The organism is Gardnerella sp. CCPDSM (genome assembly GCF_056754715.1).
This window is the reverse complement of sequence record NZ_JBQEQO010000004.1, coordinates 1-57,671: the sequence shown is the minus strand read 5'-3', so window position 1 is coordinate 57,671 and position 57,671 is coordinate 1. Positions and strand designations below refer to the sequence as shown.

Annotated in this window: 39 protein-coding genes and 1 tRNA gene (1 of these 40 running past the window's edge); 6 read left to right on the top strand and 34 right to left on the bottom strand. The window is 47.7% G+C overall.

Annotated elements, in window-relative coordinates; genetic code table 11:
• The 3 genes from ACTJLE_RS03410 to ACTJLE_RS03400 form a co-directional block, all read right to left on the bottom strand.
• Positions 1 to 5,798 carry the 5' portion of a fatty acid synthase subunit beta domain-containing protein gene (locus ACTJLE_RS03410; protein WP_481267431.1) on the bottom strand. The gene continues 3,796 nt to the left of window position 1, outside the view, so 5,798 of the gene's 9,594 nt are visible here — the first part of the coding sequence; it begins with the start codon at positions 5,796 to 5,798; its stop codon lies beyond the left edge, outside the window.
• Positions 5,799 to 5,908: 110 nt separating this feature from the next.
• Entirely contained in the window at positions 5,909 to 7,558 is a 1,650-nt protein-coding gene (locus tag ACTJLE_RS03405; protein WP_481267430.1) for an acyl-CoA carboxylase subunit beta, read from the bottom strand.
• The gene (locus tag ACTJLE_RS03400; protein WP_481267429.1) at positions 7,558 to 9,501 is read right to left on the bottom strand and encodes an acetyl/propionyl/methylcrotonyl-CoA carboxylase subunit alpha; all 1,944 of its coding nucleotides are present in this window, start codon (positions 9,499 to 9,501) and stop codon (positions 7,558 to 7,560) included. Before ACTJLE_RS03400 ends, ACTJLE_RS03405 begins: the two co-directional genes overlap by 1 nt.
• Positions 9,502 to 9,714: 213 nt before the next feature.
• Between ACTJLE_RS03400 and ACTJLE_RS03395 the strand changes: the two genes are divergently transcribed.
• A complete protein-coding gene (locus ACTJLE_RS03395; protein ID WP_481267428.1) occupies positions 9,715 to 10,368 on the top strand; it encodes a biotin transporter BioY in 654 nt (217 codons plus the stop codon).
• Positions 10,369 to 10,888: 520 nt separating this feature from the next.
• Here the strand turns inward: ACTJLE_RS03395 and ACTJLE_RS03390 are convergent.
• Positions 10,889 to 11,803: a biotin--[acetyl-CoA-carboxylase] ligase gene (locus ACTJLE_RS03390; protein ID WP_481267427.1), complete on the bottom strand. Its 915-nt coding sequence runs from the start codon at positions 11,801 to 11,803 to the stop codon at positions 10,889 to 10,891.
• 117 nt (positions 11,804 to 11,920) lie between these two features.
• On the opposite strand from ACTJLE_RS03390, the gene ACTJLE_RS03385 reads away from it, so the two are divergent.
• Positions 11,921 to 14,155, top strand: a complete 2,235-nt coding sequence (locus tag ACTJLE_RS03385; RefSeq protein ID WP_481267426.1) for a DUF6020 family protein — start codon at positions 11,921 to 11,923, stop codon at positions 14,153 to 14,155.
• Positions 14,156 to 14,170: 15 nt separating this feature from the next.
• Positions 14,171 to 15,490 carry a PucR family transcriptional regulator gene (locus ACTJLE_RS03380; RefSeq protein ID WP_481267425.1) on the top strand — a complete coding sequence of 440 codons (1,320 nt, stop codon included), beginning with the start codon at positions 14,171 to 14,173 and terminating at the stop codon, positions 15,488 to 15,490.
• 124 nt (positions 15,491 to 15,614) lie between these two features.
• On the opposite strand, the gene rplA is transcribed toward ACTJLE_RS03380, so the two are convergent.
• On the bottom strand, positions 15,615 to 16,310 hold the full coding sequence (rplA, locus tag ACTJLE_RS03375; RefSeq protein ID WP_391496006.1) for a 50S ribosomal protein L1: 696 nt from the start codon (positions 16,308 to 16,310) through the stop codon (positions 15,615 to 15,617).
• 14 nt (positions 16,311 to 16,324) lie between these two features.
• Complete coding sequence (gene rplK, locus ACTJLE_RS03370) at positions 16,325 to 16,756, bottom strand: 50S ribosomal protein L11 (RefSeq protein ID WP_004118588.1); 432 nt, start codon at positions 16,754 to 16,756, stop codon at positions 16,325 to 16,327.
• A gap of 464 nt (positions 16,757 to 17,220) precedes the next feature.
• On the opposite strand from rplK, the gene ACTJLE_RS03365 reads away from it, so the two are divergent.
• Together ACTJLE_RS03365 and ACTJLE_RS03360 are read left to right on the top strand one after the other, a co-directional pair.
• On the top strand, positions 17,221 to 17,496 hold the full coding sequence (locus ACTJLE_RS03365) for a type II toxin-antitoxin system RelB/DinJ family antitoxin (RefSeq protein WP_481267424.1): 276 nt from the start codon (positions 17,221 to 17,223) through the stop codon (positions 17,494 to 17,496).
• Positions 17,497 to 17,513: 17 nt separating this feature from the next.
• A complete protein-coding gene (locus tag ACTJLE_RS03360; protein WP_080550925.1) occupies positions 17,514 to 17,777 on the top strand; it encodes a Txe/YoeB family addiction module toxin in 264 nt (87 codons plus the stop codon).
• Positions 17,778 to 17,783: 6 nt separating this feature from the next.
• On the opposite strand, the gene ACTJLE_RS03355 is transcribed toward ACTJLE_RS03360, so the two are convergent.
• From ACTJLE_RS03355 to ACTJLE_RS03300, 12 genes are all read right to left on the bottom strand, one after another.
• Positions 17,784 to 18,773, bottom strand: a complete 990-nt coding sequence (locus ACTJLE_RS03355; RefSeq protein WP_481267423.1) for a class C sortase — start codon at positions 18,771 to 18,773, stop codon at positions 17,784 to 17,786.
• Positions 18,774 to 19,689: 916 nt separating this feature from the next.
• Complete coding sequence (locus ACTJLE_RS03350; RefSeq protein ID WP_481267422.1) at positions 19,690 to 21,576, bottom strand: SpaH/EbpB family LPXTG-anchored major pilin; 1,887 nt, start codon at positions 21,574 to 21,576, stop codon at positions 19,690 to 19,692.
• Positions 21,577 to 21,847: 271 nt separating this feature from the next.
• Positions 21,848 to 24,406, bottom strand: a complete 2,559-nt coding sequence (locus tag ACTJLE_RS03345) for a hypothetical protein (RefSeq protein WP_481267421.1) — start codon at positions 24,404 to 24,406, stop codon at positions 21,848 to 21,850.
• 330 nt (positions 24,407 to 24,736) lie between these two features.
• The gene (gene nusG, locus ACTJLE_RS03340; RefSeq protein WP_481267420.1) at positions 24,737 to 25,675 is read right to left on the bottom strand and encodes a transcription termination/antitermination protein NusG; all 939 of its coding nucleotides are present in this window, start codon (positions 25,673 to 25,675) and stop codon (positions 24,737 to 24,739) included.
• 26 nt (positions 25,676 to 25,701) lie between these two features.
• The gene (gene secE, locus ACTJLE_RS03335) at positions 25,702 to 25,929 is read right to left on the bottom strand and encodes a preprotein translocase subunit SecE (RefSeq protein WP_479691657.1); all 228 of its coding nucleotides are present in this window, start codon (positions 25,927 to 25,929) and stop codon (positions 25,702 to 25,704) included.
• A 37-nt stretch (positions 25,930 to 25,966) separates the two neighbouring features.
• Positions 25,967 to 26,042 (bottom strand) — tRNA-Trp (locus tag ACTJLE_RS03330).
• Between the two features lie 116 nt (positions 26,043 to 26,158).
• On the bottom strand, positions 26,159 to 27,409 hold the full coding sequence (locus tag ACTJLE_RS03325) for a pyridoxal phosphate-dependent aminotransferase (protein ID WP_481267419.1): 1,251 nt from the start codon (positions 27,407 to 27,409) through the stop codon (positions 26,159 to 26,161).
• 681 nt (positions 27,410 to 28,090) lie between these two features.
• Positions 28,091 to 29,236 carry a glutamate 5-kinase gene (gene proB, locus ACTJLE_RS03320; protein WP_481267418.1) on the bottom strand — a complete coding sequence of 382 codons (1,146 nt, stop codon included), beginning with the start codon at positions 29,234 to 29,236 and terminating at the stop codon, positions 28,091 to 28,093.
• 81 nt (positions 29,237 to 29,317) lie between these two features.
• Positions 29,318 to 31,000 (bottom strand): GTPase ObgE, encoded by a 1,683-nt coding sequence (obgE, locus tag ACTJLE_RS03315; protein WP_481267417.1) that lies wholly within the window; start codon positions 30,998 to 31,000, stop codon positions 29,318 to 29,320.
• A gap of 548 nt (positions 31,001 to 31,548) precedes the next feature.
• The gene (gene rpmA, locus ACTJLE_RS03310; RefSeq protein ID WP_004106248.1) at positions 31,549 to 31,800 is read right to left on the bottom strand and encodes a 50S ribosomal protein L27; all 252 of its coding nucleotides are present in this window, start codon (positions 31,798 to 31,800) and stop codon (positions 31,549 to 31,551) included.
• A 34-nt stretch (positions 31,801 to 31,834) separates the two neighbouring features.
• The gene (gene rplU, locus ACTJLE_RS03305; RefSeq protein WP_004129104.1) at positions 31,835 to 32,143 is read right to left on the bottom strand and encodes a 50S ribosomal protein L21; all 309 of its coding nucleotides are present in this window, start codon (positions 32,141 to 32,143) and stop codon (positions 31,835 to 31,837) included.
• 174 nt (positions 32,144 to 32,317) lie between these two features.
• Complete coding sequence (locus ACTJLE_RS03300; protein ID WP_481267416.1) at positions 32,318 to 35,878, bottom strand: Rne/Rng family ribonuclease; 3,561 nt, start codon at positions 35,876 to 35,878, stop codon at positions 32,318 to 32,320.
• 426 nt (positions 35,879 to 36,304) lie between these two features.
• Between ACTJLE_RS03300 and ACTJLE_RS03295 the strand changes: the two genes are divergently transcribed.
• Positions 36,305 to 37,246, top strand: coding sequence for an AEC family transporter (locus ACTJLE_RS03295; RefSeq protein ID WP_481267415.1), 942 nt, complete (start codon positions 36,305 to 36,307; stop codon positions 37,244 to 37,246).
• A gap of 88 nt (positions 37,247 to 37,334) precedes the next feature.
• On the opposite strand, the gene ACTJLE_RS03290 is transcribed toward ACTJLE_RS03295, so the two are convergent.
• The 16 genes from ACTJLE_RS03290 to ACTJLE_RS03215 all read right to left on the bottom strand — a co-directional run bounded on the left by ACTJLE_RS03290 (position 37,335) and on the right by ACTJLE_RS03215 (position 57,311).
• Positions 37,335 to 38,795 carry a Maf family nucleotide pyrophosphatase gene (locus ACTJLE_RS03290; RefSeq protein WP_481267414.1) on the bottom strand — a complete coding sequence of 487 codons (1,461 nt, stop codon included), beginning with the start codon at positions 38,793 to 38,795 and terminating at the stop codon, positions 37,335 to 37,337.
• 42 nt (positions 38,796 to 38,837) lie between these two features.
• Entirely contained in the window at positions 38,838 to 39,191 is a 354-nt protein-coding gene (locus ACTJLE_RS03285; protein WP_481267413.1) for a toxin-antitoxin system protein, read from the bottom strand.
• A 10-nt stretch (positions 39,192 to 39,201) separates the two neighbouring features.
• On the bottom strand, positions 39,202 to 39,510 hold the full coding sequence (locus ACTJLE_RS03280) for a hypothetical protein (RefSeq protein WP_481267412.1): 309 nt from the start codon (positions 39,508 to 39,510) through the stop codon (positions 39,202 to 39,204).
• A gap of 55 nt (positions 39,511 to 39,565) precedes the next feature.
• Positions 39,566 to 40,687 carry a homoserine kinase gene (locus ACTJLE_RS03275; protein WP_481267411.1) on the bottom strand — a complete coding sequence of 374 codons (1,122 nt, stop codon included), beginning with the start codon at positions 40,685 to 40,687 and terminating at the stop codon, positions 39,566 to 39,568.
• A gap of 145 nt (positions 40,688 to 40,832) precedes the next feature.
• Complete coding sequence (locus ACTJLE_RS03270; protein WP_481267410.1) at positions 40,833 to 42,206, bottom strand: homoserine dehydrogenase; 1,374 nt, start codon at positions 42,204 to 42,206, stop codon at positions 40,833 to 40,835.
• Between the two features lie 109 nt (positions 42,207 to 42,315).
• On the bottom strand, positions 42,316 to 43,317 hold the full coding sequence (locus ACTJLE_RS03265) for a CPBP family intramembrane glutamic endopeptidase (RefSeq protein ID WP_481267409.1): 1,002 nt from the start codon (positions 43,315 to 43,317) through the stop codon (positions 42,316 to 42,318).
• 88 nt (positions 43,318 to 43,405) lie between these two features.
• Entirely contained in the window at positions 43,406 to 44,548 is a 1,143-nt protein-coding gene (locus ACTJLE_RS03260; protein ID WP_481267408.1) for a D-alanine--D-alanine ligase family protein, read from the bottom strand.
• Positions 44,549 to 44,676: 128 nt separating this feature from the next.
• Positions 44,677 to 45,672, bottom strand: a complete 996-nt coding sequence (locus ACTJLE_RS03255; protein WP_119486950.1) for an NAD(P)H-dependent glycerol-3-phosphate dehydrogenase — start codon at positions 45,670 to 45,672, stop codon at positions 44,677 to 44,679.
• Positions 45,673 to 45,885: 213 nt separating this feature from the next.
• Positions 45,886 to 46,770, bottom strand: a complete 885-nt coding sequence (locus tag ACTJLE_RS03250) for a lysophospholipid acyltransferase family protein (RefSeq protein WP_481267407.1) — start codon at positions 46,768 to 46,770, stop codon at positions 45,886 to 45,888.
• Positions 46,771 to 46,813: 43 nt separating this feature from the next.
• A complete protein-coding gene (locus tag ACTJLE_RS03245; RefSeq protein ID WP_481267406.1) occupies positions 46,814 to 47,677 on the bottom strand; it encodes an anchored repeat-type ABC transporter permease subunit in 864 nt (287 codons plus the stop codon).
• 12 nt (positions 47,678 to 47,689) lie between these two features.
• Positions 47,690 to 48,487 carry an anchored repeat-type ABC transporter ATP-binding subunit gene (locus ACTJLE_RS03240; protein ID WP_481267405.1) on the bottom strand — a complete coding sequence of 266 codons (798 nt, stop codon included), beginning with the start codon at positions 48,485 to 48,487 and terminating at the stop codon, positions 47,690 to 47,692.
• A gap of 66 nt (positions 48,488 to 48,553) precedes the next feature.
• Positions 48,554 to 50,317 carry an anchored repeat ABC transporter, substrate-binding protein gene (locus ACTJLE_RS03235; RefSeq protein ID WP_481267404.1) on the bottom strand — a complete coding sequence of 588 codons (1,764 nt, stop codon included), beginning with the start codon at positions 50,315 to 50,317 and terminating at the stop codon, positions 48,554 to 48,556.
• 103 nt (positions 50,318 to 50,420) lie between these two features.
• Positions 50,421 to 52,766, bottom strand: a complete 2,346-nt coding sequence (locus tag ACTJLE_RS03230; protein ID WP_481267403.1) for a choice-of-anchor M domain-containing protein — start codon at positions 52,764 to 52,766, stop codon at positions 50,421 to 50,423.
• Positions 52,759 to 53,901: a TIGR03773 family transporter-associated surface protein gene (locus tag ACTJLE_RS03225; RefSeq protein WP_481267402.1), complete on the bottom strand. Its 1,143-nt coding sequence runs from the start codon at positions 53,899 to 53,901 to the stop codon at positions 52,759 to 52,761. The genes ACTJLE_RS03230 and ACTJLE_RS03225 overlap by 8 nt, the downstream gene beginning before the upstream one ends.
• Before the next feature lie 12 nt (positions 53,902 to 53,913).
• Positions 53,914 to 56,496, bottom strand: coding sequence for a choice-of-anchor M domain-containing protein (locus tag ACTJLE_RS03220; protein WP_481267401.1), 2,583 nt, complete (start codon positions 56,494 to 56,496; stop codon positions 53,914 to 53,916).
• A gap of 260 nt (positions 56,497 to 56,756) precedes the next feature.
• Positions 56,757 to 57,311 carry a cysteine hydrolase family protein gene (locus tag ACTJLE_RS03215; protein WP_481267400.1) on the bottom strand — a complete coding sequence of 185 codons (555 nt, stop codon included), beginning with the start codon at positions 57,309 to 57,311 and terminating at the stop codon, positions 56,757 to 56,759.
• Positions 57,312 to 57,671: the final 360 nt, after the last annotated feature.

Below are 57,671 nucleotides of genomic sequence, written 5' to 3'. Positions count from 1 at the left end.
ACAATGTCGGAAAGTACGGCACCAAAAGCCTTGTAGCGCGGAGCAACCGAATCAACCAACTTACGAAGCGCGCTCATTGGAGCTTCAGCAGCACCGTCCACGCTAGCCACGCCAAGCTCGGAGCTAATATCCATAAGCAGCTGGTTTCTGCGGGAAGATACGCCGTTTGTGAGTGTGTCGGTTGTGTCGGTGTCGCCAATTTGGTCGAGGCGAATTTTTGCACTATATGCGATTAGCATTGAGATTGCGTCGGATGCTTTAAATGGCAAGTCTGCTACAGGGCCGCTTGCTGCTGCGTTGGCAGTAGGAGCGGCAGATGCAGGAGCGGCAGCTGCAGGAGCAGCAGAAGCAACAGCAGATGAAGCAGCAGGTGCAGCTTCAGTCGCGCTATCTTCCTCATCAAACACTTCCGGCACAAGCGAATCCGTATCCGTCATATAAACGCGACCCTCATCTCGGCCAACGTTATAAACAGTCACCTTTTCGCCACTAAATTCCGGCAAAGCCAAAGTTTTAGCACCAAGATTTGCCAAAGTTGGAGCATTTCCTAAACCAACTTCCACGTACTCTTCAACACCAAGTCCGCCGCGAGCGCGATCGGCAAACATAAGAGCCTGCGTTTCAATCCAGCGAACTGGGGATGCAAACTGCCACGAAAGCAGCTCCGTAAGAAGCAGTCGGCCAAGCTTCTGCTCATCCTCTGCATAAGACTTCCAGGTTGCTTCGTCTTCCAAAGCTGCTTCAATACGCTCGGATGGCACAACGTCCAAAATCTTCTGCGCAAACTCGCGAGTAAGCTCAAACGGGCATGCCACGAGGTTTGGAATGTAGCGATCCACAAGCACAGAGTAGTCAATATACTTTGGCAAAAGCGAATCAAGCTTATCGCGGAATTCCGGCACGCCCTTTCGAAGAATGCGAGAGTGGAACGGCACGTCAATTCCAGGCACGAGCATGAACGGCGGCTTTCCGCCGTACTCTTTCGCACGCTTAGAAGCGTCCGATTGCAAAGCCTTCAAGCCTTTAATCGTTCCAGCAATTGCGTACTGCTGGCCAGCCAAATTGTAGTTTACAATCTGCAAGAATTCGCCAGTAGCTTTAGAAATTCCTTCAACGTAAGCGTTTACGCCTTCGTCGCCAACTCCGAACTGGTTTGGTCGAAGCGCGCCCATGCGGTAGTTCGAGCGGCCTTTTTCGTCGCGCTCAATCAAATGATGCATGGTAGATCCGCGGTGGAACACCAATTCCAGCACAGTTTCGAGAGGAATAATCTGAGCGAAGGAGCTTAAAGCGTTGTATTCGCCAAGCGAGTGGCCGGCAAAGTAGGCTGGCCAAATATCGCATCCGGCTTCACGCAGACGCGCGGTTTGCGCAAAAGCGACTGTTGCGAGCGCAACTTGCGTAAATTGCGTCAAATTAAGCAGTCCTTCAGGGTGACGATACGTTACGCCGTGAGCTGTAAGTTCCTTTGGATTATCGCGTACGACTGCAAGTATTGAGAACCCAAGCTTTTCGCGAGTAAGCTTATCGGCCCTCTCCCAAGTGTCGCGCACAGCAGGCGACTTTGCACGCTCATCCAGCGACATCCCTTGCTTTTGAATACCCTGACCTGGGTATACGAAGGCTGCGCGTGGAGCGCGAGTAAGTGCGCTTGCTTTAGACACGATTTGCCCGTCAACTCGGCACGTAACTTCCAAAGCGAGTCCACCGCGGCGAACTTTTCCAACGCGCTCAACTGTGATTTCTACTTCGTCGTCCAGCTGAACCATGCCGTACATGTTGTAAGACCAGCCGATCAGCTCGTAGCGAGCGCCCTTTGCGTCAACTGCTTGAGCCACATGCTGAGCGGTTGCAGAAAGCCACATTCCGTGCACGAGTGGTGCGGAAAGTCCGGAAATTGCGGCACCTCGAGAAGAAGTGTGGATTGGGTTGAAATCTCCAGAAGTGCGCGCGAAAGCGGTCATATCGTGAGGCGCGCGAACTACTACTCTGCGCAAAGCTCTGCGAGGAGTGTCTTCAATTTCGTATCCGTGCAAGCCTTCTGCGTCGCCATATTCAGCGGCAGGCTCCGGAAGAGCGTTGCTAAAGCTGCGGCCACGAATAGCAAAACGCTCGGTTTCGTGCGCAAGTCGAGTTCCGTCAGCTGCAGTATGCACAACGTGAATTGTTACAACGCGTCCGGAAGCAGATTCTGCGTAAGGTTCTGCCCAGCCGAGCAAATTAATTCGCTTATCAACATACTTGCGGAAATCTTCAGCATCAACATCAAGCTCAACTAAGTGATCCAAATGAACCGCGTTAAGCAAGCCTTCAATAATCGGGTAGCCATCAACCATTACGGAACCCAAAGCCGAGTAAATTGTTGGCCAAGCAGGGCCAACTAAAGCATCCGGCACAATGCGAGAAGCGAGCAAACCGTCTGGCAATCTGCCAGCAGTTGCGGACTCGTGATCAATTCCAAGATTTCGTGAGAAAGTATAGGAAGAATGAACCAAGCCGAATGGGAAATCTCTATACCCTTCTTCCAGCAAATCTTCCGGCAATTTCGCCAAACTGCCATCTTCTTTTACTCTTTCAACCTTTGGCATAGCGTCGAGCACATCACCCGTAATCGCAGTATTTCCAATACCTGCGGTTGCTGCAAGCATTTCGTATACGTGCTTTGGAAGGCGCTCGCGATCAACTACCGGAATGCTTCCAGCTTTACTTGCGTCAACAGTAAGCGGAATTACGATATCTCGAACTGCGTGCTTGCGTTTTGCTGAATTTGCATCGTTTTTAGTAGCGTTTTTAGCAGCGTTCTGATTTTCTTGATTTTCTTGATTATCCCAGAAAGTATCAAGTTTAATATCCAAATCAAGCGAAATTACGTCGTTATTTGTAGAAATTACAGTAATTACGTAATTTTCGTCGCCAATAGCGCTTCCATAAGCCGGATTTGCAGTTACATGACCAACCCAAGAAATATTCGGGCAAGCGCGAACGTAAGCTTCTACGTTTGCTGCTGCTGCAATTTGGCTAAATGCAGACTGATTTGCATTATTTTTCGCGCTATTATCCGCACTTCCAGCACTTCCAGCATTTCCAGCACTTTCCGCACTTTCCGCGCGATTAAGCATAGCTTTCTCAAATCGACCAAGAATATCCGCAATCGGCTCATCCATAGTCGTAATTCCAGCAACGGAAATAGGTCCCGGAATTACGCGCACAGCGTCAGCCGAGTATCTAGAATCTTCCGACTGCCAAAGCTGATCTTGACCCCACCAACGCAGCAAATCGTTGTCAATAACTGGCACGAAAGGCATTGGCTTCGGGTATTCGCGCACCAAAGTTGGGAACCATGCGGCATCCATTGGCACAACGTTCATCTCGCGGGCTTGAGGCAGCGCTTGCAAAAGCGCATCTAAAGCAGCTTGCGGCTTTTCGCTAACTTCCGCGCGAGTTGGCAAAATCGACGTAAATTCGCCGGAATCTTGGCTCACTAATCGCGCTTCAATTCGCTGCAATAAGTGAAGATAGCGGTCTGCATAAGTAGGATCCACCCACGGGTATGCCAAGTCGAGGAAACGCTTAGCAAATTGAGCGTAAGTCATGCTTTCAACGTCACCAAAATATGGTTTTGCAGTTGAGTTAAGCGCTGCAATTACTTCGTCGCGTCGAGTTTCAAGCTCTTCAGGATGCTTCATCATATGAACGAGCAACCTACCGCAGCGAGCAGAAGCGTTTTCAAGCTCATAAATATCCGCGTGCAAATGGCTTAAACCACTAGTCACGCCGCCAACAACTTTTCCGGAAGGCACCCAGCGCTCACCCATTGGAGCAAACGGATCCTCGTCAAAGCCTTCAACGCTTGAAGCTTTCGGCATCACAATTCCAGGCGTTTCCACAAGCATTCGCTTTACTTCAGGACTTGTGTGCGCCTCTTTTGCTGTCATTGCAGCCGTGCCAATCATCACAGCATCAACAGGCATATTTGGCAAACCGTATTCGCGCGCCCAATCGCCAGAAATGTAATCGGCCGCGCGAGAAGGCGTACCAATACCGCCGCCGGCCACAAGCACCAAATTATCGCATTCGCGCACTTGTGCGTAAGTTGTTATAAGCAAATCGTCCAAAGACTCCCACGAATGGTGGCCGCCTGCAGCTCCGCCCTCAACTTGCACAATAATCGTAGCTGGCGCAACAGCTTTCGCAATTCGCACAACTTGACGAATTTGATCAACCGTTCCCGGCTTAAACGTTACGTAAGGGAATCCGTCTTTTTGCAAAGAAGCTACTAATTCTTTAGCTTCGTCAAGTTCCGGAATTCCTGCAGAAATAACTACGCCATCAATTGGAGCGCCCGATTGCCTCTTTTTTGCTACGATTCGCTTCGAACCAAACTGCAAATTCCACAAGTAGCGGTCCATAAACATTGCGTTAAATTCAATAGTTGCGCCTTCACGAAGCTGCTTTTCAAGCGACTTCATATGACGATCGAAAACTTCCGCAGTTACTTGACCGCCGCCAGCAAGCTCCGCCCAGTATCCTGCATTCGCTGCAGCCGCAACAATTTCCGGCTCAACAGTAGTTGGTGTCATACCTGCAAGAAGCACAGGAGCTTTGCCTGTAAGCTTGCTAAATTTTGTAAGAACTTTGCGTCCGGAAGGAGTGTTGATTACTCGAGGCGCAAAATCAGCCCAGCATCCGGTGCGCTGTGGCTCAGAATCCGAGTCTGCAGTTGAAAGCTCGGCGCGAGAGCGCATTGTAGCAGCTTCCACAACTCCAGCGCCCGTACCTTGCACAAGCACTCCCGTAAGCTTTCCAAGCACTTCGCTAGGGCCCATATCTAAAATCCAAAGCGAGCGCGCATCGTTCTGCTCCAAAACTTCGCCAATTTGCGCAGCCCAATCAACAGGATTCACAAGCACAGCATCAGCCAATTCGCGCGCAACTGCAGCATTCAAACCGGCCTCATTCGCCCAAGCCTCCACCTGCTCAACTGCAGGCTGAAGCATTGGCGAGTGGAATGGCACTGTCACGTCTAAATATTCAGCAACAGGAGCAAAAACAGCACCGCCGCGCACTTTCATTTCACGCAACTTTTTCGAACGTTTCGCTTCTTTCTGCGCTTCGTTCAAAACGGCTTCCATATCTTCCGGATATCCTGCAAAAACCATGTGGTTATTAGCATTTTTAACCGCGATTGAAATTTCGCCGCGAGTGCGCTCTACGCGAGAAATAAGCGCTTCCGCCTGCTTTTTCGTAATTCCTTTAAGCGAAAGCATTGGAGTGCGCTCGCCATCTCCCGTAATTTCAAGCATGCGAGATTCGCGATCCCCGGCTGCTCCAATTAAGTATGCGATTGCAAGAAGCTCTTCGATTTGTGGTCGCGCTTTCTGCCATGATTTTGCTTTAAGTCGCGCTTTTACAATTTCGGCTGCGATTACGCCTTGAGAGTGCCCCAAAACTGCGCAAGGCTTGTTCACTTCGAAGTTGTATCCAAGATTTGTTAAGTCGCGCACGGCACCAAGCTGAGCAAGCGTAATTCCAGGAACGCTAAGAAGCGCGTTTGCAGCGTTAATATGCTTATTTTCCAGCGCGTCGAACACGTTCATATCGCCGCCGGCGTTAGCCAAAAGCTCGGCGTAAATTGGCGCGAGCAATGCTTTTGCGCCAGCTTCGTACTCGTGAAGCTCAGCGTTTAGCTCCTCGTCTTTGCCGAGTTCTTTAAGAGAATCAACCCACGGAGTTGACTGGCCTGCAAAAGTTAAAGCGTGCGGAGCATTAGCGAGTTGGTCGAAAAAGTAGGTTGTCATAATATTTCCTTCTCGTTGATTTGTATAAGTTTTGTAAGTTTTGTAAGTTTTGTAAGTTTTATAGTTTTTAGTTATAAGTTTTTATTATTTCTATAGCTTTTATAAATCACTTACATTGGCTGATTTCCGTGATGCTTGCCAGTTCTCGAAATGCGCTTTTTACTGCGCAAAAGCTTCAGCGAGCCGGCAATCATATCGCGAGTTTGCTCCGGGTCAATCATTGCGTCAATCTGACCGGTTTCCAGCGAAAGATTTGCGTTCACAGTAGTCGCTTCATATTCGTCAACCAGCTGTTTTCGAAGAGCCGCAACATCTTGTCCGCGCTCTTTAGCTTTTTGCAAATCCTTGCGGTGAATAATATTCACAGCTCCTTGAGCACCCAAAACTGCAATCTGACTGGTTGGCCACGCGTAATTCACGTCCGCACCCATCGACTTCGAGCCCATCACAATGTAAGCTCCGCCGAAAGCCTTACGCAAAATCACCGTAACAAGCGGAACTTGCGCATTCGCGTACGCGTAAATCACCTTCGCGCCCCTTCGAATAATTCCGGCATGCTCCTGATCCGAACCCGGCTTGTAACCTGGAGTATCAACCAAAGTCACAACCGGCAAATTAAACGCATCACACAATCGCACGAATCGCGCTACTTTTTCGGAAGAATTTACGTCCAAAATACCAGCGTTTACTTTCGGCTGATTTGCCACGATTCCAACCGGATGCCCCTCAATGCAAGCAAAACCGACAACTGCAGAAGCAGCATACAATTCCTGCACTTGCACGAACTCGCCGTAATCAACAATCCTGCGAATAACGTCGAGCACATCGTAAGGCTGACGATCGTTATCTGGCACAATACTTGCCAATTCTCGCGCAGTTTCGCGGTCCGCGCGCGTTGCAGCATAAGCAAAAGTTGGAGGATCTACTTCGCAACTAGACGGCAGGTAAGCGAGAATTGTGCGAGCGTAGTCGATTGCGTCCGCTTCATCTTCGCCCAAATAGTGAGCGACGCCAGAAGTTGCGTTATGCACAAGGCCACCGCCCAAATCGTCCATGCTAATTGCCTCGCCTGTTGCAGCTTTAACAACATCCGGGCCAGTTACGAACATGTTCGAATGTTCGCGCGTCATAATAATAAAATCAGTCAACGCAGGGCAATACACGGCGCCACCAGCGCAAGGGCCGAGAATTAGCGAGATTTGCGGAATTAAGCCGCTTGCTTCGCAAGTTTTTTTGAAGATGCGACCGTATTGCATAAGCGCGCTAACGCCTTCCTGAATGCGAGCGCCGCCGGAATCAATTACTGCCACAACTGGCACGCGAAGCGCAACAGCCATGTCCAAAAGATGGCAGATTTTCTCGCCTTCCGCTTTGCCTAAAGTTCCGCCGCGCACAGAAAAGTCTTGAGCATAAACTGCAACTTTTCTGCCATAAACTTCGCCAAAGCCGGTGATTACAGCGCATCCGGCAACGTCGTTATTAATGTCACCGCCGTTAAAGCGGCCAATTTCCACGAAGGAGCCGGTGTCAAAAAGCAAGTCAAGACGCTCTCTTGCAGTGCCTTTACCTTTTGCGTGCTGACGCTCTAAAGCTTTCTGTTCTGCGTCACGAGCAAGTTGCGCTGCGTGTTGAACGGCTGCTTTTCCGCGACGAGGCTGCAAGTTAGCTGCGTCAGTTGCGTTGCTAGAAGTAGTGCTAGAAGAATTGCTAGAAGCAGTTTTTTCCGAAATTTTTGTTTTATCTTGCAATAAGGCGCTCATTATTTTTGCTCTCCTTGCGGCTTTTCAGAAGATTTTTCGGAAGATTTTGCACTTTCGGAAGATTCAGAAGACTTATCCGCGCTCTTATCCGCGCTATTATCCGCGCTCTTATCTCCAGCAAGATCAATCGTCACAAGCTTTGCGCCAGATTCCACGCCGTCACCAGGCCCCACAAAAATTCCAGTAACAGTGCCTGCCGCCGGAGCGTAAACGTAATTTTCCATCTTCATAGACTCAAGCACCACAAGCAAATCGCCCTTAGCAACCTGCTGGCCTTCAGCAACATTCACGCGCGTAATAACAGCTTGCATAGGTGCCGCAATTACGCCAGGAATCTGCTTTTGCTCTTCAGATTTGTGAGTGCTACCGCGAAGCGAACGTCCGCGAAGAGGCTGCGAAGCTCTAGAAACGCTACGAACTCTAGCCGATCCAGTCAAATTATCAACAATATCTTGCGGAATCGTAAGCTTTACGCGCTTATTATCAACCTCAATAATGAAGGATTCCATTGCAGGCTGCTTATTTTCGGATTCGTCAGCAGACTTTCCAGAAACAAGCGAAGCCGGCTGGCCACCCAAAGAAGCTGCAGGAACGCGGTTCAAATACTTGCGTTCCATCCACTTAGTAGACACGTCAAAACTGTGATTTTCCGCAGTAAACTCAGGGTCGTTAAAAATCTGCTCAAAAAGTTTCGCAGGAGTTGGCACGCCCTCAATGCAAAGTTCCTTCAAAGCGCGACGCACGCGAGCAACAGCAGTTTCGCGACTTTGCGCAGTAATAATAAGCTTGCCCATCATCGAATCGAATTTTGGCGAAATATTGTCTCCAACTTCAACACCAAAATCGACGCGAATACCAGGGCCAGAAGGCCACTTAATCTTCGTCAAAGTGCCAGAGCTTGGAGTCAAATTCGTAGCAGGATCTTCCGAAGTAATGCGCAACTCAAAGCTGTGTCCGCGCGGCTCCGGATCCTTAATCAACTCGCCGCCGTCAGCAATATTGAGCTGCTCGCGCACCAAATCAAGTCCACTAACTTCCTCACTAACCGTGTGCTCAACTTGCAATCGCGGATTAACTTCCAAGAAGTAGACTTTATGCTGAGAAGTCACCATATATTCGCACGTGCCAAGACCAACGTAGTCAACAGCTTCAAATAGGTTACGAGAATATCGGTAAAGCTGATCTTTTTCATCGTCAGTCAAGAACGGTGCCGGAGCTTCCTCAACCAGCTTCTGGTTTCGGCGCTGCACCGAGCAATCGCGCGTGGAATATACGGTGAAATTTCCGTGAGCGTCGCGGCCGCACTGCGTTTCAACGTGGCGAGCTTTGTCAATAAAACGCTCAATAAAATATTCGTCTAAGTCGCCGCCTTGCAAAGCGTCGTGATTCATGTAAAAACCGCGCAACTCGTCGTCGTTACGAACGACTGTAATACCGCGTCCGCCGCCGCCATCCGTGCGCTTCATCATCACCGGATAGCCGTGTGTTTGCGCAAAAGTCAAAAGTTCTCGAATATCTTTTACAGGCTCCGAAATGCCTGGAACTGGCGGCACTTTCGCGCGAACTGCCACGCGACGAGCCGTAATCTTATCTCCCAAATCAATAAGCGCTTCCGGGCGCGGGCCAATCCAAATAACTCCAGCATCGTTGACTTTCTTAGCAAAAGACGCAACTTCCGAAAGGAAACCGTAACCCGGGTGCACAGCATCCGTGCCGCTTCTTTTAATAATGTCAAGAATTGCGTCCTCGTTTAAATAAGTATCGCGATACGTGTCTCCAGAAAGTGCGTACGCTTCGTCTGCCATTTCTACAAACTGCGCGTTTCGATCAGTCGGCGCATAAATTGCAACGGTAGAAATGCCCATTTCGTGAGCCGTGCGAATAACTCGCAAGGCGATTTCACCGCGGTTTGCGATGAGAATTTTTTTGATATTCGTAACCATACGTTACAAGATATTAGAAAAATCGCGTTTGCGTATGAGCCGACATACACAAAAGCTTGCGCAAAATTTTGTACACTTCTCCAATGCACATGATTTTTATGGCACGTATTGTGATTAACGAAACGGAAAACAGCCGGCAAAGGATTAAGTTAGCGCAACTTTAAGTTACGGATAATCTATCGCCAAACCGGTAATAACCAAAAGAAGGTTTTCATGACTAACATGAATCAGAATAATGCAACAACTGCAACCGCAGCATCTAATGCAACCGTTAGTAAAGTAAAAGCGGCCGCAACTTGGCTCGCTAAGCCAGCTCTTCTCACTGTGCTTTTGGCGCTTTCGACTATGGCAGGCGCAATTTATCTGCCTATTACGCCTGTGCCAATCACATTGCAAACTCTTGTTTTGTGCATTATTGGTTTGACTTTGAGCTGGCGCAAGGGCGTTGCTTCCGTTGTGATGTATCTTGCTTTGGGTGCTGCAGGTTTGCCTGTTTTCGCTGGATTTAAGGGCGGATGGGCTGTATTCGTTGGCCCTACTGCTGGCTTCCTTGTTGGTTTTATTTTTGGCGTTGCCGCAACTGCCGCTTTGAAGCGCGTATTTGACGTTGCTCTTGACGCGATGATGCCGGAGCGCTCGTTTAAGAAGACTTTCGCACGCTTCTGCACTTACGCAGTTGCTTCCATAATTGGCACGATTGTGATTTACGCATTCGGCATTTTCGGCCAAAGCTACTTAACCGGCATGCCACTTTCGACCGCTGCCGCAACCTTGATTATCTTCATGATTGGCGATTTGATTAAGGCTTTCGTTGCGAGCGCGGCTTGCTCCGGATTGTACAACGCACTTAACAAAAAGCGCGCGTAACAACTAAACATAACCCTCCAAACGTGCGCAACTTTTCTCGCGTTTGGAGGGTTTAACTCACCATAACGCTCCAAATTCGGGTAATTTATCTCGTGTTTGGAGGGTTTAACTCACCATAACGCTCCAAACGTGCGCAACTTTTCTCGCGTTTGGAGCGTTTGGTCTGTCGTGGCGCTCCAAATGCGGGGAATTTATCTCGCGTTTGCGCGACGACCTGCTTGAGCGCAGCACAGCGCGCGCGAAAGCAACTCGGAGCGGAAACTCGCTTAAGTTGGAAGTCCAGTGGACTTCCAACGCGAGTTTCGTAAGCGAACTCGTAATCCGCGCGAGCGTAATCTGCGCGAATGTCCGATAATCGACCATCAGAGACCCTAACGCAGTACGCTAACTGCGCGAATGTCGAATTACACTGTCCTTCAGACCCTAACGCAGTACGCAATCTGCACGAATGTCCGATAATCGACCACCAGAGACACTAACGCAGTACGCTAACTGCACCAATGTCGCTAAATCGCAGCGCTCAAGCAGATCGTCTCGCTTCATACGCAACGGCTTGCACATCGCCGCTTTTAACCACAATCTCCTCGCCGGAATCTTCACGAATCGTAAGAGACGCATCTTCCCCAACGCGCACAGCCGTTCCAGTCACCACGCTTCCGTCAACCGGATGCACATTCACTTCGCGACCAAGCGTCCAGCACACGTCGCTCAGCTCCTTAAGCAAACCGGCGCAATTAGTTGCGTAGTCGCGCGTAAGATCGCACATAAAATCGCACAGCCGCGAGCGCAATCTATCAACGATTTTCGCAGCAATCCTGTCTCGCAATTCCTCCGCTTCCGGCAGCGCAGTCATGTGCATTTGCAGCGAAGTTGCCATTTTAATCGGCAGCACTTCTTGCGGCACGCACAAATTCAATCCGATTCCAAAAACCACCCCAACAACGTCATCGCAATCCGGCACCGCCACAATTTCCGTTAAAATTCCGCCTTCTTTGCAATCGTGCAAAAATACGTCGTTCGGCCACTTGAGTTTTAGCGCGCATTCGTCGCCATGCATCGGCTCGCTTCCGCACTCTTTGAAGGTTTCAAGCAGCGCGTCTCGCGCCGAAAGGCCTGCAATTATTGGCAACCATCCGTTTCGACTTTCGTCCATAACAATCGTTTTTGGCAGCAAAGTTACGAAAGATACGAGGAAACTTTCTCCCGGCCTACTCACCCACGCGCGCCCGAGTCTGCCGCGTCCTGCTGTTTGCGCGTTTGCTGCGATTGCGTAAATTGGCGGCTTTCCGTCGGCCCTGTCGGAAATTTTGTGATTTTGTATCATTTCTCGCGCAATATTTTGCGTAGAATCAGTAATATCGAAAAGAATTGTGGAATCTGCCGCAGACGATGTGCGCGGCAATGATGCCACACTTTGCGAAGAAAAAGTAGTCATATGTATAATTTACATCAGATTATGTGCTTATGCTCTGGTTACGTCGCGCTGTGTCGATAAGCCAGTTTTTATGAGCATATGTGCAGTTTTATTGAATTTTTTAAGCAGGTGTTGATTATGAATAGCGCACGTAACGCACGTAGCACAAATGACGCACGTAGCACGCGTAGCGAATCCAGCGAATCCTGCGGATCTGCCAAAGCGACTACAAATGCCGGAGAAAAAACTCCGGCAATTTTTCGCATAACATGCACTGCGCTTTCCGCCATACTTTGCTTAATTCTTGCGCTTTGCACAAGCCTCGGCCCAATCTTTCGCGACCAAGACATTAAGGTTCATTTAGGTTCGATCACCGATTTTTCTTGGATTAATGCGCTGATTTTTATTGCCGCGTTCGCAGTATACGCAATTATTTTGTGGACGATTATTTATTACGGAAAACATGCGGCTTTTCCTAAGCAATACAGCCGTTTTGGCGCGTGCGTTAAGTCGATTTTTAGAAAAAAGCGCAAGTCAGAAAAGCGCAAGTCAGAAAAACTCCAATCTCAAGAAAGCAAATCTCAAGAAAGCAAATCCCAAGAAAACGAAACCGCAACCACCAAACTCAAAAAGCGCCACACTCGCGCAATCTGCCGCTTAATACGCACTTTCGCAAAGCACTTTTCTAGCGCCGCGCGCTGGTTTATTACGCATTCCACGCGAAATCGCCGAAATCTTTTCCTAACTTTCTTCCTTGGCTGGCTTTGGGCTCCGGTTACGCTTTTGGCTGCGTACGGCGCCGACATCTGCTCGCAAATCCGCGAATACAGTTGGGCTTGGAACAAGGTCACCGGCCTCGATCAGCCTTATATCGGCTTCTTCAGCTTCGTGCCGATGGACATTTACCCAACCGCGCACTACCTTTGGCCTTCTAAACCAACGTATTTAACCGATCAACACAACATTGTTTTAACCGTTATTTACGGCGCCACAACCGCAGTTTCGCGCTATTTCACCGATTCAAACGATGCCGGAATTATACTTCTTGCGTTTGCGCAATTTGTGTTTGCCGCTTGGTGCGCAGCCGCTACTGCTAACCGTTTTTTGAATCGTCCGTGGCTTAAGTACACAAAGTTAGATTCGCAAAAGTTAGATTCGCAATCAACAGCCGCGCAATCAACAGCCGCGCAATCAACTCCGCTTTTTGCAAGATTCGCAGTAATCGTAATGTTTTTGCTTAATCCGCTGATTGTGTGCTCAACTATTGCGCTTACAAAATCGCCGCTTTTTGCTTTTGCTTTTCTTTGGTGGTTCGGCATAAATTACGAAATTAGTCAGACTAAAACTTGCGCAACTTGCGCAACTTGCGCAAAAACTTCCGCAACTTCCAGCACAGGCGCAACTTCCAGCACAAACGCAACTTCCGCATCTTCCCCGCAAAAACTCCGCTGGCACACCGTTTTAGAGCTTATTATTTCCGTATGCGTTATGCTTATTGCCGCAAAATATGCGTGGTACATTTTGCTAATACAATGCGTGCTTTTGCTTATATTTGAGCGAAAACGCCGCCGCCTGTGGCTTTGCACTATTTTTCTTCCGACGATTATTATTCACGGCGCGCTACTTCTTCTTATTTCAAGCGGCGCGATTATTAACGGCGATCCTATTGAAAGCCGCGGCATTCAGCTACAGCAAATCGCGCGCGTCGCTAAGCTCGACCCTCAAAGCATCCCTAAAAGCGCAAAACGCATTATCGCCCCTATTTTTAATCTCGATCAAACCGCCGAAGCTTATAAACCTTACGATGCCGACCCTGTGAAATCTTCCGGATTGCAGTCGAAAAAAGTCAGCTATCGTTGGCGTTACGTTACGCGCGACAATATTAAAAAGCTTAATCTTGCTTGGTGGCAGATTGTTACGCATAGTCCGCTCGTGGCAACGGACGCTTTTCTTGCAAAAAGTTACGGTTATTTCGACATTTTTGATCGCCCGTACGTTGGTCCGGAATATTACATTGACACGGATAATATTCACAATTCCGACTGGATTAAGTATTGGAATCCGCAATGGCGCGCGCAATTAGCTTCGTCAATTAGCACTTTTAGCGACGTGCCGGTTGTAAGCTGGCCAATTCACGGCAATACTTTTGTGATTTTTACGCTTATGATTGGCGTTGCAGAAATTGCGCTTCGTCGCTGGCGCACTGTGCTTTGGCATATTCCGCTTGCGCTGCTTGTGGGAGTGATGATTATGGCTCCGGCGAATAATTTTGAGCGACACATGCTTCCGTTGGCTTTTGCGTTTTGTTTTGTGCTTCTAACTTTTTGGAGGGATACGGTTAATCAATCGCGCTATAATAGTAAAGATTGTTAGAGTTAAAGGCACATGATGGACGAGAAGCATACACAGCAGTTTGCGCAAACGGGCGGCGAGCAAGATGCCGACGCACCGAATGAAGATTTTGATTTTCTTGCGCTTATAGCCGGCGTGCAATCTTACGAAACTAAGCAATCTTACGAAACTAAGCAATCTCAAAATTCGCCATCAGAAGCCGAGTCTGTAGAAGAAAATCAACTAAGCAAATCGCAAGAAGTTTCATCTTCATCAAAAGAAGGCGGCGAAGAAAAGCGACGTCACCATTTGTGGCACAGGCTTTCATCAAATTCTGCAAATTCTGCTAATCAAAGCAATAAATCTTCATCAAAAAACGATTCCGCGCCGCATTTTACTCCGCTTCCTGTTGCTTCTAAATCAGCAGAAGCCGGCATTTTCGATTCTCGAGACGGCCAAATTTTCGACTCTGCCACTCGCCTGCGTTTGCACACGCTTATTTCCACTTGCTTAATGAGCGGCATTGCGGATACTCGCGTAAATGCTTTTATGCATTTGCTGCAATGGCCGGATGTGCCGAAAATGGTTGTTATTGCTGGCACTTTTGGCGCGACCATAACGCCGGATACGGGCCCTAATCGAAAGCCGGCTCCAACTTTGCCGCCGGATAACACGGATGCTTTGCGCCGCAACATTTGGCCGCAATTGGGAAGTTGCAATGCGTACGATGCAATAGTTGATCGCGCACAAAGTAGCGTGCTTAATCGCTTAAGTGGAGCTTGGCGAGGCATAAATAACTTTGGCGCGAACGCTTTTAGTGCGAACTCTTCCGGCACGAACGCTTCCGATTATTTCGCAACTCCATCGCATATTATTTTGCTAGCAGTTCGCGAAGATCCTAGCGAGCAGGCTTTACAAAAGATGTGCCAAGTATTCGAGCCTTCTAAAAAGCCGATTTGCATAAGCGGCGTAGTTGAAGGCGTTGAGAATATTGCGACTGCGATTACGTCAACTCTTGCGGCGGTTGCGGTTGCCGGCTCAGTTAAGCAGTTGCCGCAGATTATTCACGCGGATGACGTGCTTCCGGAGCGCGCGCTTATTGGTGATTCTACGGCTTTTAATACTTTGTATAACAATGTGTATCAAAGTTTGGCACCTTACAGTCATGACGATCCGACTTTGCAAACTATTGATATGTTCTTGCGTTTTGGCGGCGCGCTTGATCAGACTGCGCACGAGCTGAATGTGCATCCGAATACTGTGCGATACCGTTTGCGCAAAGTTGCGCAGACAACCGGTTGGGATGCGACGGATCCGCGCGCAGCTTACGTACTGCAAACAGCCATTACGATTGGCCGCATCCGCGACGCGCGCTAGCAGAACTCTTTAAAAAAAAACGCCGAGAAGCGCCCGAAAAGGAGCACATTCTCAGCGTTTATAAGCTTTATACTTGATTTACTTTGCGAATCTCGCGCTTCCGCACAAACTCGCTAGTAATAAATCAGGCAGCGATGCTGGCAATATCAACTGGAACGCCAGGAGCCATCGTGGAGGTAACAGTTACCTTCGTGATGTAGCGACCCTTGATAGTGCTTGGCTTCAAGCGGCGGACTTCGTCTGCAACAGCCTTGAAGTTCTCTTCAAGAGCCTTAGCATCGAAGGAGAGCTTGCCGAAGAGGAAGGACAGGTTGCCCTGGCGATCCACGCGGAACTCAATCTTACCGCCCTTAATGTCGGCAACAGCCTTGGCCACATCCATGGTCACGGTGCCAGTCTTTGGGTTTGGCATCAAGCTACGAGGACCGAGAACACGACCCAAGCGGCCAACCTTACCCATCATGTCTGGGGTTGCAACGACTGCATCGAAGTCAAGGAAGCCACCGGCAACCTTTTCAATGAGCTCGTCATCGCCAACAATGTCAGCGCCAGCTTCCTGAGCCTCAGTAGCCTTTGGACCACGAGCGAACACCAAAACCTTAGCGGTTTTACCGGTGCCGTTTGGCAAGTTAACTACGCCACGAACCAACTGATCAGCCTTGCGAGGATCCACGTTAAGGCGCATAACAGCCTCAACGGACTCGTCAAAAGCGTGCTTTGGCATGCTCTGCAACAAAGCAATAGCTTCAGCTGGGGTGTACAGGTTATTGCGGTCGATCTTCTCAGCCGCTTCACGATACTTCTTAGAACGCTTAGCCATTTCTACACTCCCTTTCAGTCGGTAACGGTAATACCCATCGAGCGAGCGGTGCCCGCGATGATCTTCATACCGGCCTCGACGTCACGTGCGGAGAGGTCAGGCATCTTAATTTCGGCGATTTCGCGCACCTGAGCCTTGGTCACAGAACCAACCTTGTGAGTCAATGGATTCTCGGTGCCCTTCTGGATTCCAGCAGCCTTAAGCAACAAAGCAGCGGCTGGTGGGGTCTTCAAAATGAAGGTGAAGGAACGATCTTCGTAAACGGTGATCTCTACTGGGACGATCTGACCCATCTTGTCCTTCGTCTGGTCGTTATAGGCCTTGCAGAAGTCCATGATGTTCACGCCGTGGGAGCCTAATGCTGGGCCCAGTGGTGGGGCTGGATTTGCTTTGCCAGCCTGAATCTCGAGCTTAATAAGCGCGGAGACTTTCTTTTTCGGAGCCATAATATGGTTCTTCTTTCTTGTACAAGCGGTTCAAACGGTTGTTGCGAAACGTTGCTATAAAGCCGTTTTGCAACTTCCTCCCGCATCTTGTATTGCTGTGCTGTGCTAGCGGATTCCTCCTCCAGTCACAAGCCTTCCTATTATGCCACATCTTCGCGACACGCAGACTTACGAAATCTGCAACTATTTTCGCGCAACTATTTTGCATAGCTATTTTCGCTCAACTATTTTCGCGCAACAGCAAAAGTTGGAAGCATACTTCCAAGTTGGGTACAAACTTACGAAAGTTGGAAGTCTACTTCCAAGTTGGGTACAAACTTAAGAAAGTTGTAATACAGCCAGCGGAAGAAGCAGTTTACAAGCATAATTAATGATATCTACGTTACATTGTATAGAATTATTGTATACTTATATGAGAGATATAAGGAAAAGTACAAAATTCACCATAGACATAGGAGCCCAAAATGACTACAGCAACAACAGATACAGTAAACGTAAACTTTCGAACAAAGAAAGAAGACAAACTCAACGCAGAACGAGTTTGCAAAGAGCTCGGAATCTCTATGAGCGCCGCGTTGAACGTGTTTATTAAAACTATTGGTCGCGAAAAGAGGATACCGCTAGATTTTTCGCTAGATCCGTTTTACGAACCGTCAAATCAAGCATATTTGAAATCGCAGATTGACGGCGTGAAAAATGGCACCATCAAGCTCGAAGAGCATGATCTAATAATGGATTAGGCCTTAGGATTCAAACAATGAGAAAAATTGCTTGGACTCCAGATGCCTGGAACGACTATCTCTATTGGGAAAGCGATAATAAGACTCGCAAAAAGCTCAACAATATTATTAAAGAGATTATGCGGAATCCAATAGACGGAAAAGGTAAGCCTGAACCACTCAAAGGAAACTATTCCGGTTGCTGGAGTAGACGAGTAAACGATAAGGATAGAATCGTTTACTCATTTACAGATGACTCGATTATAATCTACGCCTGCAGAGGCCACTACGACGATAAGTAGGCAATTCTAAGCACCCACATGCTTAGCGTGGGCAAGCGCAGCCTCACGGCGACGACGCCGCCCAAGCGCAGCCAAAATCATCGTCGCAAGAATCACAGCGCAACCAATAAGCGCGAGCACGAACATCGTCATCCAAAGCGGCCACTGCAACTTATCGCCCGGCGCGGAAACCGGATTCGGCAGCACGCGATACCCCGTAACCAGAAGCCTCTGCGTATTCACACCATACGGCGTACACGTAAGCAGCGTCGCCAAATCGCGCCCCTTCTCGCGCTGAAGCAACCTAATATCATGCGGATCAACCACGCTAATGCGGAACACCTTGTAACGCAGCGTCTCCCCTTGCACGTCAAAGTAGAAAAAGTCACCCTTTTTAATTTCAAGCAAATCATCAAACATGGTCGCATTCGGCAAACCCGTATGCGCCGTCACAACAGTGTGACGAGTCTTGCCGCCCACCGGCAAATCCGTGCCGTACAAATGCCCAGCACCTTGCGCCAAAACCTCCTGCGAGCTGCCGTGATAAATCGGCAACTTGACGCCAATCTTCGGGATCTTCACAATGCCCATAATGCCCATCGGCTCATCCAACTGCTTCGCATAATCCTTATACTCCGGCGTCTTCATAAAATCCGTCGTACCATCGTAGGGATCAGCCGTAATAATCGACTTGTGGCGCGCATTATACTTGCGCGCTGCGTTCAAAATTTTCTCGCGAGCGCTAATAGTCTGCTTACGACTCAAACGATCGTAAGCTACAGAAATCTCCTTCGACACCTTGTTATTCCACAGCGTTGACGCAACAGGGTACGTAAAACACAAGATTGCAGCGACTGCGAGGGCGATTGGCTCGAGAGTGCGGCGGAGTTTGGACTTGAGTTTTTTGGCGGGTTTTTTGGTAGTTGATTCGGTTGATTCGGTTGATTCGGTTGCAGGTTTTGCTTTTGACTGATTGAAGAAAGCATATACTTTTGTAACAGCTTCGTTTAATTTCATGCTTCCTCCGTTTCGTGGGTTTAATAGGCTTAGATTGGTTTTATTTTGTTGTTTTAATTTATTTGCGATTTTGTTTGCGATATTCTTTAGTATCGTCTATGAGTTTTGGCTGGTGTTTGGCTGGCGGGTTTCTTGCGTGGCTGTGTGATATAGGAATTACTTGTCTCGCAGCGCTCCGCTCTTATACCTTACTTGAACTTATAGGTTGCATAGTTAAGTTTAGTTTTTTACTTACTTTTTCTGCAGAAATAGTATTTATCAAAAAGGTATTACTATCGTTCCGCTTTTATATTGCTCGACCAAGCAATTCCTATTTCCCACTACTAATAAAGCCGCTAGTGTTCTGTGGTACGGTAGGTGCGTCTGGTGTAGTGTGTGCAGCAGCATGAATGCTAGTGTTCTTTAAGCAATAAATACTCAGCGTCTGCAGAGCAATACTGTTAAAGTTCGCTAATCAACAAGCAATCAGCGTTCGCAGAAGCACTGGCGCAAAGCTTCTTTGATCGTGTGCGCGCGTTTGTGGACTTGAATTGGGCGTAAGTACACAAAAGCTCGCTTGTTGTCTCGGTTTTGTGGACTTGAATTGGGCGTAAGTACACAAAAGCTCGCTTGTTGTCTCGGTTTTGTGGACTTGAATTGGGCGTAAGTACACAAATGCGCGCATAGTTCATCGTGTTTGTGGACTTAAGATAGACGCAAGTCCACAAATGCGCACACTTCACCTCGCGTTTGTGTACTTGAATTGGATGTAACGCTCGTTCAGTGCGAAAAATCTCAAATCTCTACCACACGAATATCCACACGACTAACATGCGGACAGGATGGGTGTGGAGAGCAAGTGAGTCTAGGATTTAGTTAAGTAAACCCTAGACTCACACTTTGCTATTAGACTACAAGACCAGCTTTAGAAAGCGAATCAAGCGTTCTGCTGCTGTTCTTCTTCCTTGCGATTGCGCACGTACATAATCACGCTCGCAACAATCAAGCCCATGCCCACAACAGCGAAAATCAGCACGCCGTAAGCACCGGTTGCAGGAAGGTTGAACCAGAAGCTCTTGCCATCTTCGCCGCCCTTAAGTGGAAGATCCTCAACCTCAACAGTGTTGGTCTTATCCTTTTCAATTTTTGCCTCATAAACAGCTGTAGACCTAGCATAACCCTCAGGAGCTTTCACTTCGAGAAGATACACAGGATCGCCTGCACGAGTCTTGTACGCCTTCGTGAAGTTACCATCAGTGTTGGTAGTAGCATTCTCAAATGTTGATGCAGCTTTGCAGTCATCAGATTCCTCAGGCTTTTTGTTCTCATTCAAAGCCTTGTAGCAGCCGTCAGCCTTAGCTTTATCAGCAAAGATCTTGAATTCAGCGCCAGAAAGATTGGTCTTCGCACCGTCCTTCATGCCAAACTTGTGAACCTGAAGGTAGCCAAAATCAAGAGTAGACTTGCTCTTCTCAGTGTTAGGAATGATTGGCGGCAATGCCGCTTCACTATCCGAATGAGCCGGGAAGAAGCCAGATGCGTTAACAATCTCATTCTTACCATTTTGCTCCGAATCCGTACTATTCTTTGGAGCATTACCAGCCTGATATGTGCTACTGACCTTAAACTCAAGATTTACAGTAACTTGAGGAGCCTCTTGACCTTGCGTCACACCGTTCAGAGCTGTAGCAATCTTGCCTAAGCCAGCATTAGAGAATTTCACAAGAATACGCTTGTGATTATCTGTAAGACCCTTGGAATTTGGATCTGTGCTACTAGCGGAATAATCAACTAAATCAACCGTGTAATCTTGCTCATTAGTAGCAGTACCCTTGTTAAGAGTCGTTTCACCAATCTTCACACTCTTTACAGCATCAGCAAAAGTTGCCGTGCCTGCTTCCCCAGCAGCTTTGAATGCTTCCAAAGCATCAGCCGGAGCATCATCGAAGACCATATAACCCTGAAGATCTTTAGCCGTCAAATCCTTCTTACCAACTTTTGCCTTATTAACTCCGGCAGTAATAGTGTAATGCAAGGTATCATTGACGCCTGCGAAACTCTTCTTATCGTAAACCTTCTGAATAGTAGCCGAGAGATCCTTGTTCTTCGGCTTCACAACAGGCTTGTAGTTGTAAGTAACTGTGGTTTTTTTGTTTGGTTCCTGACCCGTAGTAGTGTACTCCGGCAAAGGAAGCGTCATATAGAAGGATTGCAAATCAGAAATACCGTAACCGGCAGGTGGCTCCGTCTCGATTACCTTGTAAAGACCAAGTCCAAGGTTGGAGAAAGTTGCTTTACCAGTGTCTTTAGCAGTCGTTTGATCATCAATGTGAGTGTTGGTGTCAAACTTTACTTCCGCATCAGTGCCATCTTCCTTAGCAGTGTGATCGTTCAGCTTGGTAGCAAGTTTAGCAATCTCTTGCCAAGAATCAGGAGACTTAAGATCTAGAGTTGTTTCTTTAGTGCCAACCTTAATGGAAGTAACCTTTTTTAAGCTAAACTTGGCACCAGAAAGCGGCTCGTAACCAGCAGGGCAAGAATCTGCAGAAGTTGCAGATGGTGAAGAAGGAGTAGAAGAAGAAGTAGTTACAGTTTCTGTGCTAGTATTCTTTTTCTTGCACTTAAGAATGGTTATAGTACCAGTTGTCGGAGCACCAGTCTCCCACGGAGCCTTAGACTTCTTATCACCATCACCAGTGTTAACAGGCGGCTTAGGCACACCCCACGCAACGCCAGTCATTGTTACAGCGCCGGCGACGCACAGCGTGCCAGCCATCGCAAGCGACGCCACCGCCGCCACGAATTTATTAGTGAACTTTTTCATGTTCACTCCTTTCATGCTTTTTACAGCAAGTAGAAAATTGATTTGCATTTATCATGCTCATACGAGTAAAGTTTTAAAATTTTTGGCATTTACCTTGTGTTATCACGCTCCCGAATCCCGAAAGACTGCGCGATAAAACACTGCGCGATAAAACACTGCGCGATAAAACACTGCGCAATAAAACAATGCGCGAAGCAGGAAGGCTTTATGCGCAAATGCGTACGTAGTCGCCTTATGCGAAGCACCGCGAGTAAATGCATATACAACTGCTTCATACGTAATTGCATAAGCCTCGCCGCCTTCCAAAAATTAATTTGCTAGCCTTCTCACTTTGACTTACCACGAAGCCAGCAGCCAGCAGATTCACCAATAGCGCGGCAAGAATACCGAGCTGCAAATTCCAACTCTGACCGCCCGTGTTCGGCAGAGTGAAATTACTCGACAAGTGAATATTGAGCGTAAAAGTAGCAAAATCCTTAGTTTCTGTAAAAGCCGTAGGCTTAGCAGAAGTTAGCGCAGAGCTTATCGATGTAGGGGTTAAGCTGCCAGATTGGGTAGCGTCACCTGTTAAAGTATCAAACTTAGTAAGCGCATCAGGCTTCAACGCAAACACAACGCACTGGTAATCGCCAACCGCAGTCGGCTCGATACTCGGCTTTATACTCACTTCCTTATCAGTTCGCGCAGCTACTTTTTTATTTGGATCCGACGACTTGCAAGTCGTCTCTCCTTCTTTATTAGAGTGGCACGTATTTTGATTATCATCCGCAGGCACACTCAGCCCAAGCTCTGCAAGATTACTACTCCAAGTCTTGTATTCAAGATTCTTCGCATCTTGCGGCGATTCAGAAGGCTGCACAGGTTGCGACGACCCAGAAGACTGCTCAGATTGCGAGCCAGAATCCTTCTTCTCGCCCTTCGAGCAGAGCACGCGCAACGTAATCTTATTCACGCTATCCGCCGCAGAAATAGCATCAATATACGGCTTAAGCTCCATACCAAGCATCGCATAAATCTTGTTATTGCTGCTAGTCAACGGCGCCGGCAACGAACCATCGCTGTTTTTAAACGGATACACTTTCAGCGTAAGATCATTTTTGCCAATTGTTGGCGGCTCCGGCTCTGGAGGCTTATTCGACTTCACCTCAATCGTAACTGACTTATAATCCCAGTCGATGGTTTTTTGAGGCTTGTACACGGACTCATCTAACCCAGATGTATTTGTATTAGGTATACGAGCGGCATAAATCTTAGTATCAGGATCACTAAATACTTCACGAGTCTTATCTTTTAATCTATCTGTGACATATTTTGCAAAATATTCAGTTGAGAATGTTTTACCAAGATTCTCACTGTAACTTATATCAACATCCTTAATAGCAAACACTTTACACTCAAAAGTTCCAGCTTTTGTAGGCGTACCAGTAATCCAACTTTGAGAGCGCTCAGTATAATCATCATTCAAATACACAGAATACTTATCCGTACCGGTTTTACTTTCTATATGAGTGAACTTAGTCTGCTTATCCGTAGTAGAACCATCTTTATTACTTAAGTTCAAACCATTAACACTGTCTAACGTATAACTGGCATTATCACCACTACCACTTTTACAAATCATATGGTGATGAATAAAACCAGGCTTATCTTTCGACTGCGAATCAATAAAAAGCTTATTATTAATAGGATCGTAAACGTCTTTCTTACCAGTACCGCCAGTATCACTTCCGCTAGAATCTGAACCTTTAGACTTTGGATTTATAATAATTTTACTATCTTTTATCGCAGTATTATCTTGCGTTTTCCCAAAATCGTACAAGCTCAGCGATAAATCATTTTTTGATATATCAGGTACATCAACTTTTACACTTATTGTAGCGTATATTTTTTCGCTTTTCTTTTTGTAATATGCAAAAACTTTAAATTTATAACTACCGTAATCCCACTTACTATTTGGACTCAAAGTTATAGAACCATCAAAGCCTGTTTGCTTTTCGGTATTCTGAACTTTAGTGGCGCCACTATCTTTTTCAAAATTTGCCCAACTTGGTACAGGATCTTCATCTTTTTCTAACGTAAACCACAAGCCGTCTAGCTTAAAGGTTGGATTTTTCCCAGGTTTTAATTTGAACTCTGGAGTAATAATTCTAGTTTCACCACGCTTTATTAAAATAGTCTTACCCTTATTATCTACAGTAGGACTACCAATATTGTAGCTAATCTTGTAGCATGCACTTAATTCGCTACACTTCTTCGGTTTTCTCGCACTTCTGTTCATTTTGAGAGCAGCTTTCGCAGAATCAGCAGCTTTCTTTTTGGCGTCTTTGCCGTTTTTATTTTCAGCAGATTTTTCAGCAGATTTGCTTTCAGCAGATTTTTCTACAGTTTTTCCAATTTTATCATCCGACTTAGTTTTATCAGCCGACCTAGCATTATTACCAGCCTTATTACCAGCCTTGTTGCTATCAGGCTGCTGCTTGGTATCAGGCTTTAATACCTTATTATCATTCTTCTTTAAATTACTTGAAGAGACGGCATTGTTGCCTTTAGTAGACTCAGCATTACTAGATCCATTTTGCTCAGACTGCTTATTCGGCTCACTTTGAGTCTGCTTCTCCCCATCGCTCTTGTCAGAACCAGACTTCGCACCCTCAACCTTCTCAGTAGAAGTAGTATCTGCACCACCATTCTCACCAGCGCTCAACGCATAAGCAGGAGCAATCACAAAAGTAGCAAGCAACATTGCAATTGCTACGAACAAAGCAAACAGAGAACGGCGAATTGAGCACACTAATCGAAGGAAACGGCTAAATATATGCAAATCAAACATATACGCACCTACCTTCTAACTCGCCAAGTTATTATAATGCCATTGTTACAACAACATTAAAAACTCAATTTCTCTATAGAAAATCTTCTCAAGCACAAGGCTTAAACCTTTTCTAAAAACTCTGCTCCCAACCATTGAGTACTATACCCCCCCCCCAGGTTAATTGCAAGCCAAACTAAATATTTGGAAATATTTATTATTTATGTTGATAAAAGCAGTATTATTGCAAGAAAATTTCGGATTATTTCCCATTTTTACGGCGTGTCGCAATAAATAAAAAAAAACCGGAGTGCGAATTAACGCACCCCGGTTTGTAAAAGTTATAAAAGCTTAAGCAATCGGCTCCACTTGGTTGAACCCAAGCTCCACAGGAGTTTCGCGGCCAAAGATGGAAACCAGCACCGTAAGCTTCTGAGTTGTAGGCTCCACGTCCGAAACCACAGCAGCCATTGTTGAGAATGGGCCGTCGGTCACAGTCACCTGATCACCAACCTTGTAAGCCACCTCAACCTTGCGCTTGCGTGCAGCGGCCGGCTTATCTCCAGCATTCTTCAAAGCCTCGGAAGCAATCATTGGCGCCATCATTGCCACAACTTCCTTGCGCGTCAAAGGAGCAGGATCCCTAGAAGGACCAACGAAGCCAGTCACGCCCTCGGTTTCGCGCACAATGCGGCGAGCGTTCTCGTCCGGCCACATACGAATCAGCACATAGCCAGGCACACGCACACGCGTAATAACCTTCTTGCCTTTTTCCGTATGCTTTTCGACTTCTTCCATCGGCACTTCAATCTGGAAAATCTTATCTTCCAAACCAAAGTTTTGCACGCGGGATTCAACGTTAGTCTTTACGCGCTTTTCGTAGCCGGAATACGTGTGAAGTACGTACCACTTGCCTTCCAAAGTGCGAAGTTTCTTAGAAAATTCAGCTACAGCGATTGCGCCTGCGTCGGTTGGGTCGGATTCTTCAGCAGTTGCGGAAGTTTCAGAATCGGCAGAATCGGCGGAATCAGCAAAAGCGGCGGAATCGGCAGAATCGGCAGTTGCGCTGAAATCTGTATCTACGCTGGAATCAGCAAACTCATCAATAGCATCTTCAGAACCGCTGTTATCTGCATCAAGAGAAGCAACAGCCGCAGCAACTGCAGCATCATCTGCATCATCTAACGCAGACTCAACGGGAGCACCAGCAAAATCAGCATCCGCAAAACCAGCATCAGCCTGATTCACAGACGCAGCGTCCGCTTCTTCGAGATTGAACTCATCAGTCATCTTGTATACACCTTCAAAATTTCAACTCAGCCGAACAACCACATAACGGACTTACCCAAGCCGAAGTCCATGCAGGTGACGAAAGCCATCAAAAACGCAACAAACAGGAATACTGCAGCCGACCAAGCAAACAGCTCTTTGCCGTGAGGCGCAATAACCTTGCGCGTTTCGTCAATAGTCTGCTTAATGAACATGCCAATGCGCATGAACAAATTCGGCTTTACTGCTTTCTTAACGCTGTGTGCCTGTGCCATGCTTGAATCCTTCATGTAAAATTGCGAACTAAAAAACTGGCAGGGACGGCGGGACTCGAACCCACAACCTACGGTTTTGGAGACCGTTGCGCTACCAATTGCGCCACATCCCTAAGGTGAACTTGCCTATCATACCCCAAACGGTGAGACATAGCAAACCGCCAGATAGATATGTTATCTCATGGGCATGATTTCGCCGCATCTACACGCACTATCGAGTGTCGAGCAGTTACGCCTCAACCCACTTCTTCATGCGACGCATGCCTTCCGCAAGCTGATCGTCCGCAAGAGCGCAAGAGAATCGCAAATAACCCGGAGCACCGAAAGCCTCGCCAGGAACGGCAGCAACATGCGCTTCATCAAGCAACATCTCCGCAAATCGCGAAGAAGTATGCGACACCTCGCCATTCTCGCCAAGCGGACGCTCAAGAAGCGCCTCAACATTAGCAAACGCGTAAAAAGCGCCGTGAGGAAGAGGGCAAGTAACGCCGTCAATATTATTCAGCGCTTCCACAATTGCTTTTCGTCGAGCGTCAAAAGACTCGCGCATTGTGGCAACCACTTCCAAAGATCCGCCAACTGCAGCAATTGCGGCGCGTTGCGAAATATTAGAAACGTTAGAAGTCATGTGGCTTTGCAACTTAACTGCGGCTTTCGCAACATCCGCAGGCGCAACCATCCAACCAACTCGCCAACCCGGCATAGCGTAAGTCTTAGCAACGCCGTTCAAAATCAGCAGCTGATCTCGAACTTCCGGAACCTCAACGCCAATGTAAGAAGTCGAAATTCCGTCGTAATGCAAGTGCTCGTAAATTTCGTCAGAAAGCACCCAAATATGGTGTTTTACAGCCCACTCGCCGATTTCGCGAATAGTTTGCGCGCTCCAAATAGCGCCCGTAGGATTCGACGGCGAAGTAACGATAATTGCGCGCGTGCGTGGAGTGCGAGCGGCTTCAATCGCGTCAATATCCGGCTCAAAACCGCGATCCGCGCCTGCCAAAACCGGCACAGGCACGCCGCCAGCAAGCTTCACAGCCTCCGGGTAGCTAGTCCAATACGGCGCTGGAATAATCACTTCGTCGCCATCATTTAGGAGGATTTGGCAGGCTTCGTAAACGGCTTGCTTTCCGCCGTTTGTTACTACTACTTGATTTGGGGAGACTTCGTAGCCGGAGTCGCGCTTTACTTTGCGCGCGATTGCTTCTCTAAGTTCCGGCAGACCGGCAGTGGCGGTATAGCGGTAGTTGCGCGGGTCTTTGCACGCAGCAGCTGCGGCTTCAACAATGTAGGAAGGAGTAGGGAAATCCGGCTCTCCTGCGCCGAAGCTTACGACGTCGATACCGGCAGCTTTCATAGCTTTTGCTTTGCCGTCGACTGCAAGAGTTGCGCTTGGTGCGACTTTGTTAATGCGATTGCTTAATACGCGCCAATTTTCTTGGGATGTAGTTTCGGATGTAGTTTCTGCAATATTCTCTGCCATGATTTCCAGTGTAACCTTAAGCCGCGAAACGGACGAATCTGCCGCAAATTTACCTGGCGTTTGCGCGACGACGTGCTTGAGTGCTTAGACTGTGGCGCGCGCGATGACTTGCTTTCTGCGCGAGTGTCTCATTTCGCTTATTTTGAGACACTGGTGCAGATGCGTTACTGCGTTAAGGCCTATGGTTGCCGATTATTCGACCTTCGTGCAGATGCGTTACTGCGCTCGGGTCGGAAGACCGGCGTTATTCGACCTTCGTGCAGTTGATGTACTGCGTTAGAGCCTCTGGTTGGCAATTATCAGACCTTCGTGCAGATGCGTTACTGCGCTCGGGTCGGAAGACCGGCGTTATTCGACCTTCGCGCAGATGGCGTACTGCATTAGAGCCTCTGGTTGGCAATTATCAGACCTTCGTGCAGATTGCGTACTGCGTCCGGGTCTATGGTTGCCGATTATCAGACCTTCGCGCGCTACGCTTTAAGCGCTTCGGCAGGTCGTCGCGCACGTTTGGAGCGCCACACAACCCCAAACCCTCCAAACGCGAGACAAATTCCCCGCGTTTGGAGCACCAAACCAGCCACAACCCTCCAAACGCGAGAAACTTTCCCCACATTTGGAGCGCCAAACACGCCACAACACTCCAAACGCGAGAAAAGTTGCGCGCGTTTGGAGCTGCAGCAATTACACAAGAACGAGATTATCGCGATGAACCACCGGATGCGCATACTGCCGCCCCAGCGACTCCTCAAGCTCGTCGCTCGTGCGCCCCATAATCTCCGGAATCTCCTCAGCATCAAAAGCCACTAAACCTTTCGCCAAGTGGTTTCCCTGCTCGTCGTCAATCCACACCGGATCCGTAGCCGAAAACTCGCCGCGCACATCCACAATGCCAGCCGCAAGTAGGCTCGCTCGCCCACCGCGCACCGCCGCCGCCGCGCCAGCATCAACCACAAGCGTTCCGTGCGGATGCGACGCAAACCCAATCCAAAGTCGCCTCGAAGAATCGCGCGTATGAACCGGCGCAAACGCAGTTCCAACAACGTCTCCAGCAAGAGCCGGCCCCGCGTTTCCAGCGCAAGTCAGCACGGTCGGAATTCCGGAAACTGCCGCCACATGCGCGGCTTCCAGCTTCGTCACCATACCCCCGGTTCCCACTCCCGAAACGCTTGCACCAACCTTCACTTCTTCCAGCGCGCGCGTCACATCCGGCACAAAACTCACGCGTTTCGCACCCGGCTCGCTCGGCGGCGCAGTATAAAGCGAATCAACATCCGTAAGTAGCACAAGCGCTTCCGCTCGCACAATATTCGCAACCAATGCTGCAAGACGATCGTTATCACCGAATCGAATTTCGTTGCTAGAAAGCGCGTCGTTTTCGTTTACGATTGGAATTACGCCAAGTTCCAGCAAACGCGTCATTGTGCGCTGCGCGTTACGGTAGCGAGACGGCGAAATAGTTACGTCCGCAGTTAGTAGCATCTGCCCAACTCTGAAACCAAATTGCGAAAAAGCGGCTTCATATTGCGCCATAAGCAAGCCTTGACCAACCGAAGCCGTGGCCTGCTGAGTCGGCACATCCTTCGGACGCTCGCCAAAACCGAGTAGCCCAAAACCTGCAGCAATTGCGCCGGAAGATACGAGCACAATCCGCGCTCCTTGCATTTGCGCGTGACTAATTGCCGCCGCCAGCGCACGCAACTTTTGCACGTCCAAATGCCCGGACGCGCTTGTAAGCGAGCTTGAGCCCACTTTTACAACGATTGTGCGCGCCGCACGAATTGAACGCCGAACCCCGTCTTCGGTAAGCTCAATTGCCGGATTGCTCATATGTTTTACCCCTTGATTTAGCTTGATTTAGATAGATTTCGCTTTATTTAGCTAGTTTTAGCTAGTTTTAGCTTGATTTTTCTAGTTTTCCTGCTCTTCGCCTCGTCCGAACAAGCTATTTTCGTCATGACGATCGTCGTCCACGGAAGGATCCGCCCAGTGGCCGGACTTTCGCTCCGCCATCATCGCTTCTCGAACCGCGCTCTTAGCGTCCATCATGCTGTGATAGTCGCGGCGACGCTCGGCGTTCGTGCGCCTTGCTCCGCGCGGATCGTTCGCCTCAATTCGCAAATCCTTGCCTCGCGCACCCAAGTTAGCGCCGTCCAATCCTTCCGCACCGGCCGCAATGCTTGGATCCCAATCGAAGCAAACCATGTGCTTGCCGCTACCAATGCGAATTTCGTCTCCCGGACGCGCGCCCTTCTTGCGCAACTCGTCTTCAACACCAAGCTTTGCCAAGCGATCCGCCAAGTAACCAACGGCTTCGTCGTTGTCGAAATTCGTTTGCACAACCCAACGCTCCGGCTTAGTACCAGTAACAGTGAACCAAAAATCGCCGTTCCTGTCTTCTTCGCGCTTAATCTCAAAGTCGGCGCCACTTCCGCGACCATCGTCACGACGCCTGCGCAAAGCCGGAGCCTGCTGCTCAAGCGGCTGAATAACCACGCGCTCTTCCTCGCGCGCCGCTTCTTCGGCAGCAATCTTCTCGCGCATCTTTTCAACCAATCGCCCAAGCGCAAAACCGAGCTCTTTCAAACCTTCGTGAGACGCTGTAGAAATCTCAAATACTTCTAATCCCATCGCCTCAAATTCGCCGCGCACAAATTCAGCCAATTCCTTAGCTTCCGGCACGTCGATTTTGTTAAGCACAATAATGCGCGGACGCTCCGGAATTGGGATTGCGCCTAACGGCAGCTCAAGTTTGTTAGCATACTGCGCAAGCTCGTGCTCAAGCGCATGATAGTCGCTAATTGGGTCGCGATTTGGCTCAAGCGTTGCGCAATCGATTAAGTGCGCAATAATTTCCGTGCGCTCAATATGACGCAAAAACTCAAGACCCAAGCCCTTTCCTTCGGATGCTCCTGGAATCAAACCTGGCACGTCCGCAATTGTGTAGCGATAATTTCCGAAACTTACTACGCCAAGATTTGGCACCAAAGTAGTAAACGGATAGTCCGCAATTTTTGGCTTGGCTGCGCTAATTGAGGCGACTAAGCTTGATTTTCCTGCAGAAGGGAAGCCGACTAAAGCTACGTCTGCAATAGACTTAAGTTCCAAAATTACGTCGCGCTCTTCGCCCGGCTCGCCTAAAAGCGCGAATCCAGGTGCGCGTCGAGTTTTGTTGGCAAGTGCTGCGTTACCAAGACCGCCCGCGCCGCCTTGAGCTACAACGAATTTGTCTCCCACATGCTGCAAATCCGCCAAAACTTCGCCCGGACGCTTCGCAGCTCCTGCAGCACCTTTGGCTGTGAATACGACTGTTCCAACAGGCACAGGTAGCAGCAAATCGGCGCCTTTTGAACCGTCTTTAGTGTCGCCCAAGCCCATTGTGCCGTTTTCGGCAGTGCGATGGGGCATAAATCGGTAGTCAAGTAAGCTATTTGCGTTACGATCAGCTACGAAAATAACGGAACCGCCGTCGCCGCCATTGCCGCCGTTTGGGCCTGCCAACGGCTTGTATTTTTCGCGACGCACGCCGGCAGAACCGTTGCCGCCGTCGCCGCCCTTCACATGCACTGTTACGCGATCTACAAAATCACTCATACTGCTACCTTACTCGAAGCTAAACACTTAAATTCGAAGCTACGAAAACATTTGATGGAAATTTATACGGCGTTTGGAGCACCAAACACACTTCAACGCTCCAAACACGAGGAAACGCTCGCACTATAAGCGCTCGCTTACGAAACTCGCGTTGGAAGTCCACTGGACTTCCAACCTAAGCGAGTTTCCGCTCCGAATTGCTTTCGCGCGCGCTGTGCTGCGCTCAAGAAGGTCGTCGCGCAAACGCGAGACAACTTCCCCACGTTTGGAGCAAAAACCACACCGACACGCTCCAAACACGAGGAAACGCTCGCACTATAAGCGCTCGCTTACGAAACTCGCGTTGGAAGTCCACTGGACTTCCAACTTGAGCGAGTTTCCGCTCCGAATTGCTTTCGCGCGCGCTATGCTACGCTCAAGCAGGTCGTCGCGCAAAACCGCGGAAACAAATCAAGCACAAAAAAGCCGCACCGAATTGGGTGCGGCTTAAACGTTTTATCGCCGGCTTTTCGCCGACTTATTGTTGAAGCGTTTTAGGCTACTATGACTCAGGCAGTCACAACGTCAACAACCTTGCGGTCGCGACGAATGCCGAACTTCACATTGCCGTCCACCAAAGCGTACAGCGTGTGATCCTTGCCCAAAGCCACGTTCTGGCCTGCGTGGAACTTAGTACCGCGCTGACGAACAATAATGTTGCCAGCCACTACAGCTTCACCGCCGAACTTCTTCACACCAAGATATTGCGCTTGCGAATCGCGACCGTTGCGCGAGCTAGACGCACCCTTCTTATGTGCCATCTCACTGTCCTTTCAGGTTTACAAACACCGTCAATCAGGCGATGGCCGTGATCTTGACGAGAGTCAACTTCTGACGATGGCCCTTGCGACGAGCCACACCAGTCTTGTTCTTAAACTTCATAATGCTAATCTTTGGACCCTTGGCTTCGTCATTCAAGACTTCTGCCTTCACCGTGATCTTAGCAAGATCCTTGGCGCTCAAAGTCACCTTAGCACCGTCAACAACGAGCGCGACCGGGAATTCCACGGTATCGCCCTTCTTTGCATCGAGACGGTTCACGAGAATGGCGTCGCCAACCTCGACCTTCTCTTGATGGCCACCGGCCTTCACAATCGCGTACATAATTCGTTCCTTAGCTCAATTGAAAGCTTACTTTTGCCTTGCGCACAGCAAAACACGCGCGGCAAGACACCGACTATCAAAATTACACCCACCCATGTACTAACGTCAAGACCTTAGCGCATGAATCGATGCAGACAATAGTCAACATTGTACTCAAGCCCTATACTTAAGTACTTATTCTGCGTAATTTTCGGAAGATTCAGAAGTAGATTCTGTAGATTCTGTAGATTCAGAAGATTCTTCAGTAAATCCTTCCGCTGATTCTTCAGTCGATTCTTCTGCGGAATCTTTAGTAAATTCTTCAGTTATTGCAGAAAATTCTTCTGTAGAATCGGCAGATTCTATAGATTCTTCCGTAAATTCGGCAGATTCTATAGATTCTTCCGCACTTAAATCACTTTCCGCAATTAAATCACTTCCGGCACTTTCCGCACCTAAAGCACTTCCAGCACTTCCCGCAGTTTCACTAATCGCAGAAGCCGCAGCAATACGCGCCAACTTAGCACGCACATCCGCACTCGAACCCTGCTTTACCAGCGCAGGCTGCTCCGTTGCGCTACCGTGACCATACTTATTTGTCTTAACAAACGGATCGCCACCCTTAAGCGCATAAGGATCTGCGTATTCCGAAGAAACAGTCGGCTCATCGTGCAAAATAAATCCGCGCCCCTTACACATTGGGCATTCCTCGGAAAACGCCTCAACCAAGCCCTGTCCAACGCGCTTACGCGTCATTTGCACAAGACCAAGCGAAGTCACTTCAGCAACCTGATGCTTAGTTCTATCGCGCGCCAAGCACTCAAGCAACCTACGCAGCACCAAATCGCGGTTCGCCGGCATAACCATATCAACATAATCAATCATGACCATGCCGCCAATATCGCGCAAACGCAACTGTCGCGCAATCTCCTCGGAAGCCTCCAAATTACAGCGCGTAACCGTTTCTTCCAAAGACTTACCGCGGCCAATAAATCGACCCGTATTCACGTCAATAGTCGTCATTGCTTCCGTGCGATCAATCACAATCGAACCGCCAGCCGGCAAATAAACCTGACGCTCCATGCCCTTACGAAGCTGGCTGTCAATTTGCCACTTATCGAACACATCCTTGCCTTCATGCTCGGCAGGATCCCAATATTCGACCTTACTGCGTAAATCTGGAGCCATCATTTCAAGATATTCGTCAATGCGCTGACGCACTCCCTCGCCTTCAACAATAAGCTTTTGGAAGTCGTCGTTGAAAATATCGCGCACAACACGAATTGCCACATCCGGCTCGCCTTGAAGCAGCTTCGGGCGCTTTCCGTGCAAATATTCCTGACGCTTAGCTTCAATGCGATCCCACTGCTTAACAAGCGATTCGAGATCTTTCTCAATTGCTTCCTCGCTTGCGCCTTCAGCGGCGGTACGAATAATAATGCCCATATCTTTTGGAGCAATTTTCGCCACAATTCCGCGCAAACGCGAGCGCTCACGGTCGGAAAGCTTGCGGCTCACGCCAGTCATACCGCCGGAAGGTACCAGCACAAGGAAACGCCCGGCAAGAGTTACTTGCGAAGTCAAACGCGCACCCTTGTGGCCAATCGGATCCTTCGTAACCTGCACAAGCACAGGGTCGCCCGACTTAAAAGCAAGCTCAATTCTTCGAGGCTGACCTTCCAAGCGCGTCGTATCCCAGTTGACTTCGCCAGCGTAAAGCACGCCGTTTCGAGCCTGGCCAATATCAACGAACGCAGCTTCCATACTCGGCAGCACGTTTTGAATTCTACCGAGATAAATATTTCCAACGGTTGCAACTTCTTGAATATCGGAAACGTAGTGCTCCACAAGAATATTGTCTTCAATAACGGAAATTTGCGTGTGGCGATCGCGCTCGCGAACAACCATCAATCGCTCAACATTTTCGCGGCGAGCAAGAAAATCCTGCTCCATAATTAAGCTTTGACGCGCGCGCTCGCGGCGATTATCGCGGCGGCGTTGGCGCTTTGCTTCAAGCCTTGTAGAGCCTTCAATATCCGTAATTTCGTCTATATATTGCTGCTTGCGCGAGCGGCGAGAAGAATCGTCGTCGTCACTTGAGTAAGCGTCAAAAGATAAGTCAGATTGTGCGTCCGATTTAGAAAGTTGGGAAGACCGAGACGATTGCTGAGATTGCTGCGATTGCTGCGATCTCGAAGAATACGAATCTTCCGAAGATTTAGAGCGGCGGCGACGGCGACGACGCGTGTACAGCGTTTCTTCCTCATCCTTCGAACGGAATTCGTCCGGATCAGGAATTAAATCGCGATCTTCCTGCGAAACTACGTCAAGATTTTCGCGCCTTATGCGAGAGTCAAATTCCTCGTCAAAATCGTCATAATCGCGATTTTCTTTGCTTGATGCGTTGCGATAGTTGCGATTATCGTAACGATCTGAGCGATCTGCGTTGCGGTCCGCACGATCTGCACGATCTGTATTGCGATCCGCGCGACTATTGCGATTCGTACGATTATTGCGATTATCGAGATTGTTGCGATCGTCGCGATTATCAGCATCATCTCGATCATCACCGCTATCCGCACGATCCGCACGATCCGAAAAATCATCGCGATCCGCTCTAGAAGTGCGACGGCGACGACGGCGACGCGTTATCATTCCCTCGTCATCATCTTCATCTTCATCAAGAATATTTCGCGACATTTCGCGGCGGCGGCCACCGTTATCCGCGTCCATAATATCGCTAACATCAAGCGTTTCGTCAATGCGCGTATCGATTGGAGCGTAAACAATATCGTCGTACGCAAGATCTTCTTCAATCTGCTCAACTTCGGCAGCAGCTCTGCGCTCAACAGCATTCAACCTGCGAGAACGGCGCGAACGCTGGAGTTTGCGCGGCTGCGAATCGTCATCCATTTCGTTACGATCGTTGTTTTCGTTACGATTGTTGTTTTCGCTAAATTCGTTGTCTCCGCGATTTCGATTGCGATGGCGACGGCGAGAATCTCGCGTATTTTCGCGCTCGCTATCTTGCGAATTATCTTGCGAAAAATCTTGAGAATTGTCTTGCAAATCATCTCGCGAATCATCTCGCAAATCATCTTGCGAAAAATCACGGCTATTTCGCGTATTTTCGCGCGAACTACCGCCGGAATTGCCGCGCGAGTTATTACGAGAGTTGCTTCGCGAATTGCCGCGCGAGTTAGATCGAGAATTGCTGCGCGAATTGCCTTGCGAATCTTCGCGAGAATCCCTATCGCGCGAATCCCTATCACGCGAATCCCTATCTCGCGAATCCTCATCTTGAGAATCGCGCAAAACTTCATCGCGATTCGCATGCGAATTCACATGTGCAGGAATTACCGGCTCCTGGAACAAAAGCGAAGTAATCGGACGCGCTTGAACCGTATGCGTATCAACGCCTTTAGAATGCGACTCTTCAACTTTTAATTCCATAGCCTCGCCGGCAGCTCCAGCACCGCGAGTTACGCGACGGCCACGGCGACGACGAACGACAGTCGACGAAGAATCAGACGAAGAATCAGACGAATTTGCGTTTTTTGCGTCATTATTAACGCTTTTATTCGTTGCTAAATTCGCATTCTTACTATCTACATTCTTACTATCTGCATTCTTACTAGATTCATTCTTACTAGCTTCAGAAACGCCTTTAGACGCAGTTTTATTATCCTCAGCTTCAGATTCATTGAAGCTTTCTCTTATTACTCTGGGCACTATGCTCCTCACGAGACGCTGCATCGCCTCGCATTCCCTGGCCTCAAGATTAACACGCACACAAGCGAGCTACCCCAAAGCTCTTTACAAAGTCTAGTTGCGCGACGGCGGACGCCAGCCTCGGAACACACTCACGAGGGGATCGACGCCATCGATTGCACGGCGGCTTGCAGTGCCACCGTTCTCTAGTATGCCATATCGCCGAGTCAAATATTCTGCTTCGAAAGTTAACAACCCTTAAGCTTAGAAAGTCACTGCACTTTCTGCTTATCAATCTGCCGCATTTCTGCTTCGAAAGTTACTTTCCAGCGCGCATCCGTTATTTCCTTTACACGCACGTAAAGTTTTAATCGCTTCCACTTCAAAAAGTTGCGTAACGCTCCTATAGTTACAGCATAGGTTCGCAAGCAATTAATTTGCGCACGAAATCGCGAATTTAGGAGGCACGAAATGGGCTTAATCAGCGCTATGCAAGGCTTTTGCGTAATCGGCATTGTGATTCTCGCCGGCTATATTACCGCTCGCCTTCGCATCGGCGGCTCTCAAGCGCAGATGGTGCTAAATCGCGTAAGTTTCTTCGTTTCCAGCCCTTGCTTAATGTTCGCGATTCTTTCTAAAGAGCCTATTTTTGAGATTTTTCATTCCTCGATTTTTGTTGCGTTCTTTTCTGCGATGATTGTTGGAGTTGCGTTCGTATTGCTGAACCGCATGTTTTTCCACCTTCCTGCGGCCGATTGCACAATTGGCGCACTGAATTCTCTTTACTTAAATTCAAATAATATTGGCTTGCCGGTTGCCACTTATATTCTTGGAAATCCTGCGCTTGTGGCGCCGATTTTGGTTATGCAGCAGGCTGTGTTTACGCCTGTTGGTTTGACGGTTCTCGACATTACGACTACCGGCAAATTCTCGCTTAAGCGTATTGCTCAGCAGCCTTTGAAGCAGCCGCTTTTAATTGGATCTCTTGGCGGAATTATTATTTCGGCGATTTCGGCTAAAATTGGCTATTTTCCTGTGCCGAATTTTTTGTATGATCCGATTAAAATGATTGGCGATTCTGCGGTTCCTATGATTTTGATGGCTTTCGGCATGTCGCTTTACGGCAGCAAGCCGTTGCAGAAGGATTCGAATCGTGCTGCGATTGCGACGGTTGCGGTGCTGAAAAATTTGATTATGCCGATTGTTGCGTTTTTGCTAGCTTACTTTGTGATGGGTTTTCGTGGTGCGACTTTGTACGCTTGCGTTGTGCTTGCGGCGCTTCCGACAGGCCAGAACGTTTACAATTATGCTGCTCGCTACGGCGTTGGCTTAAGTTTTGCGCGCGACGGCATACTCTTTTCTACAGTCACCAGCCCGATTTGCATAGCCATAGTCGCCGCAATCTTGGGCTAATTCCCTGCACGCTTTCTGCCGCCACATAATTTCCCGGCAAATGTTTCCGCAGTACGGCAACTGCACCAATGTCTCCAAACCGCTGCACTCAAGCAGATCGTCGCGCAGCCAGCCCATCAAGCCGCGCGCGGAAAGACGGCCAATCCGTGCGCATCGCCGTCAGCAGCTTCAGCTTCTGCACATCGTCAATCGGCACCCACTTAATCTCCATGCTTTCGTCGTCGTGCGCGCAAGGCTCAACCCTATGCCCCGGCTTCTCAAACGCAAAAACCGTTGTGTAGCACCAGTTTCCGTGATTCTCGCAGTACGCTCCCACAACATCAATGTCTTGCGAAGTAATATTCGCCTCCTCAAACGACTCGCGCAGCGCGCCCTCAATTGCGCTTTCGCCGTCGGAAATCGCGCCGCCCGGAATACCCCAAGTACCGCCCTCCGCACTCCAAAGCGCGCGATGTTGCATCACAACATGCGTCACGCGCCCGGTCTCCTCATCTCGCCTAGCAAGCAGCACGCCAGCCGCGCCGTTATGCCCCCAATGCCTGCGCCCGCAATCGCAATGCACCCAGCCATCCCCCGGCTGATGCACGTTTTCCTTAGGCACCTCCGCACAAGCCGGATCATCCTTCGCGCAATCTTCCTCCACAGTATTCTTATTCCACAAATCCGGCCACGCATACCCAAGCTCGGCAACCATATTGCGAAGAAGCGGCAAGCTGATTCCAAGAACTCCGTGCGGATCTCCCTGAATTCCCTCAATAAAAGCTCCGCCAAAGCCTTCTAGCGTAAAGGATCCTGCAACTTCCAGCGGCTCGCCAGTTTCTACATAAGCGCGAATTTCCGCGTCGCTCATATGCGCAAAAGTTACGCTCGCATGGCTTGTTTTGCACACGATTTTTCCGGTTTTTGCGTCTATTAAGCAGTGGCCCGTCCACAATTGCCCAGTTTTTCCGCTCATTTGCTTGATTCGCGCTACAGCCACTTCGGGAGTGTGCGGCTTGCCGTAGCATTCGCCGTCGAGCAGGAACATTGAATCGCATCCAACGATTAGTACGCTGTTGCAATTGTTAGAAGATTTATTTAGATGATCAAAATTGTGAATGTCGAAAGTTTTTGTAGGTACAGTTACGCCTGAAAAATCGCGGGTTTGCGCGGTATCTACGTTATGCGTTACGTCTGCTTGGGAGTCGCTTGCTAGAGCGTTATTAGTAGAAGATTCAGAAGATTCAGAAGATTCAGAAGATTCAGAAGCATCCGTAGCACTTTCCGCTTCCAGCGGATACCCCACAACCAAATCGCCGCTAGCCGAAGCAGCCGCATCCGCCACACGCTTCCACGCGTCATACACGGCAGAAGCCTTCGCACGAGCCAAAATCGAAACGCGCTGCTCAGCGCTCAGCTCCTCAACGCTTGTGCCGCGTTCCCCGGCCGCATCGCGCAAAGCCGCCGGCTCATCCACTTCGCTCTCGTGAATCACAGGAATCACGCCGGCCGCCGCCAAAACAGCCCTACGCGCAGGCGACTTTGAAGCCAAAATCAACGTAACTGCCATACCTTACTCTTCCTTTTATCTTTCGCACAACCTATTCGCGAGTTATTGCAACGCCGCTTGCAGTTGGCATTGCTCATTATGCATCTGAGCGTCTCTCAAAATCAAAGATTGCAAATACTTACTTTTATTTGGCATGCCATCTCTTTTAGCGGCGCGAGAAATATATTCGCTCCAAGATTTAGGTACACGAAAACGCTCTTGAACACTGCTTTCACGCTTTTCTTTTGAATTTGGTCTTCCTGGTCCAGATAAGGATGCAAATATTTCGCTTGCATTGGAATCTTCAGAAAGCAGAGTTTGCATAATTTTTGCAGCTTCTTCGCCAGAGAATTGCATTACAGGAGGATTGTTTGGAGCAGACACATTTTCATCAGCTAAATTCTCATAAATATCCATGTAAATCACCTCATTTGCTCCACTTTTTCCAATATTTAAACCATTTATCAGTTAAATGCTCTACGTGAAACACAAGAAAATCTTTACCTTGTGGCCTCGCAAGTACCTCGATTAAATCATCTTGCCATGCACCCGGATGTCTTAAACATATAACCAGCGCAACAACTGTTCCTTTTGAACTAGGCGGATTTGACACATCATTAGGATTAACTAAGGCAAACCATATAGGCTTAGCCATAGCTTTTCGTATCTCTTCCTCATTTAGATGATCTTCATCGAAATGTTTGTATGCAGATTTGGGATCAAATCTAATAGCCATTGACTAATTGTACCACAATTTATTGACTTGATAATTCGTGAGCATTTCGCACAACCTATTCGCGAGTTATTGTAACGCCCGTAGAATCAACCGGCACGTGCAAAACGCGCCATCCGTCGCGCGAAAGCCACTGCTCCGCAATTTTATCGATTTGCGCGTCCGCGACTGCGCTATTTCCGGCATGGAATACAGCAACGCAAGAGCCGGCTCCCGAAATAGCAGCCGCAAAACCAGCATCGCGCAACGCTTCCACCAAATCCCACGAATCCTGCATAAGACTTGCGCGATACGTTTGATGAAGTGCGTCTTGAGTTGCTGCAAAAAGTAGCGCATTTCGAGAAAGATTTGATTTCACAGCATTAAATTCCGCAGCATCCGCTCCAAACATCCCAAACGCAACCGGAAGCATCGCAGCGCGCGAAACGTTAAATATCGCATCCCCATAAGGCACATTTGCCGGAAGCGCGCGCCTTGCAAGCTCTGTAGAAAGCTCGAAATTAGGCACAAATACCGACACGGAAATATCTTTCGCAACTTCGTAACGCACAGTGTGAAAACCTGCACAAAGCGGCTCTTCCGCGCGCCCCGACGCATCTTCTCCAGCCACGCGCACGGAACCTTTGCCCTCGCCCGCATCAAGCTTCCAACTCATTGTCAATCCGCCAAAAACCGCAGGAGCCACGTTATCCGGATGCCCCTCAATCGCGGCCGCAATCTCAAAAATTGCTTCGCGATTAAGCTCGCCTTCGTGCGCAAAAGTCCAAGCAGCCGCCACCGCAGCAACAATCGCCTCTGCAGAAGATCCCATTCCGCGCGCTTGCGGAATTTGATTACGCGCCTCCAAAGTGAATCGCAAGTTTGGCAGACCAAAAATTTTGCACGCTTTTCGGAAAGTTGACACAACTAGGTGCGTTTCGTCTTTTGGAAGCGTGTCCTCGCCTTCGCCGTGAATAACCACTCGCACATTCGGCGACTTTTCTAGAGCAGATTTTTCTAGAGCCGCTTTTTCTAGAGCCGATTTTTCCGCATCCGTTTCCGTAGCAAAAATTTCATCGCCTAAAGTAAAAGTCAAATAATCGAAGTACTCAAGCGCGATTCCGGCAGTGTCGAAACCAGATCCCAGATTTGCGCTGGTTGCCGGCACTTTAACTGATACTTTGTTGCATACTGGCTTCATACAATCTACCTACTTAATTAATTGATATTTGATTAAGCGCTACTTGATTACTTGTTTATTTGATTGCTGCTTATTTAATTACTTGCTTACTTATTTGCTACTTGCTTATTTGCTACTTCCGCGCTACTTCCACACTACTTCCACGCTACTTAATTACGCGCAAAGCAAGCGGCTTACCTAGCACAACGTCCAACGATTGCAAATCTTCGCAAATAGATTTAACTTCAGATTCTGCACATTCGCGCAAAAGTACGCGCATACTTCCAGGCCCGCCAAGACCGCAAGCAGGGCAGTCGCCTTCGCCTCCATTTTTCGCATATTCCGCCTCACACGCCGAAGCCAAACGCTCAGCCGCAACGCCGTGATGCTCAAAAACGTCCATCACTTCGCCGCGCAAAGCCAAAGAAGTGTCTTCCATATTGCAACGCACCACAAAATCTGCGCAAGTCTGCTCGCTCGCAGCCGGCACATACTTGTTGTACATTGGCACAGCAAAACCGGCACATCCGCGCACAATATTTCGCGCAGCGCACACAACATCTCCCACAACAGCGCTGGCAGTCGGAGCGCCGCCGGCACCGCGACCATAGAACATCAAATCGTCGGCAGCCTTCGCCTTCACAAACACCGCATTAAAACTGCCATGCACAGATGCCAAAGGATGCTCCGCGCCAACAAGCGCCGGATACACGCTAACGCTTACGCCGTTTCCGTCGTCGTCGCCACCGTCACCATGCTTCTCAACCGCCGCAAGCAGCTTAATCACGCGCTTTTCCGCACTCGCCGCCGCAATATCTTCGGAGCCAATCGCGCTAATTCCCTCAACAGAAACGTCGTCAATACTTACTGGCATTTGGAAAGCTAAAGTTGCCAAAATAGCAGCCTTATTCGCTGCGTCGAATCCTTCCACATCTCCGGTTGGATCCGCTTCAGCGTAGCCCTTTTCTTGAGCCGCGCGCAAAGCCGAGTCAAAATCAAGGCCGCGCACTGTCATTTCGTCAAGAATATAGTTGGTAGTGCCATTTACGATTCCGAAAATTTGCGTAATTTCGTCGCCAATAAGCGATTCTCGAAGCGGACGAACAATAGGAATCGCGCCTGCCACTGCCGCCTCAAAATACAAGTCGACTCCGTGATTTTGCGCGCATTCGTACAATTCCGGACCAAATTTTGCAAGCAGCGCTTTGTTTGCAGTTACAACAGATTTTCCGTGGTTCAGCGCGCTTTTTACGAAAGTATGTGCCGGCTCAAGTCCGCCAATAAGCTCGACTACAACGTCCACATCCTCGCGCTCGCACAACGCAGCCGTATCCGTAGTTAGCAAATCGCGATCAATCCAAGGCGCGTCAACTTCTTCCGGACGCAAACATGCAACGCCAGCAAGCTCAATCACAGCACCGGTTCTTGCAGCAAGCTCGTCTCGCTGCTCAACTATTAATCGCGCTGTTTGCGATCCAACAGTTCCAGCGCCCAGTAGTCCTACGCGAATAGTTTTGTTAGTTGATTGTTCGCTTGGCATAGTCTTCGCCTCCCTATAAGTCTTGGATTTATTTATATTTTATTTTGCGCGCGTCTTATTTTTGCGCAACCACGCAACCACGCAACCACGCAATCACACAATCACGAAATCACGAAAACAGCATCAGCACATTCATCATTATAGAAATAATCAAAAATGCTATTACTCCAATGCTTCCGTAAAGCGATTTGCGCCCGTCTTTTTTAGAAAGCTCGTTTGGTGCGTTAAAGAATACCAAATACTTGCGGCGGCGAACCAGCAAAACTATGCCAATCACAAGCATTGCAAGCATAAACATTCCGTAAATTCCAGCTAGCACGAAACCGATTGGCATTTTCGACAATTCCTGATTCGTAAGCTTATCGATGTCTATCATATTTCCGCTTGCATCCACCAGCTGCTTTTCCAGCCACAGCGCAACAACGCTTCCTTGGAAATTCACCAGCATGTGCAGCAAAATGCTGTAGCGCAATTTAGACGTACGCACGTACATGTATCCAAAAACAAGACCAAGCCCAAAAGCGTAGAAGAATTGGAAAATATTCATATGGAATAGCGCAAACACAAGCGCCGAGAATACAATAGCTCGCTTTTCGCCGTACACGCGCAAACGTCCAAGTATTTGCTTCCTAAAAAGCCATTCTTCCATAATCGGCGCAATAATTACCACGAATAAAATTGTTTCCCACAAATCTCCGGAAGCAACGATGTCGGAAACTCGATTTTCGGCTTTTCCGGCAGTAAGAAGTAGCGCTAAAGCAATTCCAATGAAGTTTCCAACGTACATAATTGGTATGCTTACTGCGAAGAATCCGCCAAATTGACGCAATTTCATTGTGAATTGTTTGGTTTCAACAATAGGCACTTTGCGCATAACAAGTATCGCTATTGGAAGCGCTACTAAATATTGCGAAATATCCGAAATTAGCATTGTGCCGAGCGAATTGCTGATTACATTTTTAGGCATAAATAGCGAGTAGCATATGCCGAGCGCGTACGCTATAGCAATCCACACAACCAGCAGCAGGCATAATGACATGCCAACAGTTCCTTGGCGTTTGCGTGCCATTAAATACGTATCGTCATGTTGCAAATCTTGCAAATCTTGCATACCTGTTCCTTTTTGTTATTTTCGAAATTACTTTCGCGAATATTTCTATTATTCTGCGCTTATTTCGCTTATTCCGCGCCAGATTTACTTACTTCAGCACTCCTTCAATAAGCTTTGTGATTAAATCACTGTAGCTTATTCCGGTTGCTTCCCACGCTTTTGGATACATGGAGATTGGCGTAAATCCAGGCATTGTGTTGATTTCGTTAAGAATTACGCGCCCGTCTTTAGTTACGAAAGAATCCACGCGACTAAGCCCACGTCCGTCTACAGCTTTGAACGCTGCAAGCGCAGTTTTGCGCACGCGCTCTAAAGTTTCCGCTGGCAAGTTCGCTGGAACTTCCACGTGTGAAGCCGCAGAATCCATGTATTTGCTGTCAAAATCGTAGAACTGGTCTTCACCAGCCTCGCGCTTGTCGAGCACAACTTCTCCAGGCCAGCTTGCCTGAGGCTCGTCGCCGTCGTGAGCTGCAAGAACCGCGCACTCAATCTCTCGCGCGTCAATTCCCTGCTCTATCAACACTCGCCAATCGTGCTTCGAAGCTTCAAAAACGGCTTCTGCTAAAGCTTTAGCGTCGCACGATTCAACTTTTGTAACTCCAAAACTAGACCCTGCTCGGCTTGGCTTTACAAAAAGCGGATACTCGAGTTTTGCAACTTCTACTTGCGCAAGAATTTCGTTTGCGTACGCAGCAAAATTGTTTGCCGAATCGCTTGCAAACTTGCGCGCGTCCAGTGCAATTCCAGGAGCAACATTAATTCCGGCAGCCTTAAAAAGTTGCTTTGCGTAATACTTATCCATGCACGCAGCCGAAGCCAGCACTCCGCAACCAACGTACGGAACTTGCATCATTTCTAGCAAACCTTGCAAAGTGCCGTCTTCGCCGTTTGGGCCGTGAAGAACTGGGAAAACTGCGTCAATATGACCCAAACTTGTAAGCGTACCGTCAGCTTCGCGCACTAAGAATCCGTCGGCTCCCTTTGCTGGGTCAAGCACAACATCGCGCGTTTCCGCGGTTTTTGTGATTACCGGCAGCTCGCCTTCGTCCATGCGGAAGTTGCGCGGATCTTCGCCACCAACAATCCACTCGCCTTGCTTTGTGATTGCAATTCGCAAAATCTCAAATCGACTTTCGTCTACAGCACTGAGCACTCCAGCAGCAGATATGCAAGAAATCGAATGTTCGTCTGCTTTACCGCCATACAAGAACACTACACGCTTTTTCGTCATTTTTTTCCTTTATATATTTTATTTTTGATTATTTTAGATTTTTAATTATTCCGGATTATTTTTAATTATTCCGGATTATTTTTAGTTATTTTCGATTATTCCGGATTATTTTCAAAAACGTTTTGCTTTTACTCTTCGCAAACGTCTTCATCGAAAAGCATTGCAAGCATTTCTTGGCAGGAGATTCCTTCTTCCAGCACGCGAGCCATTGCGCTTGCGAGCGGAGTTGCAACACCCAAACGCTTACCCATTGCAACTACTGCGCTTGTGGTTGGCACGCCTTCTGCAACGCCATTGCTTACGGCGGTTGCTTCTTCAACGCTCATGCCTTTTCCAAGATTTGCACCGAAAGTGTAGTTTCGGCTTAATGGCGATCCGCAAGTTGCAACTAAATCGCCAAAGCCTGCAAGACCTGCAAAAGTGCGCGAATCTGCGCCTTCTGCAACTCCCAAAGCCGTCAATTCTGCGAGTCCGCGCGTTTCAATCATAGCCGCCGTGTTCTCGCCGTATCCTGCGCCTCGAGCCATTCCAACTGCGAGCGCAACCACGTTTTTAAGCGAGCCGCACATTTCTACGCCGATTACGTCTGTTGACACGAATGCTTTAAAGTAGCTGTTTGAGCAAGCTTTTGCAACTACTTCTGCCTGATGCTTTTCTGCGCAAGCAACTACTGCTGCAGCCGGATGGCGAGATGCAACTTCCTTGCTTAAGTTTGGTCCGGAAAGTGCAGCGAAACGGTTGCGCGGTAAGTTCAATGCCTCGCACACAACTTCGTCCATGCGCTTGCCTGTTGTGCGCTCAATGCCTTTCATAAGCGAAACAACAATCGCATTTTGTGGAATCAAACCCACGAATTCTGCTAAAGCAATGCGCGCAAACTGTGCTGCAATCGCCACGACTACAATATCCGCGTTCGCCACAGCCTCAGCGCGATCCCCAGTTGCCGTCATATTTTCCGGCAATTTTTCTACGCTTGGCAAGCGCACTGCGTTATGATGATGGTCGCGAATTCCTTCGACGATTTCCGGCTCGATTGCCCACATCGTTACTTTATTTCCTGCGTCCGCAAGCACCTGTCCAAATGCAGTTCCCCAAGCTCCAGCACCCAACACAGTAACGTTCATGTTTACGCCTTGCCTTTCGGTTGTAATCCTTATTTTTTGCGACTTTAGTCTTTATTTTTGCGGCTTTTGGCTTTTACAGCTTTACAGCTTCATAGCTTTTGTTGCTTTTTACTATTTCTAGTATTTGCGACCAATCACACTATTACGCAATTCTACACACGCCGCTTTACGGGATTTTAAAAAGATACTTTATTTTATTCTTCTGTATATTTTTTATTCTTCCGTAACGCGTTTCATCTGCCTGTAATCGAAATATCCGGCAGGCGCTTTTTCGCCGCGAATTTCTTCCATAATTTGCGTCATGCGCACTCTAACGCGACGCGCAAGCTCTTCAGCAGATTCTATTGGAGGCAATTCTCCCCAGTTTTCGCTTCCCTTAAGCAAGTCGGCATAATCAAGCTGAGTATCGTAGCACATTACAACGTTTTTCTTCGGCCACGGCCACCAGTGGTTAATGCTTGCAGCACCCCACGTAACCGCGCAAAATAGCGGAATCTGATGCCCTAGTCTGCGAGATGCTTCAAGCGCAATAATTCCAATTCCCGGCTTCATGCTCATCGGCCATTTTTTAGGATCGCGCGTTAATGTGCCTTCTGGCCAAATGCTTAAAGGCCTTCCGTTTGTGAGGATTTTGATTGATTCTTCCTCAATTTCGCGCGCTTTTCCGCTTCTGCGTGGCACAGATTGCATGCCTACTAGCTGGAACCATTTGCCTAAGATTGGCCAGTGCGCAAGTTCTGCTTTTGCCATGTAGCGCGGTCTGCGGCCTTGGTGGAATAGCGCTGTCATTGGTATAAAAACGTCGAACATTGTAACGTGCGTGCAAGCTGTAATAAACACGCCTTCTTCTGGCACGTTTTCTAATCCCCACGCCTTTACTTTGCAACGCGAGCGCAATACGCGCGATGTTCCTTCGAGCAGTCTTTCGGCAGCTTTAGGATTTTGCGCGTCAATTTCTGCTTGGTTTGGCTTACGTTTGCCTGTTGGGTAGTAGTAGGTTGGGTCAACTAAGTTGTGTGCGTGCGCTAAGCGCTCTACTTGCTCATCGCTGAGTGGTTTTACGGCGCTTCTTGGCGAAGGTTTTCCTTTTGATACCATACGTCTATTGTGCCGCACGCTATAAACCTGCTATAAACCTGCGTTACGCTATTTTCTTTACACACGCCTTCGCAATCAGCCCGTGCTTAGGCGAGCACGCCCACGCGAGCACAAAAAGCGCTGTTGCCACGAGCACAATCGTTCCGCCTGTTGCAGTATCAAAACTCCACGAAATATACATGCCCACAATCGACGACGCACAACCAATAACCGGTGCCAAAACCATCATTCGAGGCAGCCTATCCGTCAGCAGTCGCGCAGTTGCAGCAGGAGTCACAAGAAGCGCAAGCACAAGCACATTTCCAATAATTTGCACGGAAACAACTACAGCAATCGCCACCAAAACGTACAACATTCCGTCTAGCCACGCAACTGGCAATCCCATTGCGCGCGAAGTTTCGCGATCCATCGACACGCACACAAGCTCTTTGTGGAACATGCTCAAAAGCGTCAAAATAATAAGCCCAGTCACAGCCACAACAGCAATATCGGAATCCGGAATGCCTGTAATTGAGCCGAAAAGGAAGGATTCCAAAGAGCCTGCGTAGCCCGAAGCTTTTGAGATTATTACGATTCCGAGCGCGAAAGCAGATACGAAGAATACGCCAATAAATGAGTCTTCGCGAAGCCTGCGGTTTTGGCTAAAAATAGATACGATTAGCGCGGTTGCAACTCCTGCGAGCGCGCCGCCAAATAGCAGATTTCCTTGCAATACGAAGGCGATTGCGAGTCCGGGAAATACAGAGTGCGCTACAGCGTCTCCAATAAACGCCATTCCGCGAAGCACAACGTAGCAGCCCACGGCTCCGCAAATTACGCTCGAAAGGCAGGCTACAATAAGCGCTTTTAGCAAAAACCAAAGGTCCGGATTTGTTAAGTCTTGTATAAATTCGATTGGCGATAACATTTACTTTTACCTCTATTTCTGCCCGATTACACGCTCAACGGCTTGAATAAGCGGATTTTGCGGAGCTACGTGGAAGGTTCGCACCCACTGTTCAGTTCGCAAATTTTGCGGCTCGTCGTCGCCAATAATAGTGCCGTCAAAAAGCATGATTCTTGAGCACGAATTAATAGAGCCGATTATGTCGTGCGAGCTCATAAGAATTGCTTCTCCCGACTTTGCTAAATCTAAAAACAGGCTCGTAAGTAGCTCTTGAGTTGGCATATCAAGTCCAGTAAAAGGTTCGTCAAGTAGCATAAGGCGCGGCTCGCCGGCAAGTGCGCGCGCAACCAGCACGCGTTGACGCTGGCCGCCTGAAAGTTCGCCGATTGTGCGATCTCGAAAATCAGCCATTCCGGTGCGCTCAAGAGACGCGAGCGCAATCTCATAATCCTCTTTTTTCGCGCGACGAACGTAACCAATATGCCGAATTCTGCCCATCATCACAACGTCGAGCACAGAAAGCGGAAAATCCCAAGCAATATCGTGTCTTTGCGGCACGTAACCTACGTAAGATACGCGCGAATTTACACTGTCTCCTTCTGCGCAAGGTGCATGCACTTCCAGATTTCCGGAGTGAGGAATCAGCCCCATGATCGCGCGAAAAAGCGTCGTTTTTCCGGCACCGTTTGCGCCCAGCAATCCCACGAATTCGCCGCTTTTAATACTAAACGAAACGTTTTTTACAACAGCGCGACTTGTGTACGACACACTTAAGTTTTGCGCGTTAATAACAGTACTATTTTCGCTAATATTTTTATTCATAAGTCCCATCCACTTCGCTATTACTTCACTATTACTTCGCTATTACTTCACTATTACTTCGCTATTACTTCGCTATTACTTCAAACATTTCGCTAAAGAATCCGCGTTCGCTCGCATCATATCCGCGTAAGTTCTAACTTTCGCGTCGAAAGCGTCACCATAAATTGGGCAAACTTTCACGTGCGCCTCAGCTGCCAGCTCTTTCAGCACGGATGAGCGCGAAATCAAATTCGGCTCCAAAAATACTGCCGGAATTTCCAAGTCGCGCAAAATCTGCGAAAGCCTACGCCTGTCTTGCACACTCGGCTCGCTTGAAGGGTTGATTGTTACAAATCCCGCAATATTTACGCCGTAAGCTTTACCTAAGTATGCAAAAGCGTCGTGCGTTGTGACTAAGTTGCGGCGCTCTTTTGGAATTGACGCAACTTTTTTGCGCATATACGCGTCTACGTCCAGCAGTTTGTTAATATATCGGTCCGCATTTGCGCGATATTTGCGAGCATTTTTAGGGTCGACTTCGCACAAGCGGTCCGCAATTGTGCGCACATACGCAATACCATTTTTTACTGACTGCCACAAATGCGGGTCAATATCGCCGTGAACATGCTTTCCAAGAACAGCTTGCGGAAGCTGATACAATTTTTCGCGAGCAGCACCCAAAAAACGATACCCTTGCTCTGCCGGAATCTCCTTCAGCGCATTAGTCGGCACTTCCACAACCACATCGCGAGGCGCATAATACACGCGTTTTGGCGCAGCAGAGCGCTTTTCTTGCAAAGTATCCACTCGGTACATAAACCCGCGCGACGCCAAATCGTATGCTAAATCAGCATGACCTTGATTCAAAACTACGCGAGCGCCACGCTTTTTCGCTATTTTCTGCGCGTTTACGCCAACAGCAAAACGCATTCTTGTATTACCTAAGCTTGCAACTCTTGCACCTTGAGCATCTAAAATATCCGCATGCCAGTCAAGCGTGTACTCTCCCGGTTTGCTAAAAGCCCAGCTTAAATGCGTGTGAGCATCCGCTGGCAAGTCCACGTGATCTTCGTCGCTAATTCCGTTTGCTGAATTTACGTAAGTTTCAACGCTTCCAAAAGTGCCTGTAAGGTAAGCGAATAATGCTCCAGGCCCGCTAACTTTCGTTGCAGTTAGGCGGATTCTGTCGGAGCGCTTCATGTTATACGCATTCGGTTTTATTACGGTTGCGCGCCCTTCTTTTGTTACTGTTGAAGGCGCGTTTGATTGGGAAGACTGCGGTGAAGACTGCGAAGACTGTGATTCTTTAGAAGATTCTACAGTTGCCGATTTAACAGTTGCCGATTTCATAGTTCCAGCTTCTGCTCCAACTTGCGCAGCCATGCGTTCTGTAGCAAGACCAAGCCAAATCGTATCCAGCGACACGTCTTCTACCATTGGAATAATATCCGCCGCATGTTTCACGCTTTCTTCCGCAAGCTCAACATTCGGCACGCCTTTTCGCAAATTCGCGTCAAGTGCGGTAATTACGCCGTGCTCCTCAAGCATCATGTAGTTGCTAAAAGCCACGTCCGCATACACAACGTCGCGAATTGAGCGCAATCGCGGCTCGTAGGAGTGCGGGTCTGCGTTATCCGGCACAATTGCGCTCACGTTTGCAGCGTCTCCTGCCACATTCGCTACCATATCGCGCAAAACGCCTGTAGTTGTAACTACATTAATTCGCCCGTCGCGATGCCCTGCGCTATTGCCACTATTCGCAGATCCACACGCGCAAAGCGGAATCGTGGTTGCAACAGCCAAAATAGCTGCAATTGCACGCTTCGCGCTTTTTCGCCCTACTAAATCAATGAATTTCATTAAATTCTTACCAAACTACAAATCTAAAAAATACAATCTTCCGAAATCTTCCGAAAATCTTCCGAAATCTTCCGAAACACAACTTCCGAAATTCTTCCGAACGCTACTTAATGCTCATAATCGCGCTAAGCAATCCGCCAGCAGAAATTAATCCGCGCTTTCGAAGAATAAACATTCCAGCTGCGCAAGTGCCAGAAATTGCAGTAATTCCAAGGCTTAATGCAGTGTATGCAACGGCAGGCTTGCGTTTGAACAATCCCACAATTCCTTGCGGTTCATCGTCTTTCGCCATAACGCTGTTGCGCAACTTTACATTCAAACCTTTAGAGCTTTTTTGCTTATATTCGGATTGAATTTTTTTGCCCTCTTGCTTGTTCATTCCATCCGTTAGTTTTACGATTTTGCTTCTGTTTCCAGCTTTAGATTTTCGCGCAAATCCGCCGCCAAAGTAGGAGGAGCTTGTTCTGTTTACGTATGATGGAGCAGTAAGTGGGGTAACTCCTGCGTTTCCAGCATTTTCAGCATTTCCGGAATTGCTTGGATTTCCACCTTTTGCGTTATTTTCTCCGTTTTTACTGCTGTTGCTGTCATCGCTACCATTGTCGCCATCAGCATCATTATTTTCGGAGCCAGACTCGCCTTCCGCTTCGCTCACAGAACAGCTCATAGGTGTTTCGAGCGCGTCTACACCAATCGCAAAATGCATATCTTTCTCAATCGTCTTGCCGTGAGCACTCACCGCAAAACGAATCGTGTAATAGCCCGGCTTCGAAAAATCCCAATTCAAATGCATATGCGTATTAGCCGGAATCGTGTAAGTGCGTTTTCCGTTGCTAGACATGATAGTTTTCGCTTTTTCGCCTAACGAGCCTTGCAACCAAATGCGCACACTTCCCGGCCCTTTTACAGATTTAAGGCTGATTTTGCTAGATTTGTGCGGTTGCAAATTTTGGTTATTCCAGCCAAGCCACGGAACATTTTGTTTCTGCGTTTGCGGTAAACGCCAAATATTACCGTTTTTTGCATCATTTCCAGCATAAAATACGACTTTACTTGGGTCTCGTCTTACGTGAGATCCAGTCACATCCTCTTGCACTGCAAATCCAATGCCGCTGCTCGAACCGTAAGTTGCTAAATCAACGTGACCGTTTTTAATTACTAACTTATCGCCTTTTATATCTTTAAATTTCGAGCATTTTTTAGTTGTTTTTTTATTCTTATTTTTAGTTTTAGATTGTTTAGAATCTAAATTATTTTTGCTAGATTCTGTTTCTTCTTCATTTTCTAAATTCTGATTCGCAAATCCCGCGCTTGGCTTTGCTCCCGGCCAAGGCGTTACGTAAACTCTGTTGTTATTTCCTTTTACAACAATTGACGTAGAAGGTTCTTCATTATTTTCGTCTTCATCTTCCGAATCTTCGTCAGAATCCTCGTCCTCATCCGAATCCTCATCTTCCGAATCTTCGTCGTCTTCATCTTCGCCAGAATCCTCATCGTCTTCGTCAGAATCCTCATCCAAATTATCATTTGAGCCCTTGCCTTCAGAGCCTTTCTTTTTCTTAGTATTAGGCGAGGTTCCATTCTGATTACCAGATTCTGCAGACTGCGAATTATCTTCGCCTGTGTCATACTGAGAAGATTCTTTAGCGCGCTTAAGATCTACTTCAAACGTGTAATCTTGCGTAGCAGTAAGCGTTTTACCTTCATTAGTTTCAGCAACTGCTTTTACAGTCAACACATACGTTCCCGGAGCTGTAAAAACCCAATCCATATGCACGTGAGCATGGCCATCCACAGTGTATTCGCTTGGGAATCCAGTTCCATCCGTTCCAAGATACTTTAGTAATCTGTTATCATCTTTACCAGCCATGTAAACTGCGCCATTTTTAGGCATAGTTGCGTTAGTAAAACTAAAAGTTACTTGTTTAATTCCCGAATCATCCCCCAAAGTTTCGGTAGAAACACCTGCATATAATTTACCTTCTTCCATTTGAGAAGGCAGATGATACACGTATTTCACATTCTGTTTTACGAAAGAAAATACTTCATTTTTTCTTACGCGATTTTTCTTGCCAACAACAAATCGAATAAGCGAAGAATTGTATCGAATACTATTTGCGTTGGTGCCCGGGAAAGAATCGCCTCTTGTTCCAAGCACAAGATTTCCGTTGGCATCTTTATAAGTTGCAAAAACGTCTGTATGACCTTTTTTTACTCTGCATAACTTTGCGCCGGCAGTTGCGCTACTGCTTGGTTTAGCAGCATTATTTTCAAGTTGAGCCGCAGCGCAAGCTTTAGCATTCGCCAATTCAGAGTCTGCAACAGCTTCGTCAGCATACGCACTACCGCAATTACAGCAACAAATAGATGCTAAAAAGCCGAATGAAATAATCGCACTAACAAGCGCACTAAATAGCTTCATGCACATTAAACTAGATTTTTTACGCATTGTTCTGTCCTAAATTATTAGAATTTACGGAATTTGCGGAATTTACGGAATTTACGCTCGGCAAAACTGTTGTTTCTTCAACCGGATTTACTAAATCAGATATAGCCTCGCGACGCGCCTTCTTGCTTTTCGCAACTGCAAACATCACAAACGCAATAATCACAATTGTTACAATCACAAAAATAATCATCACAATCTGCGCAATTGCCACAGTATCGTCGGATTTACTCGCTTTTTTATGATGCCTTCCAGCTTTTGTACCCGACTCTCCGTCTTCAGCATTTTCGCCATTATCGCTTGCGCCAGACTCAGAACCTTCTTCGTCTCCTTCTTCATTGCTAGAAGAATCTTCATCACCAGAATTAGCTCCAGCACCAGCACCAGCCGCAGCACCTGCACCTAAAGCCGCGTTCGGATCTGTATTATCTCCAACTGCAAAATTAAGCACTCGCGTATCGCTTACTGCTCTACCATTCTTCAACTTTCCCGAAAAAGTAAGCTTCACATGGTAAATGCCCGGCTTAGAAAACACCCAATTTACGTGAGTGTGAGCGTTTGTTTCAATCCAGCTATTCTGCGGATACCCTTTAGTGCTATCCCACAATTGTTGCGGATTATTATTGCCGTTTTCCAAATAAACATGCAATTTTCCAGGGCCGCTTACGCCTTCAAGCGAAAGCTTTGCGCCACGATCAAGCTCGTTAAGCACGCCGCCTTCTTGCGTATTCCAGCCAAGCCATGGCACGTCTGGATTTTGCGTTTGCGGAATTACGTAAAGTTTCGTTCCCGGCTTTTCGCCAATAAAGTTATACGCGGCATCGTTTGGCATTGGAATAATCGAGCTGCTGCCCAGCTTAAATACCACGTTTTCCGGGTCTCGCCACACAGGATCGTCGCCAGTATCGTCGCGTATCTGTATTTTCCAATGCCCTCCTGCAAGCGTTGGTCCAAAATCTGCGTGACCAGCTTGAATCATCACCGGCTGATTGCTTGTTGCAGCATTAGCAACACTTGCAAAAGGCGACGGCATAAATATTGCTGCAATTACCATAATTGCAGCAAATATTGCTGCAATAATTGATGTAGCAACGTAATTTTTATTCTTTGTAAGCATGTAATTCTTATTTTTTAACATTTTATTATCCTTCTAAAGCAATTTCATACGCGATTTAAGTAGGCACACACCAACGCCTGTTAATGTGCACAAGCTCACGCCTGCAGTGCCAACGGCAGCAGTAACCCACTTTGTTTTATGACTTTTTTCTTCCGTGGATTCTGCTTCGTCAAATACTTCTTCTGCATCTTCTGTGTTGTTTGCAGTTTCCGAAGCGTCCACATCTCCATTATTTTCGTCAGACTCGTAGGAAGCAGACTTCGCAGATTTTTTACGCTTTTTGCCAAGAAGCTTCACTTTTTTCAGCTTCTTTGAGCGTTTTGTGTAAGATTTACTGCGTTTCAATCCGCCTAATCTGCGAGAAGACTTATGCGCTAAGCTGCCGCCTCTATTCGCAAATCCGCTATTAGTTTGAGCTGACGCAGCTAACGGAGTACTTGCAGGTTTCTGCAGATTATTTTGTTCAGTGCCGGAATTTTTTGAATTATCTTCATTTTCACCAGACTGATCGTTATTGCCGTTATTTATAACTCCATTCGCGCTGTCACTTGCGTTTTCGCTTGCGTTATCACTATCGCTATCACTTGCGTTATCGCTTTCTTCAGACACATCTTCTTCAGACTTTTCATTTTCGGACTCTTCATCTTCAGACGCATCTTTTTCAGCTTTATTATTTTTATTCTTCTTATGTTTTTTGTTTTTCTTATTATTTTTATTCTTCTTATTTTTCTTTAAATTCTTGCCTTTATTATTTTTCTTAGCTTTATTATTTTTGCTATTTTTACGATTCTTACGATTCTTCTTACGATCCTTCTTATCGCTATTCTTCTTTCCATCATTATCTTCAGCAGAACCATCTTCAGCAGAACCATCTTCAGCAGGATTCTCCTCAGAAGGCTTCTTATCAGCAGGCTTCTTATCAGAAGGCTTCTTTTCAGAAGGCTTCTTTTCAGAAGACTTCAACCAGATTTGATAATCAGCAAAATCATTGAATTCTTCATTCCTATACAATTCGCCATTATCAAGCACAAGCGACGAACGAATAATGGCACCATCCATACTTTCGTCAATCTTCAAATTTAAGTTTCTACCTTCTTCTTTAGGCAAGTACTTAAATTTTGTTTCGCCTGCTTTTTTAATAAGCCAAACATGCCTTTTTACTATAGAAGTAACTTGCACATCCGGATCTTGCTTTTCGTTGTTAATAACAGAAACTCTTGGACTATAAAGCACAGAGCGCAGGTTTAAAGTGTCTCCAACTTCAAGAGGCTTCAACTTGCCAATCGCAGCAACCACAGGCCGACCGTCAGCACCGTGATCGTCTACAGCAATTCTTACTGTATCTCTGTCGTCGCCATAGCCCAGCCCAAGCTCTGTTCCAGCGCTTATTGTTGCGTTAACAAGCATTCCATTTAATGCAGGCTCTGCAGGAATAGTGAATGTTTTTTTAAAATCTGGTTCCCTATCCCCTACTGGCGGATTGTTAGTAAAATCGTATACAAAATCAGAGCCCATTTCGTCTTCGCGAATATACGTCCAAGATGGCGTGGTATTTCCTTTTCCGCGTACCGATTTTGGCAAATACACCGAAAGAGTAACTTCTCCGCCCGGCTCATAAGAGTGGTAATGCGGATGCGAGCCGGTATTCCTTACGCCAACAATGCAAATATTACTGTCGTCTTCCTTGCAATGCGTGCTGCCAGACAACGATTCTTCAACAAATTTAGGATCTTTTGTTGGAGGCACGCGATTAGGATTCATTTGCAGCGTTTCTGTTTCGCTTTCAACTGCGTGAGTTGCGTTAGGCTTTACGTTAAAAGTGTATGTTGCGTGCTCTGAAGTAACAGTTTTGCCGTTTTCTTTATTTTTTACTATTGTGTAAGCGCTAATTTTATAGGTTCCAGGTTTTGTGAATACCCAATCAGCATGCTCGTGGCCGACCATTGACTGGTGGATAATACCTGGCATTACAAATCGACTTCCGGCAGTATTCTCGTCGTCTTTATCGTGCGCTTCTAAAGATTTTGCAAAAGTAGCGTTACTGCTGTCGGTTTTTTGAGTCCACGCAAGAACGCGACCACCTTTAGGGCCTGTAATTTTGTCGATTACAATATCCGCGCAAGCGTTTACTGAATCTTTTACTCCTACAGAAAAACGCGAATTAGAAGAATCCCAACCCGGGAATACTTCGCTACTTTGCTTATTTCCAGATCCGTTCAAACGCCAATAACCTTTTGAAGCGTCAAAAGGAATATTACTAGCGTTTTTATAATGAAGATTTTCTGTGTAGTACGACGAATTATCGACCGTCATCGTTACGTTTTTTGGATTGTAAATTACGTTTCCGTAACTAAAGCCCATTTTAAGCTTGCTATCTGCGCTTGTTTGAAATGCGTAGAAGGCGTCAACGTGGCCAGATGCAACCGTTACGCTCTTATTTGGCAAGTATAAGTCGCCCTTAATTTCGTCGCTACCAACCCACACATGTTCAGGTTCGCTTTCTTCGGCATACGCTGGCAAAGCAGCGCTTAATCCGGAAGTAAGCACCGCAAACGCAAGCACGACTACACTTGCGGCAGCAAACGCGCGCTTAAACATAGACTTTGCATGAGTCATAATTATTATTTCGCTCTCTACACTTCATCTTTTTTTAGATCTTTTTTTCGATCTTTTTTGCAATCTTTTTTGCAATCTTCTTTTTTTATTTGCGCTCTTCTTTTCGCAAATAACTACTAATTACGGAAGATCTTGATAACGTCTATCTATAATAATAATGATTCTCATTAATAGCAAGTCGACACTCCGAATAAACAAAAACGCCGGCAGCTCAAAGCAACCAGCGTTATTAGTTAATATTTTAAAGCGACTTTAGTAAGTTAGCCTTCTACAATATCCGCATTAAGGCAAGTCTTAAAGTGACGAAGCGCCCACTCATGCCCTGCGGGATCAAAACTTGCTACGGCATCCTTATGAACCACAATCTTGAATCCAAGATTATACGCGTCAACAGCGGTGTGAAGCACGCAAATATCCGTGCAAACTCCCACCAAATGCAGCTCCTCAATGTGGCGTTCGCGAAGCTTAATCAGCAAATCGGTGCCGTTGAACGACGAGTAGCGGGTCTTGTGAATGTAGTACACGTTGCTTTTATCTTTATTCGACTCGTAAAAATCGCCAAGCGTGCCGTATAGCTGCTGGCCATGCGTTCCAGCAATGTTATGAGGTGGGAAAAGCTTAGTTTCAGGATGATACGGATCGTTCAAATGATGCGTGTCGATTGCAAAAACCACAAACTCGCCAGCGTCAAGAAACTCCTGCGAAATCTCAGTAATGCGCTTCTCGAGCTTTTGCGCAGGCTCGCCTACTGTAAGAGAGCCGTCGCTTGCAACGAAATCATTCGTGTAATCAATGTTAATAAGGGCTTTATTCATACCTACTCCTTGTATGAAAATTACAGAATAATCGCTAATAGCGTAATCGCAAAAGCACACGCTTTAGTTACAATATTCCGCATTTTTGATTACTTAACTTTATTTCAATTGATAGCCCAATTATCAACTCAATTGCTGGCCCAATTGCAATCGGCGCAATACCTTGCCGACTACCCTTATTTAATCACTACCTTTCGGCAAATATAGCCATGGAACATTTGCCGTAAGTTTTCCTCGCGTTTGGAGCGTGTTGGCGCGTGTTGCGCTCCATTTGCGCGCATACTTCCTCGCTTTTGTGTACTTAGGTTGGGTGTAAGTCCACAAACGCGCGCACACTTCCTCGGTTTTGTGTACTTAGGT

Coding starts and splice junctions, on each gene's coding strand:
- ACTJLE_RS03405 (WP_481267430.1), bottom strand. CDS start 7,558: ATGAGCGCCTTATTGCAAGATAAAACAAAAATTTCGGAAAAAACTGCT.
- ACTJLE_RS03400 (WP_481267429.1), bottom strand. CDS start 9,501: ATGGTTACGAATATCAAAAAAATTCTCATCGCAAACCGCGGTGAAATC.
- ACTJLE_RS03395 (WP_481267428.1), top strand. CDS start 9,715: ATGACTAACATGAATCAGAATAATGCAACAACTGCAACCGCAGCATCT.
- ACTJLE_RS03390 (WP_481267427.1), bottom strand. CDS start 11,803: ATGACTACTTTTTCTTCGCAAAGTGTGGCATCATTGCCGCGCACATCG.
- ACTJLE_RS03385 (WP_481267426.1), top strand. CDS start 11,921: ATGAATAGCGCACGTAACGCACGTAGCACAAATGACGCACGTAGCACG.
- ACTJLE_RS03380 (WP_481267425.1), top strand. CDS start 14,171: ATGGACGAGAAGCATACACAGCAGTTTGCGCAAACGGGCGGCGAGCAA.
- rplA (WP_391496006.1), bottom strand. CDS start 16,310: ATGGCTAAGCGTTCTAAGAAGTATCGTGAAGCGGCTGAGAAGATCGAC.
- rplK (WP_004118588.1), bottom strand. CDS start 16,756: ATGGCTCCGAAAAAGAAAGTCTCCGCGCTTATTAAGCTCGAGATTCAG.
- ACTJLE_RS03365 (WP_481267424.1), top strand. CDS start 17,221: ATGACTACAGCAACAACAGATACAGTAAACGTAAACTTTCGAACAAAG.
- ACTJLE_RS03360 (WP_080550925.1), top strand. CDS start 17,514: ATGAGAAAAATTGCTTGGACTCCAGATGCCTGGAACGACTATCTCTAT.
- ACTJLE_RS03355 (WP_481267423.1), bottom strand. CDS start 18,773: ATGAAATTAAACGAAGCTGTTACAAAAGTATATGCTTTCTTCAATCAG.
- ACTJLE_RS03350 (WP_481267422.1), bottom strand. CDS start 21,576: ATGAAAAAGTTCACTAATAAATTCGTGGCGGCGGTGGCGTCGCTTGCG.
- ACTJLE_RS03345 (WP_481267421.1), bottom strand. CDS start 24,406: ATGTTTGATTTGCATATATTTAGCCGTTTCCTTCGATTAGTGTGCTCA.
- nusG (WP_481267420.1), bottom strand. CDS start 25,675: ATGACTGATGAGTTCAATCTCGAAGAAGCGGACGCTGCGTCTGTGAAT.
- secE (WP_479691657.1), bottom strand. CDS start 25,929: ATGGCACAGGCACACAGCGTTAAGAAAGCAGTAAAGCCGAATTTGTTC.
- ACTJLE_RS03325 (WP_481267419.1), bottom strand. CDS start 27,409: ATGGCAGAGAATATTGCAGAAACTACATCCGAAACTACATCCCAAGAA.
- proB (WP_481267418.1), bottom strand. CDS start 29,236: ATGAGCAATCCGGCAATTGAGCTTACCGAAGACGGGGTTCGGCGTTCA.
- obgE (WP_481267417.1), bottom strand. CDS start 31,000: ATGAGTGATTTTGTAGATCGCGTAACAGTGCATGTGAAGGGCGGCGAC.
- rpmA (WP_004106248.1), bottom strand. CDS start 31,800: ATGGCACATAAGAAGGGTGCGTCTAGCTCGCGCAACGGTCGCGATTCG.
- rplU (WP_004129104.1), bottom strand. CDS start 32,143: ATGTACGCGATTGTGAAGGCCGGTGGCCATCAAGAGAAGGTCGAGGTT.
- ACTJLE_RS03300 (WP_481267416.1), bottom strand. CDS start 35,878: ATGCAGCGTCTCGTGAGGAGCATAGTGCCCAGAGTAATAAGAGAAAGC.
- ACTJLE_RS03295 (WP_481267415.1), top strand. CDS start 36,305: ATGGGCTTAATCAGCGCTATGCAAGGCTTTTGCGTAATCGGCATTGTG.
- ACTJLE_RS03290 (WP_481267414.1), bottom strand. CDS start 38,795: ATGGCAGTTACGTTGATTTTGGCTTCAAAGTCGCCTGCGCGTAGGGCT.
- ACTJLE_RS03285 (WP_481267413.1), bottom strand. CDS start 39,191: ATGGATATTTATGAGAATTTAGCTGATGAAAATGTGTCTGCTCCAAAC.
- ACTJLE_RS03280 (WP_481267412.1), bottom strand. CDS start 39,510: ATGGCTATTAGATTTGATCCCAAATCTGCATACAAACATTTCGATGAA.
- ACTJLE_RS03275 (WP_481267411.1), bottom strand. CDS start 40,687: ATGAAGCCAGTATGCAACAAAGTATCAGTTAAAGTGCCGGCAACCAGC.
- ACTJLE_RS03270 (WP_481267410.1), bottom strand. CDS start 42,206: ATGCCAAGCGAACAATCAACTAACAAAACTATTCGCGTAGGACTACTG.
- ACTJLE_RS03265 (WP_481267409.1), bottom strand. CDS start 43,317: ATGCAAGATTTGCAAGATTTGCAACATGACGATACGTATTTAATGGCA.
- ACTJLE_RS03260 (WP_481267408.1), bottom strand. CDS start 44,548: ATGACGAAAAAGCGTGTAGTGTTCTTGTATGGCGGTAAAGCAGACGAA.
- ACTJLE_RS03255 (WP_119486950.1), bottom strand. CDS start 45,672: ATGAACGTTACTGTGTTGGGTGCTGGAGCTTGGGGAACTGCATTTGGA.
- ACTJLE_RS03250 (WP_481267407.1), bottom strand. CDS start 46,770: ATGGTATCAAAAGGAAAACCTTCGCCAAGAAGCGCCGTAAAACCACTC.
- ACTJLE_RS03245 (WP_481267406.1), bottom strand. CDS start 47,677: ATGTTATCGCCAATCGAATTTATACAAGACTTAACAAATCCGGACCTT.
- ACTJLE_RS03240 (WP_481267405.1), bottom strand. CDS start 48,487: ATGGGACTTATGAATAAAAATATTAGCGAAAATAGTACTGTTATTAAC.
- ACTJLE_RS03235 (WP_481267404.1), bottom strand. CDS start 50,317: ATGAAATTCATTGATTTAGTAGGGCGAAAAAGCGCGAAGCGTGCAATT.
- ACTJLE_RS03230 (WP_481267403.1), bottom strand. CDS start 52,766: ATGCGTAAAAAATCTAGTTTAATGTGCATGAAGCTATTTAGTGCGCTT.
- ACTJLE_RS03225 (WP_481267402.1), bottom strand. CDS start 53,901: ATGTTAAAAAATAAGAATTACATGCTTACAAAGAATAAAAATTACGTT.
- ACTJLE_RS03220 (WP_481267401.1), bottom strand. CDS start 56,496: ATGACTCATGCAAAGTCTATGTTTAAGCGCGCGTTTGCTGCCGCAAGT.
- ACTJLE_RS03215 (WP_481267400.1), bottom strand. CDS start 57,311: ATGAATAAAGCCCTTATTAACATTGATTACACGAATGATTTCGTTGCA.